General features: G+C 65.0%; 55 protein-coding genes, 1 tRNA gene and 1 pseudogene (2 of these 57 only partly in view). 38 read left to right on the top strand and 19 right to left on the bottom strand.

Annotated features, from left to right (window positions below; genetic code table 11):
• Positions 1-652: the start of an AMP-binding protein gene (locus BRSPCE3_RS32050; RefSeq protein WP_244070507.1), read on the bottom strand. 929 nt of this gene lie to the left of the window's left edge; only the first 652 of its 1,581 coding nucleotides appear in the window; its start codon is at positions 650-652; the stop codon falls past the left edge of the window.
• Positions 653-892: 240 nt separating this feature from the next.
• Entirely contained in the window at positions 893-1,303 is a 411-nt protein-coding gene (locus tag BRSPCE3_RS32045; RefSeq protein WP_244070505.1) for a VOC family protein, read from the bottom strand.
• A gap of 194 nt (positions 1,304-1,497) precedes the next feature.
• Here BRSPCE3_RS32045 and BRSPCE3_RS32040 point away from each other — a divergent pair, with 194 nt between their 5' ends.
• The 13 genes and pseudogenes from BRSPCE3_RS32040 to BRSPCE3_RS31980 all read left to right on the top strand — a co-directional run bounded on the left by BRSPCE3_RS32040 (position 1,498) and on the right by BRSPCE3_RS31980 (position 10,978).
• Positions 1,498-2,469 carry a tripartite tricarboxylate transporter substrate binding protein gene (locus BRSPCE3_RS32040; protein ID WP_244070503.1) on the top strand — a complete coding sequence of 324 codons (972 nt, stop codon included), beginning with the start codon at positions 1,498-1,500 and terminating at the stop codon, positions 2,467-2,469.
• A gap of 201 nt (positions 2,470-2,670) precedes the next feature.
• The gene (locus BRSPCE3_RS32035) at positions 2,671-2,955 is read left to right on the top strand and encodes a DUF3551 domain-containing protein (RefSeq protein ID WP_244070500.1); all 285 of its coding nucleotides are present in this window, start codon (positions 2,671-2,673) and stop codon (positions 2,953-2,955) included.
• A 130-nt stretch (positions 2,956-3,085) separates the two neighbouring features.
• A pseudogene (locus BRSPCE3_RS32030) lies at positions 3,086-3,277 on the top strand (ArsR/SmtB family transcription factor); the annotation flags it as partial.
• A gap of 137 nt (positions 3,278-3,414) precedes the next feature.
• Positions 3,415-3,900 (top strand): SRPBCC domain-containing protein, encoded by a 486-nt coding sequence (locus BRSPCE3_RS32025; RefSeq protein WP_244070498.1) that lies wholly within the window; start codon positions 3,415-3,417, stop codon positions 3,898-3,900.
• Between the two features lie 18 nt (positions 3,901-3,918).
• The gene (locus tag BRSPCE3_RS32020; RefSeq protein WP_244070496.1) at positions 3,919-4,656 is read left to right on the top strand and encodes a thioredoxin family protein; all 738 of its coding nucleotides are present in this window, start codon (positions 3,919-3,921) and stop codon (positions 4,654-4,656) included.
• Positions 4,657-4,770: 114 nt separating this feature from the next.
• Positions 4,771-5,127, top strand: coding sequence for a DUF1428 domain-containing protein (locus BRSPCE3_RS32015; RefSeq protein WP_244070494.1), 357 nt, complete (start codon positions 4,771-4,773; stop codon positions 5,125-5,127).
• A gap of 128 nt (positions 5,128-5,255) precedes the next feature.
• Positions 5,256-5,873 carry a hypothetical protein gene (locus BRSPCE3_RS32010; protein WP_244070492.1) on the top strand — a complete coding sequence of 206 codons (618 nt, stop codon included), beginning with the start codon at positions 5,256-5,258 and terminating at the stop codon, positions 5,871-5,873.
• Complete coding sequence (locus BRSPCE3_RS32005; RefSeq protein ID WP_244070490.1) at positions 5,860-6,276, top strand: transcriptional regulator; 417 nt, start codon at positions 5,860-5,862, stop codon at positions 6,274-6,276. Before BRSPCE3_RS32010 ends, BRSPCE3_RS32005 begins: the two co-directional genes overlap by 14 nt.
• 30 nt (positions 6,277-6,306) lie before the next feature.
• Positions 6,307-7,047, top strand: coding sequence for a di-trans,poly-cis-decaprenylcistransferase (locus tag BRSPCE3_RS32000; RefSeq protein WP_244070488.1), 741 nt, complete (start codon positions 6,307-6,309; stop codon positions 7,045-7,047).
• 104 nt (positions 7,048-7,151) lie between these two features.
• Complete coding sequence (gene bchE / locus BRSPCE3_RS31995) at positions 7,152-8,678, top strand: magnesium-protoporphyrin IX monomethyl ester anaerobic oxidative cyclase (protein WP_244070486.1); 1,527 nt, start codon at positions 7,152-7,154, stop codon at positions 8,676-8,678.
• A gap of 124 nt (positions 8,679-8,802) precedes the next feature.
• Positions 8,803-9,213, top strand: coding sequence for an aminoacyl-tRNA deacylase (locus tag BRSPCE3_RS31990; RefSeq protein ID WP_244070484.1), 411 nt, complete (start codon positions 8,803-8,805; stop codon positions 9,211-9,213).
• A gap of 54 nt (positions 9,214-9,267) precedes the next feature.
• Positions 9,268-9,423: a response regulator gene (locus BRSPCE3_RS31985; protein ID WP_244070483.1), complete on the top strand. Its 156-nt coding sequence runs from the start codon at positions 9,268-9,270 to the stop codon at positions 9,421-9,423.
• Between the two features lie 316 nt (positions 9,424-9,739).
• The gene (locus BRSPCE3_RS31980; RefSeq protein WP_244070481.1) at positions 9,740-10,978 is read left to right on the top strand and encodes a threonine ammonia-lyase; all 1,239 of its coding nucleotides are present in this window, start codon (positions 9,740-9,742) and stop codon (positions 10,976-10,978) included.
• A 168-nt stretch (positions 10,979-11,146) separates the two neighbouring features.
• On the opposite strand, the gene BRSPCE3_RS31975 is transcribed toward BRSPCE3_RS31980, so the two are convergent.
• Genes BRSPCE3_RS31975 through BRSPCE3_RS31965 form a run of 3 tightly spaced genes read right to left on the bottom strand, consistent with a single transcriptional unit; the run spans position 11,147 to position 12,667 of the window.
• Positions 11,147-11,662 carry a DUF1697 domain-containing protein gene (locus BRSPCE3_RS31975; protein WP_244070479.1) on the bottom strand — a complete coding sequence of 172 codons (516 nt, stop codon included), beginning with the start codon at positions 11,660-11,662 and terminating at the stop codon, positions 11,147-11,149.
• Between the two features lie 7 nt (positions 11,663-11,669).
• Entirely contained in the window at positions 11,670-12,311 is a 642-nt protein-coding gene (locus BRSPCE3_RS31970; RefSeq protein ID WP_244070477.1) for a glutathione S-transferase family protein, read from the bottom strand.
• Positions 12,312-12,325: 14 nt separating this feature from the next.
• On the bottom strand, positions 12,326-12,667 hold the full coding sequence (locus BRSPCE3_RS31965; RefSeq protein WP_244070475.1) for a hypothetical protein: 342 nt from the start codon (positions 12,665-12,667) through the stop codon (positions 12,326-12,328).
• Between the two features lie 222 nt (positions 12,668-12,889).
• Between BRSPCE3_RS31965 and BRSPCE3_RS31960 the strand changes: the two genes are divergently transcribed.
• Positions 12,890-13,654, top strand: coding sequence for a dienelactone hydrolase family protein (locus BRSPCE3_RS31960; RefSeq protein WP_244070473.1), 765 nt, complete (start codon positions 12,890-12,892; stop codon positions 13,652-13,654).
• Positions 13,655-13,664: 10 nt separating this feature from the next.
• Here the strand turns inward: BRSPCE3_RS31960 and BRSPCE3_RS31955 are convergent, their stop codons facing one another.
• Positions 13,665-14,777, bottom strand: coding sequence for a helix-turn-helix transcriptional regulator (locus BRSPCE3_RS31955; RefSeq protein ID WP_244070471.1), 1,113 nt, complete (start codon positions 14,775-14,777; stop codon positions 13,665-13,667).
• A gap of 391 nt (positions 14,778-15,168) precedes the next feature.
• The gene (locus tag BRSPCE3_RS31950) at positions 15,169-15,468 is read right to left on the bottom strand and encodes a hypothetical protein (protein ID WP_244070469.1); all 300 of its coding nucleotides are present in this window, start codon (positions 15,466-15,468) and stop codon (positions 15,169-15,171) included.
• A 430-nt stretch (positions 15,469-15,898) separates the two neighbouring features.
• Between BRSPCE3_RS31950 and BRSPCE3_RS31945 the strand changes: the two genes are divergently transcribed.
• From BRSPCE3_RS31945 to greA, 5 genes are all read left to right on the top strand, one after another.
• Complete coding sequence (locus BRSPCE3_RS31945; protein WP_244070467.1) at positions 15,899-17,011, top strand: hypothetical protein; 1,113 nt, start codon at positions 15,899-15,901, stop codon at positions 17,009-17,011.
• Positions 17,012-17,329: 318 nt separating this feature from the next.
• Positions 17,330-18,463 (top strand): hypothetical protein, encoded by a 1,134-nt coding sequence (locus BRSPCE3_RS31940; protein ID WP_244070465.1) that lies wholly within the window; start codon positions 17,330-17,332, stop codon positions 18,461-18,463.
• A 494-nt stretch (positions 18,464-18,957) separates the two neighbouring features.
• Positions 18,958-20,076, top strand: coding sequence for an efflux RND transporter periplasmic adaptor subunit (locus BRSPCE3_RS31935; protein WP_375709987.1), 1,119 nt, complete (start codon positions 18,958-18,960; stop codon positions 20,074-20,076).
• Positions 20,073-23,219 (top strand): efflux RND transporter permease subunit, encoded by a 3,147-nt coding sequence (locus BRSPCE3_RS31930; RefSeq protein WP_244070463.1) that lies wholly within the window; start codon positions 20,073-20,075, stop codon positions 23,217-23,219. The genes BRSPCE3_RS31935 and BRSPCE3_RS31930 overlap by 4 nt, the downstream gene beginning before the upstream one ends.
• 68 nt (positions 23,220-23,287) lie before the next feature.
• Positions 23,288-23,770, top strand: coding sequence for a transcription elongation factor GreA (gene greA, locus BRSPCE3_RS31925; protein ID WP_244070461.1), 483 nt, complete (start codon positions 23,288-23,290; stop codon positions 23,768-23,770).
• Positions 23,771-23,941: 171 nt separating this feature from the next.
• Here the strand turns inward: greA and BRSPCE3_RS31920 are convergent, their stop codons facing one another.
• Positions 23,942-24,367, bottom strand: coding sequence for a GFA family protein (locus tag BRSPCE3_RS31920; RefSeq protein WP_244070459.1), 426 nt, complete (start codon positions 24,365-24,367; stop codon positions 23,942-23,944).
• A gap of 115 nt (positions 24,368-24,482) precedes the next feature.
• Positions 24,483-25,121, bottom strand: coding sequence for a GntR family transcriptional regulator (locus BRSPCE3_RS31915; RefSeq protein ID WP_244070458.1), 639 nt, complete (start codon positions 25,119-25,121; stop codon positions 24,483-24,485).
• Positions 25,122-25,244: 123 nt separating this feature from the next.
• On the opposite strand from BRSPCE3_RS31915, the gene bioB reads away from it, so the two are divergent.
• The 5 genes from bioB (at position 25,245) to BRSPCE3_RS31890 (ending at position 29,941) form a co-directional block, all read left to right on the top strand.
• Positions 25,245-26,240, top strand: a complete 996-nt coding sequence (gene bioB / locus BRSPCE3_RS31910; protein ID WP_244070457.1) for a biotin synthase BioB — start codon at positions 25,245-25,247, stop codon at positions 26,238-26,240.
• A gap of 66 nt (positions 26,241-26,306) precedes the next feature.
• Positions 26,307-27,461, top strand: coding sequence for an 8-amino-7-oxononanoate synthase (locus BRSPCE3_RS31905; protein ID WP_244070456.1), 1,155 nt, complete (start codon positions 26,307-26,309; stop codon positions 27,459-27,461).
• Complete coding sequence (bioD, locus tag BRSPCE3_RS31900; RefSeq protein ID WP_244070455.1) at positions 27,458-28,090, top strand: dethiobiotin synthase; 633 nt, start codon at positions 27,458-27,460, stop codon at positions 28,088-28,090. The genes BRSPCE3_RS31905 and bioD overlap by 4 nt, the downstream gene beginning before the upstream one ends.
• Positions 28,087-29,349, top strand: a complete 1,263-nt coding sequence (locus BRSPCE3_RS31895; protein ID WP_244070454.1) for an adenosylmethionine--8-amino-7-oxononanoate transaminase — start codon at positions 28,087-28,089, stop codon at positions 29,347-29,349. The genes bioD and BRSPCE3_RS31895 overlap by 4 nt, the downstream gene beginning before the upstream one ends.
• Before the next feature lie 118 nt (positions 29,350-29,467).
• Entirely contained in the window at positions 29,468-29,941 is a 474-nt protein-coding gene (locus BRSPCE3_RS31890) for a hypothetical protein (protein WP_244070452.1), read from the top strand.
• A 212-nt stretch (positions 29,942-30,153) separates the two neighbouring features.
• Here BRSPCE3_RS31890 and BRSPCE3_RS31885 read toward each other — a convergent pair whose 3' ends face one another.
• Entirely contained in the window at positions 30,154-31,410 is a 1,257-nt protein-coding gene (locus tag BRSPCE3_RS31885) for a YXWGXW repeat-containing protein (protein WP_244070449.1), read from the bottom strand.
• 277 nt (positions 31,411-31,687) lie between these two features.
• Between BRSPCE3_RS31885 and BRSPCE3_RS31880 the strand changes: the two genes are divergently transcribed.
• On the top strand, positions 31,688-33,100 hold the full coding sequence (locus BRSPCE3_RS31880; protein WP_244070447.1) for an MFS transporter: 1,413 nt from the start codon (positions 31,688-31,690) through the stop codon (positions 33,098-33,100).
• On the opposite strand, the gene BRSPCE3_RS31875 is transcribed toward BRSPCE3_RS31880, so the two are convergent.
• The gene (locus BRSPCE3_RS31875) at positions 33,093-33,995 is read right to left on the bottom strand and encodes a LysR family transcriptional regulator (RefSeq protein WP_244070446.1); all 903 of its coding nucleotides are present in this window, start codon (positions 33,993-33,995) and stop codon (positions 33,093-33,095) included. The two genes, BRSPCE3_RS31880 and BRSPCE3_RS31875, sit on opposite strands and share 8 nt — an antisense overlap.
• Positions 33,996-34,091: 96 nt before the next feature.
• Between BRSPCE3_RS31875 and BRSPCE3_RS31870 the strand changes: the two genes are divergently transcribed.
• From BRSPCE3_RS31870 to BRSPCE3_RS31855, 4 genes are all read left to right on the top strand, one after another.
• A complete protein-coding gene (locus BRSPCE3_RS31870; RefSeq protein ID WP_244070444.1) occupies positions 34,092-34,793 on the top strand; it encodes a haloacid dehalogenase type II in 702 nt (233 codons plus the stop codon).
• Positions 34,780-36,018: a CaiB/BaiF CoA-transferase family protein gene (locus tag BRSPCE3_RS31865; RefSeq protein ID WP_244070442.1), complete on the top strand. Its 1,239-nt coding sequence runs from the start codon at positions 34,780-34,782 to the stop codon at positions 36,016-36,018. Before BRSPCE3_RS31870 ends, BRSPCE3_RS31865 begins: the two co-directional genes overlap by 14 nt.
• 20 nt (positions 36,019-36,038) lie before the next feature.
• Positions 36,039-36,461 (top strand): PaaI family thioesterase, encoded by a 423-nt coding sequence (locus BRSPCE3_RS31860; RefSeq protein WP_244070440.1) that lies wholly within the window; start codon positions 36,039-36,041, stop codon positions 36,459-36,461.
• Positions 36,462-36,640: 179 nt separating this feature from the next.
• Positions 36,641-37,453, top strand: coding sequence for a pentapeptide repeat-containing protein (locus tag BRSPCE3_RS31855; protein WP_375709989.1), 813 nt, complete (start codon positions 36,641-36,643; stop codon positions 37,451-37,453).
• A 70-nt stretch (positions 37,454-37,523) separates the two neighbouring features.
• On the opposite strand, the gene BRSPCE3_RS31850 is transcribed toward BRSPCE3_RS31855, so the two are convergent.
• Positions 37,524-38,060, bottom strand: coding sequence for a hypothetical protein (locus BRSPCE3_RS31850; protein WP_244070436.1), 537 nt, complete (start codon positions 38,058-38,060; stop codon positions 37,524-37,526).
• Positions 38,061-38,238: 178 nt separating this feature from the next.
• Positions 38,239-38,315 (bottom strand) — tRNA-Arg (locus BRSPCE3_RS31845).
• A gap of 130 nt (positions 38,316-38,445) precedes the next feature.
• Between BRSPCE3_RS31845 and BRSPCE3_RS31840 the strand changes: the two genes are divergently transcribed.
• Positions 38,446-39,525, top strand: a complete 1,080-nt coding sequence (locus BRSPCE3_RS31840) for an LLM class flavin-dependent oxidoreductase (RefSeq protein WP_244070434.1) — start codon at positions 38,446-38,448, stop codon at positions 39,523-39,525.
• A 102-nt stretch (positions 39,526-39,627) separates the two neighbouring features.
• Complete coding sequence (locus BRSPCE3_RS31835) at positions 39,628-40,668, top strand: alpha/beta hydrolase (protein WP_244070432.1); 1,041 nt, start codon at positions 39,628-39,630, stop codon at positions 40,666-40,668.
• Positions 40,669-40,895: 227 nt separating this feature from the next.
• Here BRSPCE3_RS31835 and BRSPCE3_RS31830 read toward each other — a convergent pair whose 3' ends face one another.
• Positions 40,896-42,089, bottom strand: a complete 1,194-nt coding sequence (locus tag BRSPCE3_RS31830; RefSeq protein ID WP_244070430.1) for a hypothetical protein — start codon at positions 42,087-42,089, stop codon at positions 40,896-40,898.
• A gap of 167 nt (positions 42,090-42,256) precedes the next feature.
• Positions 42,257-42,661 carry a YccF domain-containing protein gene (locus BRSPCE3_RS31825; protein ID WP_092120423.1) on the bottom strand — a complete coding sequence of 135 codons (405 nt, stop codon included), beginning with the start codon at positions 42,659-42,661 and terminating at the stop codon, positions 42,257-42,259.
• A gap of 167 nt (positions 42,662-42,828) precedes the next feature.
• Between BRSPCE3_RS31825 and BRSPCE3_RS31820 the strand changes: the two genes are divergently transcribed.
• Entirely contained in the window at positions 42,829-43,470 is a 642-nt protein-coding gene (locus tag BRSPCE3_RS31820) for a carboxymuconolactone decarboxylase family protein (protein WP_244070428.1), read from the top strand.
• Positions 43,471-43,875: 405 nt separating this feature from the next.
• On the opposite strand, the gene BRSPCE3_RS31815 is transcribed toward BRSPCE3_RS31820, so the two are convergent.
• Positions 43,876-45,648: a bifunctional diguanylate cyclase/phosphodiesterase gene (locus BRSPCE3_RS31815; RefSeq protein ID WP_244070426.1), complete on the bottom strand. Its 1,773-nt coding sequence runs from the start codon at positions 45,646-45,648 to the stop codon at positions 43,876-43,878.
• Between the two features lie 204 nt (positions 45,649-45,852).
• Positions 45,853-46,815 carry a sensor histidine kinase gene (locus BRSPCE3_RS31810; protein WP_244070424.1) on the bottom strand — a complete coding sequence of 321 codons (963 nt, stop codon included), beginning with the start codon at positions 46,813-46,815 and terminating at the stop codon, positions 45,853-45,855.
• Between the two features lie 180 nt (positions 46,816-46,995).
• On the opposite strand from BRSPCE3_RS31810, the gene BRSPCE3_RS31805 reads away from it, so the two are divergent.
• Together BRSPCE3_RS31805 and BRSPCE3_RS31800 are read left to right on the top strand one after the other, a co-directional pair.
• A complete protein-coding gene (locus BRSPCE3_RS31805) occupies positions 46,996-47,838 on the top strand; it encodes an SDR family NAD(P)-dependent oxidoreductase (protein WP_244070422.1) in 843 nt (280 codons plus the stop codon).
• 24 nt (positions 47,839-47,862) lie between these two features.
• Complete coding sequence (locus BRSPCE3_RS31800; protein WP_244070420.1) at positions 47,863-48,882, top strand: adenylate/guanylate cyclase domain-containing protein; 1,020 nt, start codon at positions 47,863-47,865, stop codon at positions 48,880-48,882.
• A 380-nt stretch (positions 48,883-49,262) separates the two neighbouring features.
• Here the strand turns inward: BRSPCE3_RS31800 and BRSPCE3_RS31795 are convergent, their stop codons facing one another.
• Positions 49,263-50,504, bottom strand: a complete 1,242-nt coding sequence (locus BRSPCE3_RS31795) for an LLM class flavin-dependent oxidoreductase (RefSeq protein ID WP_244070418.1) — start codon at positions 50,502-50,504, stop codon at positions 49,263-49,265.
• Between the two features lie 298 nt (positions 50,505-50,802).
• On the opposite strand from BRSPCE3_RS31795, the gene BRSPCE3_RS31790 reads away from it, so the two are divergent.
• On the top strand, positions 50,803-52,209 hold the full coding sequence (locus BRSPCE3_RS31790; protein WP_244070416.1) for an MFS transporter: 1,407 nt from the start codon (positions 50,803-50,805) through the stop codon (positions 52,207-52,209).
• Between the two features lie 210 nt (positions 52,210-52,419).
• Positions 52,420-53,601 (top strand): PHB depolymerase family esterase, encoded by a 1,182-nt coding sequence (locus tag BRSPCE3_RS31785; RefSeq protein ID WP_244070414.1) that lies wholly within the window; start codon positions 52,420-52,422, stop codon positions 53,599-53,601.
• A 15-nt stretch (positions 53,602-53,616) separates the two neighbouring features.
• Here BRSPCE3_RS31785 and BRSPCE3_RS31780 read toward each other — a convergent pair whose 3' ends face one another.
• Entirely contained in the window at positions 53,617-54,285 is a 669-nt protein-coding gene (locus BRSPCE3_RS31780) for an MBL fold metallo-hydrolase (RefSeq protein ID WP_244070412.1), read from the bottom strand.
• Between the two features lie 174 nt (positions 54,286-54,459).
• Here BRSPCE3_RS31780 and BRSPCE3_RS31775 point away from each other — a divergent pair, with 174 nt between their 5' ends.
• Both BRSPCE3_RS31775 and BRSPCE3_RS31770 read left to right on the top strand, forming a co-directional pair.
• Complete coding sequence (locus BRSPCE3_RS31775; RefSeq protein ID WP_244070410.1) at positions 54,460-55,272, top strand: RMD1 family protein; 813 nt, start codon at positions 54,460-54,462, stop codon at positions 55,270-55,272.
• A gap of 208 nt (positions 55,273-55,480) precedes the next feature.
• Positions 55,481-55,929, top strand: the 5' end (the start) of a protein-coding gene (locus BRSPCE3_RS31770) for an alpha-amylase family glycosyl hydrolase (protein WP_244070408.1). It continues 1,159 nt past the right edge of the window; 449 of the gene's 1,608 nt are visible here — the first part of the coding sequence; it begins with the start codon at positions 55,481-55,483; its stop codon lies beyond the right edge, outside the window.

The following is a 55,929-nucleotide window of genomic DNA, read 5'->3' as shown; positions in this document are numbered from 1 at the left end:
GATGCGCGGCGTTGATCTTGGCGCCCCACAGCGCGTTGGCATGGGTCCACAGCACGGCCTTCGGCCGCGACGTGGTGCCGGAGGTGTATTGCACGCTGCACGGCGCGAGCGGATCTGTCGGGCGGCGCGGCCGGTCGGCGCTGTCGGCAAACAGCGCTTCAAAACTGTCGCCGCGCGCGGGCGGTGCTGCCGGTGTTTGTCCAGCGTCGTGCGAGATCACCGCGATCCAGCGCAGCCCCTTGCAGTTGGCCGATATCAGCTCGGCATAGGCGGGTTGGGTGATCGCGGCGACGGCGCCGCAATGCCCGGCAAAATAGTCGATCTCGGCCGCGGCCGAACGGGTGTTGGTGGTGACGGCGATGGCGCCGAGCTCGACACAGGCAAACCACGACATGATCGCCTCGACGCAATTGTCGAGATGGATCAGGACATAGTCGCCTTGCCTGATGCCGCGCTTGGCGAGCCCGGCCGCGAGCGCGCCGACCCGCTCATGGAATTCGCCGTAGCTCCAGCGTCGCGCCGGCGCGTCGAACGGCGCCCAGATCAGGAACGGATGATCGCGGCGCGCCTCGGCGCGCATTCTCAGCAGCCATGGCACGTCGAGGCCGGCAAACGGTCCGACGATGCCCGGCACTGCTCTTGAACTGGTCATATGTCCTCCCGCGCAGCCTTGCCGGCCGCCATTGGTCTTGGTTGCGACCAGTTCTGCCACTTGATTGCGTGATGGGCAAATCGGGGATTTGGCGGGGGCCATCCACGTCATTGCGAGGAGCGCAGCGACGATGCAATCCATTCCGCCGCGTGGAACGTATGGATTGCTTCGCGGAGCCTGTCATCGGGCGCGCGTTCGCGCGACCCGTTGGCTCGCAGTGGCGGGGAAGGTTACGTCTCGTCAATTCTGATACGACGAGATCTCGATCAGGCTGCCGTCGGGATCACGGCAATAGACCGAGCGCAGCGTGCCGCGCGCGCCTTGCTTGGCCACCGGGCCCTCTTCGATCTTGACGCCATGGGCCTTCAGATGCGCGACCACCTCTTCAGGCGTGCTCGAGGTGAGGAAGCAGAGATCGTCGCTGCCGGCCGCTTCGTGATCGGCGGTGAACCAGTCCACCTTGTCGGCATCGCGCGGTCGCACGTTGATCTTCTGGTTGCCGAACACCAGCGAGGTGCGTGGCGTCTTGCCCTTGCCGGGGTCGAACACCTTCACCTCCATGCCGAGGATCCTGCTGTACCAGGCAACCGAGCGTACGACATCGGTGACGTTGATCACGAGATGGTCGAGCCCATTCACCTTGACGGACATGATCGATCCTTTTCGGTCCAGAGCGTTTCGGTCGAGAGCGTTTCGGTCCGGAGCGTTGCAGCTTAGTCTTTCGTCGCGGTCGGTGGCGCACGTGTCGCACTGGCCGCTTCGGACATTGTTTGTTAAAACCGCGCCGCACGCAACGCAACAGAAACGGGCAGGGCGCCAAACCCTGCTGAATCGGGAGAGACTTCATGTTTTCACGCCGCACTGCGCTGGGCCTGATCGGGTCGGGAATTTCGACATTCGCGATCGGTCGGGCGTCCGCGGCCGATTATCCGGCGCGGCCGGTGCGCTGGATCGTGGGTTATCCGCCGGGCGGTGCTACCGACATCATCGCGCGCCTGATCGGGCAGCGGTTGTCGGAGCGGCTCGGGCAGCAATTCGTGATCGAGAACAAGCCCGGCGCCGGCAACAATATCGGCACCGAGGCTGCGATCAATGCGGAGCCGGACGGCTATACCGTGCTGCTGGTCAATCCGGCGAACTACATCAACGCCTCGCTCTACGCCAATCTGAAGTTCAACTTCGTGCGCGACGTCGCGCCGGTCGCGTCCTTCAACCGCGTGCCGAACGTGATGACGGTCAACAAGGATGTGCCGGCGAAGACCATCGCCGAGTTCATCGAGTATGTGAAGGCCAATCCCGGCAAGGTGAACATGGCCTCGTCCGGCAACGGCACCTCGGTGCACCTGTCCGGCGAGATGTTCATGTCGATGACCGGCTGCAAGATGCAGCACGTGCCGTATCGCGGCGCGGCGCCCGCGATCACCGACATGCTCGGCGGCCAGGTCCAGGTGATTTTCGACAACATGCCCTCGATCATCCAGCACATCCGCTCCGGTGCGCTGCGCGCGCTCGGCGTGACGACGACGGATCGCTCCTCGCAACTGCCCGACGTGCCGGCGATCGCCGAGACCGTGAAGGGCTATGAGGCCAGCGCGCTGTTCGGCATGGGCGCGCCGAAGAACACGCCGAAGGAATTGATTGCGAAGCTCAACACCGAGATCAACGCGGTTCTCGCCGAGCCCGACATGCGGAAGCGGCTGGTCGAGCTCGGCGGCGATTCGCTGATCCAGACGCCGGACGCCTTCGGCAACGACATCAAGGCCGAAACCGACAAGTGGAAGAAGGTGGTCGAGTTCGCCGGCCTCAAGGTCGAATAGGTTTTGGGCTGCATATGCGGGACAGGTTCGGCCGCAAGCGGCGGACTTGTCTTGCATCCGCACAGCAAGATCGGCGCTCCAAGAGTTGACCGGCCTTGACGCCGAATGGAGTGGCGTTCAGGAACCTAATCCGATATGCCGCGCTTGGTTGATTGCGGCATCCTGAGAGTCGGCATCCTGAGAGTCGGAACGGGTTGGATCATGCGCACATCGCGATTGGCAGTGCTTGTGTTGGGAACGATGACGTTGGCCGGTGTGGCGGGCATCGATCGCGCCTCCGCTGATCCTTATGACTACCCGTGGTGCGCGCAGGGGCCGAGCCTCGGCTATCCCGGCGAATGCGCCTACCGGACCTATGATCAGTGCCTCGCGAGCGTGTCCGGGCGCTATCTCTCCTGCGGAGAAAACCCGCGCTTCCTGTTCGGCCAACAGTTACAGCCGGAGCCGCGGCCGTACCGGCACCGGCATCGGCACCACTGGCATTAGCCGGACGCGAGCGCACTTCAACTTTCTGCTCCCGACAATCCCAACCATCCGGCGTAGCGACGCACTGATCCTGACGCGATCGTGAAGGGCCGCGCTTGACGCCGCGCCGTTTGCGTCTATACTAAACCTTATGGTTAAGTATCAGGACGAGACGCTGGACCGCACCTTTGCGGCGCTTTCCGACCCCACCCGTCGGGCGCTGCTGGCGCGGCTCGGCGAGCAGGACAGTCTGTCGGTCAGCGAGCTGGCGCAGCCATTCGCAATGTCGTTGCCGGCGATCATGAAGCATCTCGACGTGCTCACGGATGCAGGCCTGGTCGCGCGCGAAAAGACCGGCCGCACGGTGGCCTGCCGGCTCACCGCAAGGCCGATGGAGCAGGCGATGAACTGGCTCAATCGCTATGCGCAATTCTGGTCCGACAATCTCGATCGCCTTGCCGCCTTTGTGGAGGAAGACCCATGGCAACCCAATCGGCAAACCAATCAGCAGTCGCGGCCGACGCCGGCCGTGCCCCGCGACCAAGCCTCACCCTCACGCGGCGCCTCCGCGCCCGTCCGGAAAAGGTCTACGCCGCGTGGACCGAGCCGGAAAACCTAGCGCGATGGTTCGGGCCGGGCCAGGTCAAGCCCGGCACGACGCAGGCCGAGCTCGACGTCCGCGTCGGCGGGCGCTACCGGATCAAGTTCACCGGTTCGAACGGCGAGTATCACGAGGTTGGCGGCATCTATCGCGAGGTGGTGCCGAACGAAAGACTGGTGTTCAGCTGGGCCTGGCACTCGACGCCGGAGCGCGTCTCCGAAGTGACGGTGTCGATCAAGCCTGACGCCGGCGGCACGTTGCTCACCTTCCATCACGCGCAGTTCGTCGACGAAACGGCCCGCGACAACCACCAGCGCGGCTGGACCGAATTCCTCGGCAATCTGGAACAATATATCGACGCCTGATCCGCAAAGGAGGATCGCATGTCTCAGCACACAATCGTCTCGCGCGAACAATGGATCGCGGCCCGCAAGGCGCTGATGATCAGTGAGAAGCAATTGACGCAAGCCCGCGAAGCGGTGAGCCGGCAGCGCCGCGAACTGCCCTGGGTCAAGGTCGACAAGGACTATGTGTTCGACGGCCCTGATGGCAAGGCGACGCTCGGCGATCTCTTCAAGGGCAGGCCGCAGCTCGTGGTGCAGCACGTGATGTTCGCGCCCGAGTGGGACGCAGCCTGCAAGAGCTGCTCGTTCTGGGTCGACGGTTTCGAGCGCATGGTTCCGCATCTCGCCGCGCGCGACACCACGATGGTGGCGATCTCGCTCGCGCCGCTGGCCAAGCTCGAAGCGTTCAAGAAGCGGATGGGCTGGAGCTTCGACTGGGTGTCGTCGGGCGCCAACGACTTCAACTACGATTACGGTGTGTCGTTCACGCAAGGCCAGATCGATGCCGGGGACGCGAAATACAATTACGGAACGACGCCGCTCTATGGTCCCGAGCTTCCCGGCATCAGCGTGTTCTTCCGCGACGAGAAGGGCAGCGTGTTCCACACCTACTCGACCTTCGCGCGCGGCCTCGACATGATGAATGCCGCCTATCACTATCTCGACCTGACGCCGCTCGGCCGCCACGAGGAGGGCCTGCCCTATCCGATGGACTGGGTGCGGCTACGTGACCAGTACCAACCGGCGCCGGTTCAGGCATCCTGCTGTCACAGCTGACGCGTAGCGTTTGCGCTCGTCATCCCGGGGCGATGCAAAGCATCGAGCCCGGGATCTCGAGATTCCGGGTTCACGCTTCGCGTGCCCCGGAATGACAACCACAGGAAACCCCCAATGCCCTACGTCGATGGTTTCGTCGTCGCCGTGCCCAAGAAGAAACTCAAGGCCTATGCGAAGCTCTCGAAGATGGCCGGCAAGGTCTGGCGTGAGCATGGTGCGCTGGATTATCGCGAGTGGGTCGCCGACGACGTCAAGCCGGGCAAGCTGACCTCGTTTCCGCAAAGCGTGAAACTGAAGGCCGGCGAAACCGTCGTGTTCGCCTGGATCACCTACAAGTCGCGCGCCCAGCGCGACAGGATCAACGCCAAGGTGATGGCCGATCCCCGTCTGGAGTCGATGGGCACGGGCAACGTGCCGTTCGACGTCAAGCGGATGATCTATGGCGGCTTTACCAGCCTGGTGAAGGTCTGAGGCGGCACGCCTTCGCCGCAATACGCGCAGTAACCGATCGTTAAACATCACGCCCGGCAAGCCGCGCGATGCTGCTTGCGTTTACTTGGCGATCCCGTATACTTTGCATTACAAAGTGCGGGCAAAACATGCGCGACCTCGACAAGGCGTTGGCCGATATTCTCGCGATCCGCAGCCAGATTGCGGCCGGAACGGCGTTCCGCGGCTACGGTCCGGCGACGGTCGCCGCCACCAGCGGCATCGCGCTGGTCACGGCGCTGGCGCAATATCTCTGGCTCGATGATCCCACCCATCATCCGATCGTGTTTCTCGCGGGCTGGGCCGCGGCCGCGTTGCTCTCCGCGGTGCTGATCTGGATCGAGATGCAGGCGCGCTCGCGGCGGCATCATTCAGGCCTCGCCGACGCGATGGTGCAGCAGGCGATCGAGCAGTTCGTTCCCGCCGTCATCGCCGGCGTGCTGCTCGCGATCCTGCAATGGAAATTCGCGCCCGAGACGCTGTGGATGCTGCCCGGGCTGTGGCAGGTGCTGGTCAGCCTCGGCGTGTTCGCCTCGGTCCGGCTGCTGCCGCGCACGATCGCGCTCGGCGGCGCCTGGTATTTCCTGTCGGGCTTCACGGTGCTGCTGATCGCGAGCCAGAGCCATGCGCTGTCGCCCTGGACCATGGGGCTGCCCTTCGCGATCGGCCAGCTGCTGCTCGCGGCGCTGTTGTATTTCGCTTCCGGAGGCAATGATGTCGAAGACTGACGTGACCACCGCGCCATTCGCCTATGATGGCCTCGACCGCGTCATCCATGAGAAGGCGCGGCTCGGACTCTTGACCTCGCTGATGGCGCATCCGAAGGGACTCGGCTTTGCCGATCTCAAGCAGCTTTGCGGGCTGACCGACGGCAACCTCAGCCGGCATCTCCAGGTGCTGCAGGAGGCCGGGCTCGTCGATGTCATCAAAGGCTATGAAGGCAATCGCCCGCACACCACCTGCCGCCTGACCAAGAGCGGCCGCCGCCGGTTCCTCGATTATCTCGCCGTGCTCGAGCAGCTGGTGCGCGATGCGGCCAAGGCCGCCGGCACGGCCGAGAAGGCCGCCGGCAAGACTGAAAAGGCTGCCGGTGAGGGCGCACCCGGCCGGTTCGGCGTTCAGACGATTTGATTATTCCATTTTTTATTCGGAGACTTTGTGATGCAAAGTAACGTCGCACTCAAGCCGGAAGCCGTAGCAAGGCTGCATGTCGGCATCATCATGGACGGCAACGGCCGCTGGGCGACGCGGCGCGGCCTGTCGCGGCTGCGCGGACATGAGGCCGGCGTCGAGGCGATCCGCCGCATCGTCGAGGCCGCGCCGGACCAGGGTGTCGGCACGCTGACGCTTTACGCGTTCTCGAGCGACAATTGGCGCCGTCCGAAGGCCGAAGTCACGGCGCTGATGGGGCTGCTGCGGTTCTATCTCGCCAACGAGATCGCCGCGCTGGTGCGCAACGGCGTGCGCCTCACCGTGATCGGCCGCCGCGACCGGCTGCCCGACGGCATCGCCGCCGCGATCACCCGTGCCGAGGCCGAAACCGCCGACGGCACCACGCTGCATCTGCGCATCGCGATCGACTATTCGGCGCGCGACGCGATCCTCAACGCCGCCGCGCGCGTCGCCGGCGCAGGCCCGCTGAGCCGCGAGGCTTTCGCCGATCTGATCACCGGCGAAGCCGGCCTGCGCGACGTCGACCTGATCATCCGCACCTCGGGCGAGAAGCGGCTGTCGGACTTCCTGCTCTGGGAAGGTGCCTATGCCGAGCTGCACTTCACCGAGCGGATGTGGCCCGAATTCGATGCCGACGATCTCGCCGACGCGCTCGCTTCCTTCCATCGCCGCGAGCGCCGCTTCGGCGGGCTGACCGCAATCGCAGCGGCGGAGGTGCCGAACCTCTAGCGCGGAGCCGCGCTAGTTGCTCCTAAAGCCCGGCCGGGGGGTTGGGCTCTCTCTCACCATGCGGGGACGAACGATCACGCCAACCAAAGCGGGAGCGATCATCCATGCGCATTCTTCTCATCAACGTGCCGCATCCGGCGATCGGCAGCCGGATCCCCGACGACCATCTGCCGCCGCTCGGCCTGCTATCGATCGGCGGGCCCCTGATCGACGACGGCCATCAGGTTCGTCTCATCGATGCCGAGTTCGGCCCGATGCCGCTCGCGGCCATCCTCGCGGAGGCGTCGCGGTTTTCACCTGACGCGGTGTTGTTCGGCCATTCCGGCTCGACCTCGGGTCACCCCGTCATCGCCGAAGTCGCGCAGGCGATCGTCAGGGCCCTGCCCAGGACGCTGATCGTCTATGGCGGCGTGTTTCCGACCTATCACTGGCGCGAAGTGCTGCGCGAGGAGCCTTACGTCACCGCGATCGTGCGCGGCGAGGGCGAGGAGACCGCTCGTCGCCTGATGCGGGCGCTGGAATATGGCGGCGATCTCGCCGGCATCGACGGCATCGCATTCCGCGACAGTGACGGGCCGCGTGCCACGTCGCCTGCGCCTGTCATCCGCGATCTCGACGCCTACCGGGTCGGCTGGGAATTGATCGATCACGCGCGCTACAGCTACTGGGGAGGCTTGCGCGCCGTCGTGGTGCAGTTCTCGCGCGGCTGTCCGCATCTCTGCAATTATTGCGGCCAGCGCGGCTTCTGGACCCGATGGCGGCATCGCGATCCCGTGCGTTTTGCCAGGGAATTGGCGCGGCTGCATCGCGAGCATGGCGTCAAGGTGATCAATTTCGCCGACGAGAATCCGACCGTCTCGAAGAAGGCCTGGCGAAGCTTCCTCGAGGCGCTGATTGCGGAGAATGTCGATCTGATCCTGGTCGGCTCGACCCGTGCCGACGACATCGTGCGCGATGCCGACATCCTGCATCTCTACAAGAAGGCGGGCTGGCAGCGCTTCCTGCTCGGCATGGAGAACACCGACGAGAAGACGCTGGAGCTGATCCGCAAGGGTGCGACCACCACGACCGACCGCGAGGCCATTCGGCTGATGCGTCAGCACGGCATCCTGTCGATGGCAACCTGGGTGGTCGGCTTCGAGGAGGAGACCGATCGCGATCACTGGCGCGGCCTGCGGCAGCTATTGTCCTACGATCCCGATCAGATCCAGATGCTCTACGTCACGCCGCATCGCTGGACGCCGTATTTTCGTCTCGCGGCCGGGCGGCGCGTCATCCAGACCGATCGGAGGCTCTGGGACTACAAGCACCAGGTGCTGGCGACGCGGCATATGGCGCCATGGCGGGTGCTGCTCTGGTTCAAATTCACCGAGATGGTGCTGCAATGCCGCCCGAAGGCCTTGCTCCGCGTGCTGCTTCATCGCGACGCCGGACTTCGTCATGCGATGCGCTGGTACACGCAGATGGGACGCCGGGTCTGGCCGCACGAAATTCTCGGTTTCCTGCGCGACAAAAGACTGAAGCGCGGGCCGACGGTGCGGGAATTTTGGGGCGCGCCGCAGGATAGTGAAGAGGAATCGATGTCGTCGCAGCGGCCCGAGCGTCGTGTCGGCACATCACGCGCAGCGTAAGTCGATACCGTCATGCCGGGCTCTGGATAACTGGCGCTGATGACTGGACGGTGGAGTCATCAGCGCGATAATTTCCGGATCGGCTGCGCAGAACAAAAAGAACCGTGGCGGTCGAGGCGTCGAGTTGAGCATACAGGTTGCGATTCTAAAAATATTGGCCAGTCACGTCAGCGGCAGAGCCGCACTCGATTCACTCAAGCGCGACCTCGCGATCCTCTCATCGAGCGGCGACGATTGGCATGCGCGGATCAAGCGTCTGGCGTCGCGGGTTCCCGAACTCGACATCTTTAGCGATGGCTATGTGCTGCGTGATGTCGAGGGCTGGGAGATCACTCCGGCCGGACGCGGGTTCCTGCATGCGCTGGAAGCCGTCACGCAAGACAATCTGCCACCCGCGCCGTCGGTGGAGACCGCGATTCGTGCGGAGGGAACGCTGATCGTGGTCGGTCATCGCTTCAGGAACCGCGTGAAGGCGCAACGCGACCCCGAGCGCAACGCTTCGGTGCGCCGCCGGCCGTTCCGCGAGCCGCATTGAACCTCGCCGCGTTGCGCGCGACCTACCTTCGGGACGTGGCTCTGGAGGTCGCAAATGACAGCTTTGGCTCAATCGATCGCACGTGTGTTTCCGGCCAATTCGCTTCGGAGCAGCATCGCCCGGCATGTCCTGCTGTTCGCTTTCGCGATCCTGTTCGTCGCGATGCTCAGAGCGAGCTATGGCCTCGACCTCAGCGCGGGGTTCTTCTAGCCGCGCGACAAATTTTCCGGCGCCAAGTCATACTGGGTTAACCGGACCGGGCTAGCTAGGCGCACGCTTTCCTTGCATCTCGAACCCGGGCCGGTCTTCCATGGATAAGCCGATGCGCTGCCAGTGCGGCAGGACGCGAACCATTGTGCTCGACAAGCATTTCCGGACCGCGCTGGTTTGCCCCAAATGCGATGAGATCGAGCTGGCCCGGCCGGCCAGGCTGGAGGAAGAGCCATCGACCGGGCGATAGCGCGGTCGTTTTCGGCGCCGAAACACGCTAGGTTCCGTCTGACGAAACGGTCCAAAGCGAAGCCCGATGCCGCATCCTTCCGATACTACCGCTGCGCCCCCTGCGAGCGTGACTGTTGCCGACGTGCGCCGCGCCGCCGGCGTGATCAGGGATTCGGTCATGGTCACGGCGTGCAACGAGAGCCGCACGCTGGGCGAGATCTGCGGCTGCCGGCTGTTCCTCAAATTCGAGAACCTGCAGTTCACCTCGACCTTCAAGGAGCGGGGCGCGCTGAACCGCCTGCAGGCGCTGTCTGCCGAGGAGCGCAAGCGCGGGGTGATCGCGATGTCGGCCGGCAATCATGCCCAGGGCGTCGCCTATCACGCCAAGCGGCTCGGCATCCCCGCCACCATCGTGATGCCGGTGGGCACGCCGATGGTGAAGATCGAGAACACCAGGCGGCACGGCGCCGAGGTCATCATCACCGGGCAGACGCTGGAGGAGTGCTTTGCGTTCGTCGGCGCGTGTGCCGCGGAGCGCGGCCTGATCCTGATCCACCCCTATGACGATCCGCTGATCATTGCCGGACAAGGCACGATCGGGCTCGAAATGCTCGCGGCCGTGCCGGAGCTCGATATCCTGGTGGTGCCGATCGGCGGCGGCGGGCTGATCTCGGGCATCGCCACGGCCGCCAAGGCGATCAAGCCGTCGGTGCAGGTGATCGGCGTGCAGGCCCAGCTCTATCCGTCGATGTACAACGCCGTCAAAGGCCAGCAGCTGCCGATGCGCGGCGATACGCTTGCCGAGGGCATCGCGGTCAAGTCGCCGGGGCAGATCACCACCAAAATCGTCCGCGACCTCGTCGACGACATCGTCCTGGTCAGCGAGGACCAGATCGAGCGCGCCGTCGCAACCCTGATCTCGATCGAGAAGACGGTGGTCGAGGGCGCCGGCGCCGCCGGCCTCGCCGCGGTGCTCGCGTTACCCGAGCGCTTCGCCGGCCGCAATGTCGGCCTGGTGCTGACCGGTGGCAACATCGACACCAGGCTGATCGCCTCGGTGCTGACCCGCGAACTCGCGCGCGAGGGACGGTTGACGCAACTGGCGCTCGACATCGTCGACCGCCCGGGACAGCTCGCGGCGGTGTCGATCCTGCTTGCCGATGCCGGCGCCAACATCATCGAGGTCTCGCACCAGCGCACCTTCTCCGATCTGCCGGCGAAGGCGACGCTGCTCGAGCTCGTGATCGAAACCCGCGACCGCGCCCATCTGGAGGACGTGATGGCGAGGCTCGGCGCCGAAGGATTCGCGGTGCGGGAAACGTAGCAGCGCGCTGCTTGACCGCGAGTCGAAGCACCTATCCCCGTCATCCTGGGGAGCCGCGAAGCGGCGTCTCGAAGGATGAATCGGCCGGCAGCCGGGCCGTGCATCCTTCGAGGCTCGCAAGAGCTCGCACCTCAAGATGACGGTTCGTCGAATCCGGACGAACTCTCTCTACTCGTCCCCCGCCGCCAGCTCCGCGAGCTTCGCGATCGTGTTGAGATTGCGTGCGGTGCCCTTGGCGGCGGCGGGAATCTTCAGCTTCGAGCGGCCCATGCCGCTGCCATAGGCGACATAGATCTCGCGCTTGCCGAGCTTCAACTGCTCGTCCTGCTGGCCCTTGACGTGCTTCAGGGCATCCTTGGGCGGCGGCTCGTCGAGGAAGATCGCAACGGTGAAGTTCGGCGGCGCTTTCGGAAACGGATTGGCCTTGACCACCGCGGCGATCTCCTCCGCGCTGCGCACCGCGACGCCGACCGGCTTGCCGGCATAGGCCTGCAGCCGCTGCTCCAGCGCTGCCTTGACCTTGGCCGCGCCGAGCCTGGAGGAGAACACGACATTGCCGCTGGCGATATAGGTCTGCACGTCGGCAAATCCCGCGTCGAGGCACATCGCCTTCAGCTCGGTCATCGGCAGCTTGCCGGTGCCGCCGACATTGACCGCGCGCAACAGGGCGACGTAACGCGGCATCACGGCCTCACGTCAGCAGCAGCGCCATGCCCGGATCGCCCTTCTGCATCGCGCGCTGATAGGCCGGGCGCGCCGCGATGCGGCCGAGGTAGCTTCTGATATTGGGGCAACGGCCGAGATCATAGGGCAGGAAATAGCGCATCGTCGTCAGCGAGAAGCCGATCATGATATCGGCCGTGGTGAATGTGTCACCCGCGAGATATTCGGCGTCGCGCAGCCGCGCTTCGATCAGGTCGAACGAGCGGTCGACCCGCGCCTTGGTCGCGACCAGGACCGGATGGTCGGCCGCAAGGTTGAGGCGGTGCAGGATCATGCTGCGGCCCATCTGCGCCTGCAGCGTGCCGTTGGAAAAGTGAAACCAGTACAGGAACTGGGCGAAATCAGGATGATCTGACGGCAGCGTCAGCCGTCCATTTCCGTATCTGGCGACGATGTATTCGACCACCGCGCCGGATTCGGCCAGCACCAGCTCGCCGTCGGTGATGACGGGCGCGGCGCCGATCGGGTGCAGCGCCTTGTAGTCGGCCGGCGCCAGCATCGTCACCGGATCGCGCGTGGTGCACTTCAGCTCGTAGGGGATCGCAAGCTCCTCGCAGAGCCAGACGATCCGCTCCGATTGCGACTTGCCGAGATGGTCAACGGTGAGCATGCGCGCGCCCCTTCTCAGGCGTCCTTTTTCTTCTTCGCGGGCTTCTTTGCGGACGGCTTGTCGGGCGTCTTCTGAGGCTCCTTGGCCGGCGGCGGCTCTTCCATCGCCCTCTTCATGGCGCGGGCATAGGCGTCGGCGGCGTTCTCGGCCGAATTCTGCAACCGCTTGGCGGTCGCGGTCGCGTTCAGGATGGTGCTCTTGGCGAGGTGGCGGAAGCGCGCCTTGGTCTCCTTGTCCTTGGCCTTGGCGGCGCGCGCGACCCAGACGGCCTGGCGCTTCTTGGCCGCCGCCATCACGGCCTTGGTCTGCGCTCTTGCGGTTTGCCGGATGACGGCGTCGAGGTCGGCTTCGGCCATTCAGATACACTCATTGACTGGACGTGCGCCGGTGGGCGCGCGGTGGAAGGGGAGCTATCACTAGCGCAACCGGCGCGATTTGAACATGCGATCGTTCTGCGAGCGGCCCGGCGCGACCGGCAAGGCCCGTGGGACGCCCGTGCTCGCTCTATCGGGCGTGCGCTCCGGCATGATATAGCGGCGGCGCCCGGCCGCGCGCCGCGCGGTCCAATCGAGGTTTCGATGCCAGCCATCAACCGACGGAGCCTGCTGGGCGGGCTTGCCCTGCTGGCGGCATCACCTGCGCTTGCGGCGCCTGCCGAGACGCTGAGTGTCGAGGCCAGCGAAGGCCGCGTCGCGCTGAACCGCTTTGCCGCAGGACGCAGCGGCAAGCGGCCGGCGGTGCTCATGCTGCACGGCTCGCGCGGTTTCGATCTCAGGCCGCAGGCTTATCAGCGTTATGCCAACGCGCTGACCGCGGACGGCATCGACGCCTATTTCGTTCGCTATTACACGCCGGCCGACGAGCAGGCGTTCGAGGCGCTGCACACGCGCGAGCGCCGCGAGGCCTATGAGACCGAGCGGTTCGACGCCTGGGCCGCGCGTGTCTCGTCCGTGCTGACCTCGGTGCTGACGGGAGCGGATAGTTCGGACCGGATCGGGCTGCTCGGCTTTTCGCTCGGCGGCTACGTTGCCGCGGCCGCGGCGGCCCGCGACACGCGGGTGTCTGCGCTGGCCGTGCTGTATGGCGGCATGCCCGACAAGATCGCGCCGGAGGTCAAGCACCTGCCGCCGCTGATCGAGCTGCACGGCGAGGCCGACCGCAACGTGCCGCTCGCCAGCGGCGAAAAGCTCGTCAGGCTCGGCAAATCGGTCGGCGCCGCAGCGGAGATCGTCCGATATCCCGGCAAGGCGCACGGCTTCGACTTCGCGGACAATGATCCCATGACCGCCGATGCAGTTAACCGTGTTGCGGGTTTCTTCCAGGCTCGCCTGAGCGCGGCCTGAGCACGGCACATTATTCCGCGGACGAACCCGGCGGCACCTTTGCGCCGGCGAGCAATCCGGCCAGCTCGACCTGTCGGCCGAGCCCGGTCTTCGCCAGCACGGCCTTGAGCTGGTTGCGCACGGTTTCGCGGGAGATGCCGAAGGCGAGGGCGATGGCGTCGACCGTTCGTCCCTCGCCGATGCCGCGCGCGACGCGCGCCTCCGCCGGCGTCAGGTCGAACAGGCCCTGCAGCACCTCCGCGGTCGGCACCTCTGCCGGCACCACCGGCGTCACCATCACGATCGCCAATGCGCGGTCGAACAGATCGCGCGCGCTGCCGTGGATCGGAACCAGATGCACGATCAGCGGCGGGCGATCCTCCTGGGCGGCGATCGGCACCGAGCGGACCTCGAGGCTGATGAGGCCCTGATCGAGCGCGGCCAGCGCCTGGGCGAACAGCGCGTCGGCGGCGGTTGCCGCCAGCGTCAGCCGCTCGGCGCGATCCTGCATCACGTTGGGCACCAGACGCTCGAACAACGTGTTCGCCGCCATCAGGCGGCCGCCGCGCCGCAGCACCGCCGCGGGCAGGCCGAGCATCGCCAGCGACTCGGTGGCCGCCCTCGCGCGCTCCATCCCGAGCCGTGCCGACAGCAGCGCCGCCCGCGCCAGATGCGGGCGCAGCGCGTCGAGCTGCTCGATCGCTTCCCGCTCGATCGGTCCATGCTGGTATTCGCGCTCGACGCTGTAGATCAGCACGTCGCCGCTCGGCACCGGGATCGCGGTGCCGGCACCCCATCCGAGCCCGCGCGGACGGAAGAATTCGCGGATCTGGTAGTCCTGCTGCACTTCCTCCGGTGTATCGAACACGTCGATATCGCGCAGGAAGCCGGCATGGTTGGCGGCGAGCAGGCGCGGCAACCGCCCGTTGCGCTCGTGCCAGCCGCCTTCGACATAGGCAACGGTGTCGTCATGCATGTCGGGGGATGCGACCCAGCGGACGTCGTGCGGGGCCGCCGTCAGCAGCACGATACCGCGCGCACGCGCGATGCCGCCGACCTGGTGCAGCACGCTCGGCCACAATTCGGGGACGACCGCGGCCTCATAGGCCAGTTCGATCAGATGCTCGTGCAGGTCGTTCGGCATCGGCCATTCCGGAAAAGCGTTGTTGCCCAATAGATAAACCCGGCGACCCCGGAAATATTGCGTAGAGCAATTCCGTCAGAGCCACGAGTCCGGGTTATTCCGGGTGCGCGCTCGCGCGCATCACGAGAACCACGGCGTTTCGCCGGTCTGGCGCGCGATTTCCGCGAAGCTGCGTCTGGCCTCGTTCGTTTGGCGGCGCCGGTCTCGCCGGGGCAATCACGACCTGACGAATGATGACGGGAAGCTCAGGGCCGGACGACCGCCGTGGTGCGATCCGAAGTGCGGGGAGGGGCTGGCTGGATGGGAGCGGTTGAATCGATGGCGAGGTGTATGTCGACGTTCGTACTCAAAGCTGTTGGGAGGGCACCGTGATGCCCTCCCGACAACGCACTTAGTTGCAGCCGCAGCCGTGCGAGCGACCGCCGCCGAGGATGCCGGACAGGATGTTGTTGTTCTTGAGGCTGATCGGCAGGATGGCCGAGACGTTGGTCTTGTTGCCGTTCAGGACGTTCACGCCGCCGCCGAGCACGTTGACGTTGTTCAGCGCGTTGACGTTGAGCGCGGAGACCGCGGTCGTGATCGGGGCGATCACGGAGCCGATCAGGCCACCGCCACCACCACGGGGGCCACCGGCGAAGGCCGGCGAGGCGACGAGCGAGGCGAGAGCGACGGCGACGATATACTTCTTCATGACTTCCTCCGTTGTTGTCGAGCCCAAGCCGTTTGCTTGGTGGCCGCCACTATCCACGTCTCGAATTCGCGTACAACTTGAAGTGGTTTTTTACTCTAATACTTAGCGTTAACCATGTTATCAAAATCCATGATGCCCCCATCGATGCTGATGATCCTATCAAAATCAAGGGGGTGCGCGCCGGGGCCGCGACGTCTGAATCAACCAGAAATTGCAGATTTAACGGCCAATTAACCATGATTTCCGACCCTGTGCGTGGAGGGTCGCGTGCATGATTCGGCGTGCGTTGTTGGCGGCTGTTGTTGCTTCGCAGCTTGGCGTCTCCGCAGCGCTGGCGCAGACCGCTCCGGCTTCTGTTCCAACTCCGGCTTCAGTCCAGGCTCAGCCCCAAACTCAAGCTCAAGCGCCGGCGCCGGCGTCAACGGAGACGGTGATCGTCAACGCGGGCTCGATCGGCCTGCGCACGGGCTATGATTCCAACCCGACCGACACGCTGGGCGCGCGGGGCAGCATGTTCGCGACGCAGACGATCAATTACGACTATCTGCGCGGCTCGCTTCAGGACGGCATCATCGGGCTCAACGTCAAGTTTGCCGACACGCAATATGACCCCGGCGTCGCGGCGCCCAGCACCACCGCGATCATCACCGCCAGCGGCGCGATCGAGCTTGCACCGAAGCTGGCGTTGCGTACCACGCTGACGACGACGGTCGACGACAGTTGGGCGCGCCGCGCGCACGGCGTGCAGCTGCGCAACCGCGTCGAATACGACACCACCGATTTCAGGATTTTCGCCAATGTCGACACCGGCATCAACGCGCTCAACGAGCGCAACATCTTCACGCTGGGCGATTTCCTGCCGCAGGACGAGAACTTCGTGACACGGACCTTCATGCCCGGCTTTGCCTACAAGTTCGGCACCGGTGAGATCGGCACGTCGCTCGTACTGTCGCGCGTCGCCTATCTCGCGCCCGACATTTTCGGCCTCGATCGCAGCCACAACATCGTGCAGCCGAATGCCTTCTTCAACGTGAAGACCAATGGCGTCGAGGTGGAAGGATCCGTGTCGCCATACCTCGCCCAGTACGACACGACCGATTTCGACGACGTCAAGCAACTGCTCTACACGGCCAAGGTCCGCTATCAGACCGGCGCGTGGACGTTCGGCGTCGGATCGTCGCGAACCGTCTCGGACACCACGCTGTCCTTCGCATCGCTCGACGTCGGACAGTCGAACGAGGCCTCGCTCAGCTACAAGTTCGACGACAAGAACGCGATCAGCGTGCTGGCGCGCTATCGCCGCGACGACTACCTCAACACCGATCTGTGGAGCACGACGTTCCTCACCGGGCTCGATTTCGCGCACGATTTCGGCGACGGATATATCGGCACCGCCGGAGCCTCCGTGCGGCAGGTCCGGCGGCCCGACGAGGTCCAGCCCTGGGCGGTGAACGTGCAGATCGGCTTCCAGAAGAAGCTCGATTTCGGCGATCCGCCAAAGGCCGCCGATGCCAAGGTCGGCGAGATCAAGCCCAAGAGCTGACGATGAGGAGCTGACGATCGTGACCTGACATTGAGGTCTGACGATCATTGCTCCATGTGGCGAAATCGAAGCCGCGTGACAGTCAGAAATGTCCCGAAGCATTGCGAAACTTCACTGGCGTGGATTGACGCTGCGCCAGGGCTGGGAGCGTCACACGTTTGCAACGCTGCGCGCGATCGTTCGACCATGAACATCCTTTAATTTGTGTCCGTGCAATCGATGGCGCCAGCTAGGGCTGATCCGGAACGGCACGACGCGGTTTTCAAAAACGGATCATGCTTTGATTCAAGCGAGCCATCGTCGGCTCGGGGCGGGCCGATGATCAGTCGCAGGGCGCTATCCGGATTGTTGATGACGCTGGTCGGACCCTCGTCCGTCACCGGCAACACGCTGGCGCTCAGTCATTGCCAGGGTTCGTGCGCGAACATCGACCTGCCGGCCCTCGGCTACGACAAGTTCTGCCGGTCGTTCTTCGATATGGCGGCCGGCGGCAAGCTGCGCGCGGTGGCAACCGGTCCGGATATTCGCCGCGCGATGCGGTCGCTGTTCCGGGAGCGGCGGCTTTATCGGCCATCGCGCGATGAGCTCCGGATTCTCTGGCGCGGCACGGCGGATGGTTTTTCCGTCGTCAAGGTCGAGTTCGATCTCGAATGCGGCGTGCCTGTGCGCGGATGCCTCGGAATTCCCGACGGAGCATTCAAGGGACTGATCCTGCTCGGCCACGGCATGGCGAGCACGCCGGAGCGGTGCTTCGACGATGCCGACAAGGACTACATGAATGCGCTCGGCAAGCATCTCTGCCGGGACGGTTACGTCGTCTGGTGTCCTTACATCGTCCAGATCGGAAACCAGGAGAGCCAGAACAACATCGCCGCGATGCTGGCGTCCCATGGTGTCTCCGCGCACAATTTGTCGTGTGCATCGCTCGACGCCGGCGAGATCGTCTGCCGCAAGCTGACCGGAGCGTCCGGCCTGAATGTCGGCGTCTACGGGGTGTCCTGGGGCGCGTTTCTCGCGCTGCATCTGGAAGCCGCGACGGGGCGAATGCGGCCGACCGTCGTCTCCGGATATATGCGCGACGAGAGCAAGTTTCTGACCTCGTCCGTCATCAGCAAGAACCTCGGCATCGAACTCGCAGCCTACATTCATTTCGCCAGCAGCCGCGCCAAATATGCCGGCAGGCAGCTGGCGGGCCTGATCTGTCCGTGTCCGCTGTTCGCCGAGATCGGCAGCCACGACAATGCAAATGCGATGGAACTCGGGCGTGACGAGAAGTTCGCGGAGATGCAGTCCGTCTACACGTCGGCGGGCCATTCGGATTTGATCGACATCGACGTCTTCGACGGCGTGCACGAGGTCAGCGGCAAGCGCGCAAGACCGTGGCTGTACGACCGCCTGGCGTCGCCGGCCTATCAGCAGACGTCGCGCCTGAAGAACGCGATCGTGCTGTAAGCGGTACTGCCCCAGCCGTGCAGGCACCAAGCTCCGACCTCGACCATGCCGAGGTAGCGCCTGCGTGCATCACATTGACGGGAGCTTCCGGCATTCGCGGCGTGCGTCCAGCCGGACTGCGCGGCCGCGATCGCTGCGGCATTACAGTGTCGCGACGCTGCTCGAGGCTGCCGATCATTGGCGGGATCAGCGGAACGCGGCGATCGGGTTACAGGATTGTCGGATTGGCCGCGTTATGATCTCCTGCAACGCACCTTGCCCATCCTGACCTTCCCGGTCTGAGGGAACTCGACATCATATCCGTCTCGTAGAGCTTGTTGGTAGCCGAAGGGTTGGACAGCATGAGTGGTACGGAACCAATGCTCGGTGGATTGGCAAGGCTTCTGGTATCAGCAAGGCTTCTTGTATCAGCAAGGCTTCTGGTCTCGGCGGGATTGGCGGTTGCCGGCGTTTCGGCGGCCCATGCCCAGGCGGGACCGCCCGGGCCTCCTGCCGTGGGCGTGTTCGAGGCGGTGAAGCGGCCGATCACCGAAACCAATGAATTTCTCGGACGCATCGAGGCGCCCAACCGCGTCAACGTGGTGGCGCGCGTCACGGCGTTCCTGGACAAGCGGAACTTCGTCGAAGGCTCCGAGGTCAAGGCCGGCGATCTGCTGTATCAACTCGAGCGCGGCCCGTTCGAGGCCGATCTTGCATCGAAGAAGGCGCAGGTCGCCCAGTTGCAGGCGACGCTGGTCAACGCCAAGCTGACCACCGACCGCGCCAAATCGCTGCTCGGTGGTCCGGCCGGCCAGCAGTCGAGCGTCGACGCCGCCGTCGCCAACCAGCAGAGCCTCGAGGCCCAGGTGCAGGCCGCGCAGGCGCAGGTCGACCTCTCCCAGATCAATCTCGATTACACCATGATCCACTCGCCGATCGACGGCAGGATCGGACGCACGGCGGTCACCGAAGGCAACGTCGTGACGCCGAGCTCGGGTACCCTGACGACCATCGTCAGCCAGGACCCGATGTACGTCACTTTCCCGGTGCCGGTGCGCGAGGCGCTCAATCTGCGCGACCGCTATGCGACGCGCGGCGGCTTCAAGGCCGTCATCATCCGGTTGCGCCTGACGGACGGCCGGCTCTACGAGAAGACCGGCGAGCTGAATTTCGTCAACAACACGATCGCACAGAATACCGACACCATCTCCTTGCGCGGCACCATTCCCAACCCGGCAACGTACACGTCCGTCGCAGCCGGCGGCGCGATCCGCGAGCTGACCGACAATGAGTTCGTGACCGTGCTGCTGGAAGGCGTGCAGCCGGTCGAGGTGCTGGCGATCCCGCGCTCGGCGGTGCTGTCCGACCAGCAGGGCGAGTACGTCTACGTCGTCGGCGCGGACAACAAGGCCGAGCAAAGGCGGATCCAGCTTGGGCAATCGACCGCAACGATTGCGGCGGTGACGAGCGGCATCGCGCTCGGCGACAAGGTGGTCGTCGAGGGACTGCAGAAGGTCAAGCCGGGCGAGGTGGTGGCGCCGGGACCTGTTAGCGCGCTGATCCAGTCGAGCATGAAGGTCTCGGCGGACGGCAGCGCCGGCAGCCCCGCGAAATCGACGGGCAATAACCCATGATTTCAGCTGTCTTCGTCGATCGTCCGCGGCTTGCGATCGTCATCGCGTTCGTGATCACGATCGCGGGCGCGCTGGCGCTGATGCAGATTCCGGTCGCCCAGTTTCCGGATATCGTGCCGCCGCAGGTCACGGTCTCCGCGGTGTTTCCCGGCGCGTCGGCAGAAGTCGTCGAATCGAGCGTCGCCCAGCCGCTGGAGGCGCAGGTCGTCGGCGTCGACAAGATGCTCTACATGAAGTCGACCAGCGGCAACGACGGCAGCTACACGCTGACGGTCTCGTTCGCACTCGGCACCGATCCGGACATCAACACCGTCAACGTCAACAACCGCGTGCAGAGCGCGCTGGCGCAATTGCCGACCGAGGTGCAGGCGCAGGGCCTGACCGTGCAGAAGAAATCCTCGGCCGTGCTGCAGTTCATCGTGCTGTACAGCAAGAGCGGCGAGCAGGACCCGCTGTTCATCACCAACTACGCCATCATCAACGTGCTGGACGCGATCTCGCGCACGCCCGGTGTCGGCCAGGCCTCGCTGTTCGCCAAGCTGAACTACTCGATGCGGATCTGGTTCGACACCCAGCGTCTCACCAGCCTCAATCTGGCGCCTTCGGACGTGATCGCCGCGATCCGTGCCCAGAGCGTGCAGGCGCCGGTCGGCCGCATCGGCGCGCGTCCGATCAGCAACGACCAGCAGTTCCAGTTCAACGTGCAGACGCAAGGGCGCCTGACGACATCCAAGCAGTTCGGCGACATCGTGCTGCGGGCCAATCCGGACGGATCGGTGCTGCGGATCAGGGATGTCGCAACCGTCGAGATCGGGGCGCAGAACTCGGATTCTGAATCGCGGATCGACGGCAATCCCGGCGTGCCGATGGGCATCTATCTGGCGCCCGGCGCCAACGCGGTGACCACGGCCAAGGCCGTGCAGGCCACGCTGGCGCGGCTGTCCGAGCGGTTTCCGCCGGGGCTGACCTACCTCGTGCAGTACGACTCCACGACCTTCGTCTCCGATACGATCAAGGAGGTGATGAAGACGCTCGGCGAGGCTTTCGTGCTCGTCGTGATCGTGGTGTTCCTGTTCCTCGGCAATCTGCGCGCGACGGTGATCCCGGCGGTCGCGGTTCCGGTCAGCCTGATCGGCGCCTTCGCGGTGCTGCTGGCGCTCGGTTATTCCGCCAACACGGTCTCGCTGCTGGCGATGGTGCTTGCGATCGGCATCGTGGTCGACGACGCCATCGTCGTGGTCGAGAACGTCGAGCGCGTCATGGAGGAGGAGCCGGAGCTGTCGCCGGCCGACGCCACCAAGAAGGCGATGGCGCAGATCACGGCGCCGATCATCGCGATCTCGCTGGTGCTGCTGTCGGTGTTCGTGCCGATCGCGTTCATCCCCGGCATATCAGGCACGCTGTTCCGCCAGTTCGCGGTCACGATCAGCGCCGCCATGGTGATCTCGGCGCTGAATGCGCTGACCTTGTCGCCGGCGCTGTGCGCGGTGTTTCTGCGCCACGGCGGGCCGAGGCGCGGCATCATGGGACGGGTGCTCGGCAGCATCGACTGGGTGCGCGACCGCTATGCCGGCGTGGTGCAGCGGCTGGTCCGCGTCGCCATGCTGTCGCTGGTCGCGGTGCTGGTGTTTGCCGGCGCGGTGTTCGGGGTGTCGAAGATCACGCCGACCGGCTTCCTGCCCGAGGAGGACCAGGGCGCGTTCTTCATCGCGGTGCAATTGCCCGACGGCGCCTCGGTGGCGCGCACCAGCGAGGTCACCAAGCAGGTCGAGGCGCTGCTGAAGAAGAACCCGGCGGTCGACCACGTGCTGTCGATCATCGGCTTCTCGCTGCTCGACGGTGCCAGTGAGCCGAACTCCGCCTTCATGGTGGCGCGCATGAAGGCGTTCGCCGACCGCAAGGCCACCACCGAATCGGTGCAGGCCGCGATCGGGCAGACCTTCGTCGGCGGATCGCAGATCCGTCAGGCCTCGGTGCTGCCGTTCAACCTGCCGCCGATCATCGGGCTGTCGACGTCCGGCGGTTTCGAGTATCAGCTCGAGGCGCTGGAAGGGCAGGATCCGGCTTCGCTGAGCAGCGTGATGGGCGGGCTGATCGGCGCGGCCAACCGCAATCCAAATCTGGCTCGCGTGTTCTCGACCTTCACCGCGACCAACCCGTCGGTCTTTCTCGATATCGACCGCGCCAAGGCGCAGGCGCTCGGCCTCAACATGGCCGACGTGTTCACCGCGCTGCAGGCCACGCTCGGCGGCATCTACGTCAACAATTTCAACCTGTTCGGCCGCACCTGGCAGGTCAACGTGCAGGGCGATGCGGCCAACCGGCGCGACATCCCCGACATCTGGCAGATCTATGTGCGCAACACCGGCGGCGAGATGGTGCCGATCCGCTCGATCGCGTCGTTGCGGATCGTGACGGGGCCGCAAGTCATCACGCGCTACAACAATTATCGTTCGGTCACCATCAATGGCAGCCCGGCGGCGGGCGTGTCGTCGGGTACCGCGATCGCGACGATGGCCGATCTCTCGAAGTCGACGCTGCCTGCGGGCTATTCCTACGAATGGACCGGCACCGCCTATCAGGAGCAGGCGGCCTCCGGCCAGACCGGCATCATCCTCGCGCTCGCGGTGCTGTTTGCCTATCTGTTCCTGGTGGCGCTGTATGAGAGCTGGACCATTCCGATTCCGGTGCTGCTGTCGGTCACGGTCGGCGTGTTCGGCTCCTATCTCGCGATCAAGCTCGCGGGCCTCAATCTCGATCTCTACGGTCAGATCGGCCTCGTGGTGCTGATCGCGCTCGCCGCCAAGAACGGTATCCTGATCGTCGAATTCGCCAAGGAGCAGCGCGAGGCCGGCCGGCCGATCGCCGAGGCCGCGACGATGGGCGCGCAAATGCGCTTCCGTGCCGTCATGATGACCTCGATTGCCTTCATCCTCGGCCTGGTGCCGCTGGTGGTCGCGACCGGCGCCGCGGAGATCAGCCGCCGCGCGGTCGGCACCGCGGTGTTCGGCGGCATGCTCGCCGCAAGCTCGATCGGCATCTTCCTGGTGCCGATGCTGTTCGTCACCTTCCAGGGTTGGCGCGAGGGTGTAAAGAACCGCTTCGGTCGTCGGGGCAAGGCGGAACAGCCGGCATCGCACTAATCCCATCGCGCATTAGCGGGCCGGGTGCGGCGGAGCTATACTGCCGGCCAGATCGATGGAGTTCCGGATTGAGTGTTGCCTTCACCAAGGAAGAGAGTGCCGAGACCGCGTCAGAAACGCTGTTGCCGGATCGGCCGATATCGCCGCATGCCAATCTGGTGACCGAGGCGGGACGCCAGGCGCTGGAGCGCCAGCTCCAGGAGGCGCGCGCGGCGTATGAGGCCGCGCAGCAGCTCGACGACGTCAACGAACGGCGGCGGCAATCGGCAGTTCCGTTGCGCGACACGCGCTATCTGACGGAACGGCTCCGCACCGCGCAGGTGGTTCCCGATCCTGCCTCGACCGAAGCCGTGGCGTTCGGCAGCACCGTGACCTTCAGCCGCGCCGACGGGCGGGTGCAGACCTATCGCATCGTCGGCGAGGACGAGGCCGATCCGAAGGCCGGCTCGATTTCCTTCGTCTCGCCGGTGGCGAGGTCGCTGATGGGCAAGGCCGTGGGCGACGTCGCGGGCGCGGGCGACCAGGAGCTGGAGATCGTCGCGATCGCCTAGCTTCGCGCGCAAGCGCGATGATGGTTCACCCCGATCGTGTCGCGCTTGCGTGTCGCTGACGGCGATCGTGAGAGCGTTTTCGGGCGAAGTGGACACCGGTTCACGTCAAGAAAACGCGCCAGAACAAGAATCTAGAGCTTTGGTTCTGATTCAATCAGAACCAAAAATGCTCTAGTCGGTCGAGATGAAGCGCAGCATGCCGGCGCGACGCGTCGGCCTGCCGGTGTCGTTGGTGTGATTGACGCCGTCCATCACAGGTACCTCGGGGAAATCGAACGGGCTGATCCCGTCGAGGCACGCCACGTTGACGGCATAGAGACTCTGGTCGGATCGCCGTTGATGATGCGTGTATATTCCGCAGCGAGAGCAGAAGAAGTGCTGCGCTGATCCGGTATGGAAGCGGTAGCTCGTCAACACGTCCTCGCCTTGCAGGAACCTGATCCCGCCCATTTCAGCCATGGCAACGACGGCACCGCGCATCCGGCAATAGGAGCAGGTGCAGCGGCGAATCGAATTGAAACCGTCGCTGAGCGTCACCTCGAAGCGCACCGCGCCGCAATGGCACTGGCCCGCTCGCGTCTTCATGTCGTCCACCATGTTGCCCGCGTCTCCGGTTCGGAGTGAACCTATCGCTCGGTTGCGAGCCGGACAATCTTCAAGAACTCGCCCATGGTGCGAGAAAAACTAACGTGGAGCGGATCGCAGATTTCGGTCAGGCCGCGGGCAGCGCGAGCCGCTCGATCGTCTGAATGTGCCGCGCCAGCAGGCTGCACGCCTGCTCGATGTTGCGCCCGCGCAGCGCCTGCAGGATCACGCGATGATCCTGGCTCGGCCGCGGCCGCCAGCCGGCGTTGCGCGCCATCGCGAACACCAATCGCGAATTGGCCAGCTGCAGGCCATCGAGACTGGCGAGCAGCCGCGGCATCGCGCAGGGTGCCACCAGCGCATGATGGAAGGCGCGATTGGCCAGCTCGAAATCCTGCACCGTCTCGGCATTGTCGCCTTCGATCAACGCGACCTCGATCCGTGCCAGATGGGCCGACGTGAATTTCGGCGCCGCGTTGCGCAGCGCGACCACCTCGAGCGCGGCGCGCATCTCGGCGATCTCCTTCACCGACTTGGTGTCGAGCGGCGCGACCCGCACCCCGCGCCGGGGCACGGCGACGACGAGGTGCTGCGCCTCCAATTGCCTGAATGCCTCGCGCACCGGGACGTGGCTGGAATGGAATTCCCGCGCAACATGATCCTGCCGGAGCGGGGCGTCCGGCGACAACGCGCCGCTGATGATGCGCTCGCCGATCGCCTCGGCGATGCGTCCGGCAGTCGTCGTGTTCTCACCGTCGTCCATCATAGATTATCTATCATAAAAACGGGTGCGCTCTTGAGTGGCCTCAGCTAGCATCATTCTAAGCCCACGATCATAGATAATATATCAGATTATCTATGATCCATCGCAAACGAGAAGGCAAGCCCGATGGTTGATGTCGTCGAGATCGAACGGACCGGCAGAAGCGGCAACGCACCGCTCCGCAAGCACTGGGAGCGTGCCGAAGCCGAGGCACTCTACAATCTGCCGTTCGCGGACCTGATGTTCCAGGCGCAGGGCATCCACCGCGCCAACTTCAATCCGAACCACGTTGAAACCGCGAGCCTGCTCAGCATCAAGACCGGCGGCTGCCCGGAAGACTGCGGCTACTGCTCCCAGAGCGCGCATTACGACACCGGCCTGAAGGCCACCCGCCTGATGCCGCGGGACGAAGTGGTCGCGGTGGCCCAGCGCGCCAAGGACGCCGGCGCAAGCCGCTTCTGCATGGCCGCCGCCTGGCGCAGTCCCAAGGACCGCGATCTCGACCAGGTCTGCGACATGGTCAGCGCGGTGAAGGGGCTCGGCATGGAGACCTGCGTCACGCTCGGCATGCTGACGCCTGACCAGGCCGAACGGCTGTCCGACGCCGGGCTCGATTTCTACAACCACAATGTCGATACCTCGCCGGAGTTCTACGACAAGATCATCACCACCCGCACCTTGCAGGACCGCATCGACACGCTGGCGCATGTGCGCGACGCCGGCATCAAGGTCTGCTGCGGCGGCATCATCGGCATGGGTGAGCAGGTCGAGGACCGGCTCGGCATGCTGGTGCTGCTCGCCAATCTGCCGAGCCATCCGGAGAGCGTGCCGATCAACCTCTGGAACGAGGTCAAGGGTGTGCCGGTCAACGACACCGCGGAGCGGCCCGATCCGATCGCGCTGGCGCGGCTGGTCGCGACCGCGCGGATCCTGATGCCGAACAGCGTGGTGCGGCTGTCGGCTGGGCGGCAGTACATGACCGACGAGCTGCAGGCGCTGTGCTTCCTCGCCGGCGCCAATTCGATTTTCATCGGCGATGTGCTGCTCACCACCAAGAACCCGCAGCGCGATCGCGACGCCGATCTCTTGGATCGGCTCGGCATCACATCCCGCCTCGCCTGAACGCAATCCATCGCGAGCGCGCGGCGTCATTCGCCGCGCGGCCAACCATCTTTCCGAGAGAGAAGCATGAGCGCAATCCATGCGGCCAACGCCGCTGATTACGCCGCGGCCTTGCACGCCCTGAGCAAGGACGATCGGCTGCGCGGTCTCAAGCCGCGCGCGGGCATCGATTTCGTCTCGAACGATTATCTGGCGCTGGCGAGCGCGCCGCGCATCAAGAATGCCGTCTCGGCCGCGATTGAGGCTGGCACGCCGATCGGCGCCGGCGGGTCGCGGCTCCTGCGCGGCAATTGCGAGGAGCATGAACGGCTCGAGGCTGAAGCCGCCGCGTTCTTCCACGCCGAGACCGCGCTGTTCTTCGGCGGCGGCTACGTCGCCAATTTCGCCGTACTGACCACCTTGCCGCAGCGCGGCGACCTGCTGGTGCTCGATGCGCTGGTGCATGCCAGCATCCATGAAGGCGCGCGGGCCGGCCGGGCCGAGTTCCGGTTCAACGTCCACAACGATCCGCAATCGGTCGAAGATACCATTCGCGGCTGGCGCGCCGAGGGTGGCAAGGGCCGGGTCTGGATCGTGGTCGAAAGCGTCTACAGCATGGATGGCGACGTTGCGCCGCTCGACGAGCTCGTCGCCATCGCTGAGCGGCACGATGCGTTCCTGATGGTGGACGAGGCGCACGGCACCGGCGTCTATGGCGAGCAGGGACGCGGCCTGACCGCGCCCTATGAAGGGCGCGAGAACCTCGTGATCGTGCACACCTGCGGCAAGGCGCTGGGCGCCGCCGGCGCGCTGGTGACGGCGTCGACCGTGCTGCGCGATTTCATGGTCAATCGCTGCCGCCCGTTCATCTTCGCCACCGCGCCGTCGCCGCTTGTGGCCGTCGCCGTGCGTGAGGCGCTCTTGATCCTGCAAGATGAGCCCGAGCGTCAGCAACGTCTCGCGAGCCTGGTCGCGTTCACGCATCGCGAGTTCGATCGGCGCGGCTGGCGCAGTCCGTCGCACTCGCAGATCGTGCCCTATATCGTCGGCGACAATGCGCGCGCAATGCGGCTCGCGACGGCGCTGCAGGCGCGGGGCTTCGACGTCAGAGGCATCAGGCCGCCGACCGTGCCGGCGGGCACCGCACGGCTGCGCATCGCATTGACCCTCAATGTCAGCGAGCACGACGTGCGCGCGCTGCTCGATGCGCTCGTCGCGGAGACGCAGGGTTGGTCGCAATGAGCAGCCGGATCGTGGTGACCGGCACCGATACCGGGATCGGCAAGACGATCTTCTCCGCGGGCCTCGCCGGTTTCCTCGGCGCGAGCTACTGGAAGCCGGTTCAGTCCGGCCTCGAGGAAGAGACCGATGCCCAGCTGGTGGCGCGGCTCGGCGGACTCTCCGCCGATCGCATCGTGCCCGAGCGCTATCGCCTGCGCACGCCGACGTCGCCGCATCAGTCCGCCGCGATTGACGGTGTACGCATCGAACCTGCCGCGCTCGACGTGCCCGACACGGCAGGCCGCCCGCTGGTGATCGAAGGCGCCGGCGGCCTGATGGTGCCGCTCAACGACACCACGCTCTACATCGATATCTTCGAGCGCTGGCGGCTTCCTGTGGTGCTGTGCGCCCGCACGGCGCTCGGCACCATCAACCACTCGCTGCTGTCGGTCGAGGCGCTGCGCAAGCGCCGGATCGACATCATCGGGGTCGCGTTCATCGGCGAGAGCAATGCCGAGAGCGAGCGCGCCATCTGCGAGATCGGGCAGGTGCGCCGGCTCGGCCGGTTGCCCCCGCTTGCGCCGCTTGCGGCAGAGACGTTGCAGGCCGCGTTCCAGGCGTCGTTCCAGCGCGGCGATTTCGAGCCATGACATCCGCCCGGAAATCGCCGATCTGGCACCCGTTCACCCAGCACGCACTGCACGGCGAGATGACGCGGATCGTGCGCGGCGAGGGCGCCTATCTCTACACCGCGGATGATCGCCGGATCATCGATGCGATCGCGTCGTGGTGGGTCGTGACCCACGGCCATTGCCATCCGCATATCGTGCGCGCGATCCAGGAGCAGGCGGAACAGCTCAACCAGATCATCTTTGCCGGCCATACCCACGATCCGGCCGAAGCGGTTGCCGCGCAGCTGTTGAAGCTGGCACCCCGTGGCCTCGACTACGTGTTCTTCTCCGATTCCGGCTCGACCAGCGTCGAAGTGGCGCTGAAGATGGCGCTCGGCTATTGGCACAATATCGGCGTGCCGCGCACGCGCATCATCGTGATGGAGCACTCCTACCATGGCGACACCGTGGGGACGATGTCGGTCGGCGCCCGCGGCGTGTTCAACAAGGCCTACGAGCCGCTGCTGTTCGACGTCGCGTCGATCCCGTTTCCTGCGGCGGGTCACGAGCAGGCGACGCTCGATGCGCTCGAGGCCGCCTGCAGGAGTGAGACCGCAGCGGCGTTCATCGTCGAGCCGCTGATCCTGGGCGCCGGCGGGATGCTGATGTATCCGCCCTGGGTGCTGAAGGAGATGCAGCGTATCTGTGCGGCATGTGGCGTGCTGTTCATTGCCGACGAGGTGATGACCGGTTGGGGCCGCACCGGCTCCCTGTTCGCGTGCGAGCAGGCGGACGTCACACCCGATATCGCCTGCTATTCGAAGGGGCTCACCGGCGGATCGCTGCCGCTCGCGGTGACGCTGTGTCGTGCCGAGATCTACGACGCGCATTATTCCAGCGATCGCTCGCGGATGTTCTTCCATTCCAGTTCCTACACGGCGAACCCGGTCGCCTGCGCCGCCGCAAGGGCAAACCTCGAACTCTGGCAGCACGGCGCGGGCGAGCGCGTGGTCCAGGTCGCTATGATGCAGGAGCGCATGATCGCGCCATTCCGCGCCGACGCGCGCTTCGAGAACGTCCGTCGCACCGGCACCATCACCGCGCTCGATCTAAAGGCGAGCGATGCCGGCTACCTCGCCGGCATCGGCCCGAAGCTTCAAGCGATCTTCGCCCGCCGCAACCTGCTGCTGCGGCCGCTCGGCAACACGATCTACGTCATGCCGCCTTACTGCGTGACAGAGGCGGATATGGAAGAAATCTACGCCGCGATCAGGGATGCGGCCGACGAGCTGGCTTGATGGCGGGTATGGCAACCGCCTTCCTTTTGTAGGAATGCCTAGGCGAGAGATTCCTTGCCGTTTCTTGCCCTCCATGGTTCATTCGACCTGTAGTTTTTAATATTCATGGAGACTACCAATGATTACTCTGACTGCCGATGACGGCGCTTCATTTCAGATTAACGGAGACAGCGTTGTGCGAATTCGCCGAACCACCGAAGGCGAGGCAACGTTCGCAAAGACGCATATTGATTGGGTGACGCTCAAATTTGCTCGCGAGGATCCATCCGCTGTGGCGGATCTTGTGGGGGCAGAGAACTCAAAGCTCGCGGAGCTACCCAGTCCTGACGGCTCTCCGGTGTGGTTCGATTGTCGACTTGCAAAAGGGCCCGTTTGGTTTGGCACCGGTGCTGCGCCATCCGGGACCAAATCCGCATTCGTGTTAGCGAACAAAACCCAGTACGTTGCCGCGACCCCCGAAGACGTCCAGGCTACCATGACGAAGTTCGGTGGAACCGCCCTCCCCATTCCGACAACAGGTGTACTCGTCAGTCTAAAGGGCCTTCTCAGGTCGATTGTCGGCAGTTCGGGAACGCCGACCGCTTGGGAATAAGGGGCCAGCCAGCTGACAGCCACCTTCAAGTCCATTGCTTGGCCAAATGATGACAATCCACATTGGACGGCGGCCGCCTCCCTGCGGCGTGGCGTCAGCTTTCGACACACGCCCGTAACTCCGTGACCGACGATTGCAACGCGTGTCGTGTTGCACACGGTCGGCTCTCGAGGAAAAGCCGGCGCGCCGCTGCAGGCGCGCCGACTAGTCGGTCACGCGTGCCTGTGTGGCGCTTGCCTCGCGGCGGGATGCTGCGGTCGTGGCGCAGGATGGGGCCGCGGTGCCGGCCGCGACACATGCGGTGGCGGCGGACGCCGGGGCGGCGGCGCAGCACGACGCACAGCTGCTTGCGCGACACGCGGCGCCGGCGGATGCGCGGCCGGGCGTGGCGCAGGCGGCGCGTGCTGTGCGATCTGCGGCCTCGGCGCATGCACGGCTGGGGCTGCGACGTACGGCGCCGGCGCGGGATGGTTGACGGCGACAGGCGGAGCGTGTCCCGTCGGCGGTGCGTGTGCAGCCGGCAAGGCGTTGCCCGCGGGCAAGGCGTGTCCCGTTGTCGACGCGTGTGCCGGCGGCAGCGCGTTTCCGGTGGGCAGGGCGTGTCCTGCTGTCGTTGTCTGCGCTGGCGGCAGAGCGTTTCCGCTCGGCAGGGCGTGCCCTGGCGGCACGGCATTTCCGGTCTGCGGCGCACGTCCTGTTGCGGATTGCGCATGATGCGGCGGCGGCGCTGCGATCGGCTTGCCCGGGTGCGCAGCGATCACGCCCGCACCGCTGAACCGTGCCGCGTGCGCGGTCGCGGCGACTGCCGGATGACCGTGGTTGTTGGCGAGCGTCAGCGCCGGATCCTTCATCGCTGCTTCTGCGTGCCGCGTCTGCTCGGCGGTCGCAGCCACATGGTGCACGTTCGCGGCGGCGAGCTGCTGCGGCGTCGGCCGCACCGCGGTGCCGCCGGTGCCGCCGTTGTAGCTGACGTTGGTCGTGTTGTTGATGACGGTCTTGTTGTAGACGTTGGTGACTGACACATTCGAGATGTTGTTGACGGTGCGGTTGTAGAAGAAGCTGCCGCCGCGCCAGTAGCCGCCCTCATAGCCGGTGCCGGTGTAGCCGAAGCCATAGGAGATGCCGCCGTAGAAGCCGACGGTCGCTCCCCAATAGCCGGCGTGGAACCCGTAGGCGCCGTCGTTCCAGCCCCAGTAGCCGGGCGTCCATAGCAATTCAGGCGCGGGCGGAAGCACCCATGTGCCGGGAACCCAGTAGTAACCGGTATCGTCGCTCCACGCCCAATAGCCGGGAGTCCAGATGTAGCCGTCGCCTGGGATCGGCGGCTGCTCGTAGACCGGCAAGGGCGGCGGTGCTGCATCGACGCTGATGCCGATGCCGATGGCGAGCTGCGCGCGCGCGGCGTGAGGTGGAGAGAGACAGCAGAGGCTGAGAGCCAGGGCGAGAGGCAGTCCGGCGATGCGGCGCATGGCACATACTCCAATCTTCTTCCCCCAGCGTTGGAATTGAATAACGGCGTCGACATGAACCCGCTGTGAATTTGCGCGCGCGTCAACGGCATCGTTAACGGCGGCAGATTCACGTCAGTTCGGTGTCAGCATGGAACGCGAGCGTGCCACTCGCGTCCGCTTCATCACTGCGCCAAATAGTCGAATTTTCGTTTTGAATTGGACGACGACCCCCTGCGCGTCATCAATCGATGATCGGAACAGCCGGCTCGCACGAGGCCGGGCAGGGAGGTTTGGCATGGCGCGATCCGCCGACATCGACATCAACGCGGGCGCACGCCTCGACCGGCTGCCGGTCTGTGGTTTCCACTGGCGCATTCTGGCGCTGATCGGCGCCGGCATGTTCCTCGACGCGTTCGATATCTATCTGGCCGGCGGCGTGCTGGGCGCGGTGCTCAAGGAAGGCTGGTCGACGCTCGAGCTCAACGCCGCCTTTGTTTCAGCGACCTTCGTCGGCATGACGATCGGTGCCTGGTTCTCCGGCATCCTTGGCGACCGCTTCGGCCGCCGCTTCTCCTACCAGATGAACCTCGCGATCTTTGGCCTCGCGTCGATCGCGGCGGCCTTCGCACCCAGCATGACCGTGCTGATCGGCCTGCGCTTCATCATCGGCATCGGGCTCGGCGCGGAGATCGTGGTCGGCTATGCGACCTTGACGGAATTCGTGCCGGCGTCGTCGCGTGGCCGCTGGATCGGGCTGCTCGCCGTGATCACCAACTTCTCGCTGTTCGCGTCGTCGATGATCGGCCTGTGGGTGATCCCGACGCTTGGCTGGCGTTACATGTTCGGCCTCGTCGGCATTCTCGCGATGATCGTCTGGGTCCTGCGCAAGTCGATGCCGGAATCGCCGCGCTGGCTCGCCGCCAACGGACGCGCCGATGAAGCCGAGAGAATTCTCGCGACGATCGAAGCGGAGGCTGCGCGCAAGGCGCCGCTGGCTCCAGTCGCCGCCAGCGCGTCGGCGCAGGAAATGCCCGGCTCGGTGTGGCGTCTGTTCCAGCCGCCGTATCTCGCCCGCACCTTGCTCGGCAGCCTGCTGCACATCGTCGTCGGCTTCAGTCTCTACGGCTTCATCGGCTGGCTGCCGACCTTCATGGTCAAGGGCGGCCACAGCGTGGTGTCCTCGCTGGGCTACACCACCGTGATGGCGTTGGGCGGTCCGGTCGGATCGCTGATCGGGCTCGTGCTGGCGGACCGTCTCGGGCGCAGGCTCTCGATCATCTGCTCGTCGATCGCGGCAGCGGTGCTCGGCATCGTCTACCCCACCATGCCGGATGGTGTCGCGCTCGCAACCGTCGGATTCCTGCTCGTCACCGCGATCTACGTCATGCTGGCGACCGGGTTCGCGATGCACGTCCCCGAACTGTTCCCGACGCGCTACCGGCTCCGGGGCACCGCGATCTGCGCCACGTCGGGACGGATCGCGACCGCATTGGTGCAGTACGTCGTGGTCGCGATCTTCGCCTGGCAAGGGTTGACCGGCGTGCTGACGGCCCTGGCCGGCATCCTCGTCTTCCAGGCCGTGGTCTTTCTCGTGTTCGGATTCGAGACCAAGGGACGTTCATTGGAGGACGCGTCGGCCATCACCGATGCCGAGGCAGGACGTCAGTCGCCGATCGCGCGGAGCCGGCGGATATCGGCGCCTAGCTGAGGCCGGAGCAAGCCGCCCTGATCCGGTCGCGGAGCCAGCCGTTCGCATGGCTCTGGTCGTATCTGCGGTGCCAGTACAACATCCAGTCGAACGGCGCGGACTCGAACGGCAGCTCCTCCATCCTCAGGCCGTCGTCCATCAGCACGGCGGCGAGATGCCTCGGCATCACCGCGAGCAGGTCGGTGCTCTTCAAGACATGAGGTACGACGAGCCAATGCGGCACATTCAGCGTGATGCGTCTGCGGTGACCGCGTTCGGCGAGCACGTCGTCGACGAAGCGAAGATCGGTCGGGCTCATCGAGACCTTCATGTGCTCGTGATCGATGAAGCGTTCGAAGGTCAGCCGCCCGCGCTTGATCGGGTGACCGTTCCGCATCAGGCAGACCATGCGATCGCGCAACAGCGTCTCGGAGCGGATCGATGCGGAATGCTCGAGCCCCATGCTGACGGCGACGTCGATCTCGTCCCGCTCCAGCGCATCGATCGTCAGGGCAGGCGGCAGATGGATGATGTTGTAGGAAATCCGCGCCTCTGGCGGCCGCGCCGCGGCGAGCCTCGGCAGCAACAGGCACGCGAGAATGTCCGACATCCGGATCGTGAAGCTGCGTTCGGTCCGGCCCGGATCGAAGCCTGTGTCGCTCGCCATCACGCGCTCGACCTGGCGCAGCACCTGGCGCAACGGCTCCGCCAGCTCGGTGGCGCGCGGCGTCGGCTTCATGCCGCTCGTCGTCCGCACCAGCAACTCGTCCTCGAACATCGCGCGCAACCGGTTGAGCGCGTTGCTCATGGCCGGTTGACTGAGGCCGACGCGGTCGGCCGCCTTGGTGACATGACGCTCGGTCAGCAGTGCGTCCAGCGCGACGAGCAGATTGAGGTCGATGGATCGAAGGTTCATCTCGCCATTCATATCGTGAATAACGTCAGACCACAAATCCATTTCATCTATGACGACGCGGCGAGTATCCAGTCGACCTGACCCAAGGAGGCAGCAATGAACTTTGAGACGATCAAGCGCGACGTGAAGATCTGCATGTTCGACCAATACGGCACGGTGGTCGACATGCAGGGCGGCCTGACCAAAATCGCGACGCCGTTTCTTGCGAAGAAAGGCTGGAAGGGCGATCCGAATTCCTTCGTCACCTGGTGGCGCCGCACCCATTTCGAGAACTCGATGATCGATGCGCTGCTGCATCGCGAGCACACGCCCTATCGCGAGATCGGGCATCGCGCGGTCGCGCACGTGATGGACCGCGCGAAGATCGACTACACGATGGATGAGGTACGCTATTTGGTGGGCGAGATCGAGAAGCTGGTGCCGTTTCCGGAGGTGCCGGAGGCGCTGGCGCGGCTGCAAGCCAGGTACAAGCTGGTGGTGCTCTCGAACGGCGATCCCGACATGCTCGAGACCGCGAAGCAGTATCACAAGGTGCCGTTCGACCGCGTGATCTCGGTGGCCGCGGCCAATTCGTTCAAGCCGCACGTTGCGACCTACACCAAAGCCGCCGAGATCATGGGCGTGAAACCTGATCAGGTGCTGTTCGTGGCCAATCATGCCTTCGACTGCATCGGCGCCAAGTCCGCCGGCATGCGGACCGCCTTCATCGATCGGCGCAGCCGTCCGTTCGGCATCACGCCGCACCAGCCCGATATCCTGGTGCCGTCGATGAAGGACCTCGCCGATGCGATCGTCTGATCGCGAGCCGCTGTCGGGCATCAGGGTCCTCGACCTCTGCCGGGTGGTCTCCGGTCCCTTCGCCACGATGCAGCTCGGCGATCTCGGCGCCGACATCGTCAAGATCGAGGATCCGAGGCAAGGCGACGAGAGCCGCCGCTACGGGCCGCCCTTCGTCGGCGGCGAGAGCGCGTATTTCCTGTCTGTCAATCGCAACAAGCGCAGTTGCGCCATCGACCTGAAGTCGCCGGCGGGGCGCGACGCGGCGCTCGATCTTGCGTCCGCGGCCGACGTCGTGATCGAGAATTTTCGTCCGGGCACGCTCGACAAATGGGGGCTCGGCTTCGACGCGCTGCAGGCCCGCAAGGGTGACATCATCCTGTGCAGCATCTCGGGATTCGGCCGCACCGGTGCGGACGCCTTGCGCCCGGGCTACGATCTGATCCTGCAGGGCGAGTCCGGCGTGATGGACATCACCGGCGATCCGGACGCGCCGCCGACCAAGGTCGGCACCTCGATCGCCGATCTCGTCACCGGCCTGTACGCGTCGCAGTCGGTGCTCGCCGCCTTGATGTGGAAGAATCGGACGGGTGAGGGCGGCCGGGTCGACGTCTCCATGCTCGACGCCATGGCGTCGCTGCTGACGTTCAACGCCGGCATGTACTTTGCGACAGGCGAAAGCCCGCGGCGCCGGGGCAATGTCCATCCGACCATCAGCCCGTACGAGCCGTTCGAGGCGCGTGATGGCTGGATCAATGTTGGGGTCGCGAACGACAAGTTCTGGGCGGCCTTTTGCGATGTGATCGGCCGCCCCGACCTGCGCGACGATGCGCGTTTCGAAACCGCTCCGCAGCGCGCGGCGCGGAGGGACGCGCTCGCTGCGATCCTCGCTCCGATCTTCGCCCGGAGGACCCGCGCCGACTGGCTGCAGGCGCTCGGCGCGGCGGGCATTCCCTGTGGCGCGATCAAATCGGTCGGCGAAGTTTGCGAGACGCCGCAGCTCACGCAGCGCGGAATGGTGCAAACCGTCCGCCATCCCGCCGCGGGGGATGTCAGGTTCATCGCGCGGCCGACGCGGTTCGGCGACGAGCCGCCGGCGCCTTCCACGCCGCCGCCGATGCTCGGCGAACACACGCGCGAGGTGCTTGCGGAATGGCGCGGCTGGACCGACGATCGGCTGGAAAGATTCGCCCGCGAAGGCGCGTTCGGAGATTTTGGACGAAACTTCGTGCGATCGCCCAGTTGAGCCGTCATGTGAGTGCCGCCATGAGAGATGTCGCCGAGCAGATGATGCGCCGTGCCGTCGCAGACGAGCGGCAGGAATTCGGCTCGTTCTTCCTGTCGCGCTTCTTCGGCCTCGAGATCGCCTACCAGGGTGAAGCATGCATCGTCTCGTTTGACGTCGAGAAGCCGATGTTCAACCCGCAAGGCTCGCTGCATGGCGGGGTTCTGGCGACCGCGCTCGACATCTCGATGGGCCATCTCGTCAACCACGTCGCCGGTGCCGGCACCACGCTCGAGATGAAGGTGCAGTATCTCGCCGCGGTCCGCGAAGGGCGCGTGACCTGCAAGGCGACGTTCCTGAAGCGGGGCCGGAGGACGTTCTTCGTGCAGTCCGAGGCGTCGAACGCGGACGGCGAGCCGATTGCGCATGCTACGTCGACCTGGCAATTGCTGAGCCGAAGCTGAGAACGCGCCGGTTCGCGGCGGTCCGTTGTCGCGCCGCCGAGGCCGTTCCTTCGCACGAAACGGTCACGAGCATTGCCAGGATCGTGATCCGGTTTCATACTCCGGCGCCGGAAGTGCATCTCCACGGCGCGGCCGGCGCGCAGTGTGAGAAGCGATACCTAAAAAGCGGAGTGACGACGATGCGGTTTCGTCTCGCGTTTGCTTTTGTATCGATCGCGGCGCTGCTCGCTGGTCCGAATGCTGCCATGTCGCAGGACATGTTGCGCGGCGTCGACCTCGACAGCCCCGACATGACGACGTCGGAGATGACCCGGGCCGAGGTCGACGCGCTCATCAAGGCGGCGGCTCAAGCGGACCGGCAGACCGTAGATTTGGAAGGAAAGCGGCTGTCACGCCTCGATCTCTCGGGCCTCGACTTCTCCGGCGGCAACCTTCATCTCGTCAAGCTCAACCGGGCCAATCTGAAAGCCGCACGCTTCGATCGGGCCATGTTGAACCAGGCTTGGCTCATCGACGCGGATCTGACGGGGGCGTCCCTCGTCAAGGCATCGCTGCTCGGCACGCAGATGCAGCGCGCCAAGCTCGGTGGTGCCGATCTGAGCGGCGCGCGCATTACCGCCGATCTTTCCGGTGCCAGCCTGACCGGGGCCAAGCTCGCCGGCGCGGATTTGAGCGCCGATATGCGCAACCAATCGATGGGGCTGATGCGCGGCGTGCTCAATTCCGCCGATCTCCGCAATGCGGATCTGAGCGGCGCCAATCTCGCGCGCGCCGATCTCGAATTCGCGCGGTTGCAGAACGCCAATCTGGCAAACTGCAACCTCAGCAAGGCCGATCTTGCGGGAGCCGATCTGTCCGGCGCCAATCTCGCCGGCGCCGATTTCACCGAGACCGACCTTGCGTCGGCGGTGTTGCCGGCCGCGGCCGCGTTGGCCGAGGCTCGCAATCTGGACAAGGCCCGGAACCTGAACCTGGCGCGGCGGCCAGACTAGGGATCGCGTCCTGCTCGCTGCGCCTTGGCCAAGGCACGGCAGCGCGCTGGAATGCGCGGGAGCCGGGGCCTTACGGATGGGCGACGTACCCCTGGTCCGGAGAAGTCCAAATCACCGGTTTGTCCATTTCGGGGTGTCGCACCCCGTCAAGAATGACCTGTGCCACCAAGCCTTGGGGGCTGGTCAGAAAATTCAAACAAATCACGCCGGTCGGTCGGCTTCGCATGTTGCTTGCAACCTGATCGCGAAGGAAACTTGTTTCTTGTGCAGACGCTGGGCGGCCGGCAATCGTGAACGTTGCCGACCGTGTATCTTCCTCGCGGAATGTGCTGCAGAGCGCCCCCGATTGGATCGTCGTGACAAATTTCAACGACATGACCACCTCCGCCGACATCGTTACGTCGGCGTGCGTCTCGATCGCGCTTGCGCTGTCGAGAACGTATCTCGTGAGCGTGTTACATTCCCTCTTGTCGATCTTGGGTCCGATGCACAGCAGCAGGCCTTCACGCGCGGACGCGAGTGGATCGGGGTTCGCGGACATACTTTGAGCCGCCGAATCGGACCCACGGCAGTCAAACAAGGCCAAAATGGCCACGAAGAGAGCCATCGAGGGTCGATTCATACGGCACCGAAGCTGCCGGTCGGGTACATCCGTCGACGTTCGACCGAAAGTTGTAAGATTCGAGTGATGGTAAGGCACGCGTGAGGTCGGGAACAGCGGATATGTCGCGCTTCACCGGCATGACGACCGGCAAGTGAACGCTCTCTGTCGCGTCTTGGGGAAGTGGCGCACCCGACACGATTCGAACGTGTGACCTTTGCCTTCGGAGGGCAACGCTCTATCCAGCTGAGCTACGGGTGCGTGCAGGCCACCATTTAGCTGATTGGCTCGGTGTCGGCAACGGCGTTGTCCGGCCGGTTGAGGGCTGTAAACTGCCTGCGCCAATATGACAGGCCAGCTAAAAAAGGCCGTCTTTCGAGGGAGTTTGCCGATGCGTCCGCTGGAATTCGGCTGGTATCTGCCCACGCATGGCGACACCACGGCCTATGGGCTGATGGAGGCGCAGGTCGCGGGGTCGCCGGAACTCTGCGAGCGCGTGGTCAAGGCCGCCGAGGCGGCCTCCTTCGAATATCTCCTGATCCCGGTCGGCTCGGTGTGCTGGGAGGCCTGGATCACGGGCGCCTTCATGGCGGCGCGCTCGGCGCGGATCAAGCCGCTGATCGCAGCCCGGCCCGGCTACATCAACCCGGTGCTGATGGCCAAGATGATCTCGACCTTTGACCAGATGTCGGGCGGGCGGATCTGCATCAACCTGATCGCCGGCCAGAACGAGAGCGAGGTCGAGGCCGAAGGCGTGCGCTACGCGAAGGAGGAGCGCTACGCGCTGATGGAGGAGGAGGTCTCGATCCTGAAGGCGTTGTGGACCACGCGCGGGCCGGTGAATTTCCAGGGCCAGTTTCACACCATCTCGGGCGCGCATATCCGCCCGCGTCCGCTGCAGCAGCCGTTCCCGAAATTCTATCTCGGCGGCGGCTCGCGGCAGGCCTGGGAGGTCTCGGCGAAGCATTCCGACGTCCATCTGTTCTGGGGCGATCTGCCGGAGCGCATCGCTGACAATATCGCCGAGATCAGGCGGATGGCGCGGGCGCATGACCGCGAGGACGCGATCGGCTTCGGCATGCGGCTGCAGGTGATCTGCCGCGAGAACGAGGCCGACGCCTGGGAGGCCGCCGACCATCTGGTGCGCCACGCCACCGAGCGGCAGAAGCAGGAGATGAAGACGCTCTATGTCCGCTCCGAGGCCAATCAGCGCGTGCAGCAGCTCGCGCGCGACTATGGCGACCTCCTGATGCCGCATCTGTGGACCGGGATCACCAAGGTGCGGCCCGGCGCCGGCATCGCCGTGGTCGGCAATCCCGAGCAATGCGCCGCGACCTTGCAGCAGTTCATCGACGCCGGCTGCCACTCGTTCTGCCTGTCCGGCTATCTGCATGACGAGGAGGCCGAGCGGTTCGGCCGACTGATCCGCCCGATCCTCGCCGCGAACAATCGCGGCCGGCTCGCGGCGTGAGCTGCGGTTCGGAAGCTTGCCGAAATTTCATGGGCCAATCGGCGCTTGACGCGGCATGATCGAGCCGGGATCACACTCTCGCGGCACAATGGAGATTGAACCATGCATCACCGGGCCTGGCTTGCGGCACTGGCGCTGCTCGCCATGACGGCGGCTCGCGCGCCGGTTGCGTCGGCAACACAGGCGCAGATCGAGCGTGACATGAAGCCGGTCAAGGAGATCGCGAGCGGGCGGATCGCCGTCGGCAGCGCGGCGTTTCCACTCTACCTCTCGGCCGACTGGTCCAATCCGCTGCCGGATGTCACCCGCGCGGTGCTGGTGCTGCACGGCGTGCTGCGCAATGCCGACGACTATTTTCGCGCGGCGCTGAGCGCGCAGGCCGCGGCCGGCGATGTCGGCAAGGCGACGCTGATGATCGCGCCGCAATTTTTGATCGCACCCGACGTCGAGGCGTTCAAGCTGCCGGCGGAGACGCTGCGCTGGAGCCTCTATGGCTGGCAGGGCGGCGAGCCCGCGATCGCACCGGGTCCGGCGAGCTCATTCGAGGCGCTCGACGCCATCCTGACGAAGCTCGGCGACCGCAAGCTGTTTCCGAACCTGAAAGAGGTCGTCGTGTTCGGCCATTCCGGCGGCGGCCAGGTGGTGCAGCGCTATGCGATCGCGGTGAAGGGCGACCAGGTGCTGCTGCGCGAGGGCATCGGCGTGCGTTACGTGGTCGCCAATCCGTCCTCCTACGCCTATTTCACCAAGGAGCGGCCGGAGCCTGCGATCGCGGCGAATTGCCATGGCTACAACAGCTGGAAGTTCGGCATGGACGACCGTCCGCCCTATCTCGCCGAGCCGACCCCGGCCGCGCTGGAGCAGGCCTATGTCGCGCGCCGCGTGATCTATCTGCTCGGCACGCTCGACACCAATCCCAATCATCCCGCGCTCGACAAATCCTGCATGGCGGAAGCCGAGGGGCCGTATCGTTACGCGCGCGGGCATTCCTATGTCGCCGCGATGCAGGCGCGCGACGGCGGTACGCCGAAGCACAGCGTGTGGGACGTCCCCGGCGTCGGCCATGAGGGCGGCAAGATGCTCAACTCGCCCTGCGGCCTGACCGCCGTGTTCGACATCCCCGGCTGCGAGGCGGCGCGATAGAGCATGATCCGGAAGAGTACGAAGCGGTTTTCCGAAGAGATCATGCTCAAACAAAGAGCTAAAGCGCGATGACGATTTAACCCAATCTCATCGCGCTTTAGAGCGTTTTCGGTTCTGACCGAATCGGAACCGAAGCTCCGGATTGTTGGTTTGATGCGTTTCTTCAACGCTGACGATGGGGATCGAAGCACAGGTCGACGTGCTGGCGAGCGGATTGGCGGGATCTGCTACGAGATCTCCTTGATGAAATTGCCGATCGCGTCCTTCCACTCGGCAGCATGGTCGGTGAGGGCGGATATCCGCAATGAACGTCCGTCGGCCCCGCGAACGTCGATCGATCCGGTATCGTATCGCTTGACCGATCCTCCGGCGAGCCGCGCGACCGCCTCGAGATAGTTCAGAGCGGCAGGCTCGTTTCCAGCGAGACGGGCGTCCGACACCGCCTTGAGCAGCCAGATACTGCCGGTGGGTTCGATGGTCCCGGCGGAGAGCGTGATGTCGTTGGTGCCCTGCCAGCGCAGGAACAGCGATCGGGCGAATTCGGGCTCGATCCCCAACGGCTTGAGCGAGGCCAAAAAGGCACGAAGCTTCTCGGTCTGGCCTGGCTGGTATTGTTCGAGCTGAGCATAGAACTCGGGCTCCGAGGCCGTTACGTGTCTTGGCGTATCGGAACCGGCGCTTCCGGCCGTGGACGGTGGATCGATGCGGGTGTTCGTTCCCTCCGTGACGACGATGCCTCTTTCGATCAGCACGGTTCGCAGTGGAATGCGCGGCACGACCAGAATTCCGCCGTCGATACCTTCCCAAAGCGATAAATCCAGCAACGCCAATCCGGCGTGAACGCCTGCGTGCAATTGAAGATACCCGGCGAGGGCTTCAACGCCTTCGTGGATGCCATCACTAATGACCAGAAGCATGAATCGGCCGGAGCGAAGACGCCGCGTGACGGCATCGACAAACCGTTGCTCGTCGAGGTCGGTATGATCCTTGACCAATCCCCAAAGTGAGAAGGACGGCTCCTTTCGGGCCTTGCGGACAGCCCGTTCGAGGTCCTCGTAATGCCAGCCCGTTACGGCGCGAGCATAGTCGAAGACCTGGGCGACGACTTCCCGGCGCGACTGCGGGTTCCTGATGAGCTTGCATTCGCCGATTATCAGGCCGCCTTGCGGCGTAATCCACACATTGTCGATTGATCCCGCCTGCGTGACTAGCTCCGTACAAACCGCGATCAACGGTCGAAAGGCCGGTTCGATTTCCTCCATCGGAATGACATCAGGACGCTCGTGCACAAGCCGCTGAAGGAATTCCTCGCGATGGCCGTCTTCACGGCCGGGTTCACCGAGCTTGAAATTCCTGAGCGCAGTGATCGGCTGGCCAACCCTATAGAGTACGGGACTTCCGTGCTTCGACGATGGAGACATGGAGAGGCCTTCTTGGCGGAGACCGTGGGCTGGAAGGGCGGGGAGCCGGCACGACCACAGATGAAATAAAAATTGCCAGACAATTGCTTCACCGACCGTCGAGCCGGCAAGCTAACCTTTAGTTGAAAACGCGAACCGGCGGATACATCCGGGAATCAAGTGCTGCCTTACGCCGGCACGATCACCTTGCCGATCGGCCACAGCGCGATGCCGGCGAGCTTGAGATGCGCCCAGGCAAAGGGAATGCCGATGATGGTCACGGCCAGCAGGATCGCAGTGATCAAATGGCCGATCGCGAGCCACCAGCCGGCCAGGATGAACCAGATCAGATTGCCGATCACGCCGAGCGGCCCGGTTCCGATATCCGACATCCCGGTGACTTCGTCGCGGCGCACCGCCCGTGAGCCGAACGGCAGCAGCGTGTAGACGGCGATGTTGAAGGCGGCGCGCGCCCACGGCAATCCGATGATGGTCACGGCCATGATGACAGCGGCGATCAGCCAGCCGAACGCCATCCAGGCGCCGCCGATCAGGATCCAGAGGATGTTCAGGAGGATGGATACAGGCTGCATGGCCGACACCTTCGCGCCGCTTCGGACGTCCCCAATATAGGCTGATGTCGGCTGCGGTGGTAGGTGCGGCGCAAGCGCACGCCGGCCTCGTTGCATCTCGCCTGATCGCGGCTAAGCTCGCGGCCGCGCAGGACACGAGAAGCCTGCATCGGAAAGGGAGAGCAACAATGAGAAAACGACTTGGGGCGGGCGTTCTGGCAGTCCTGGCGTTGACCGCGCCGGCCGCCGCGCGAGCCGAGGACGCCGCGCGTTTCGCGCCGCTCAAGGCCGAGGAGCTGTCGCCGCCGCAAAAGGCCTGGGCCGACATGATCAGCGCGCCGCCGCGCAATGCCAAATTCACCGCGCCGCCCTACCGCGCCTATATCCGCAATCCCGATCTGGCGCCGAAGCTGTCGAACCTGTCGGAGTATCTGCGCTGGAATACCTCGCTGCCGGCGCGGCTCAGCGAAATGGCGATCCTGATCACGGCGCGGCACTGGACCGCGCAGTATGAATGGTCCGCGCACTATCCGCTGGCGATCAAGGGCGGGCTCGATCCGAAGGTCGCGGACGCGATCGCCAAGGGCATGCGCCCCGACGGCATGAAGGACGACGAGGCCGCGCTCTACGATCTCGGCGCCGCGCTCTATCGCGACAGGAAGGTCAGCGACACCGTCTACAAGGCGGCGCTCGAGAAGTTCGGCGAGCGCGGCATCATGGATATCATCGGCATCATGGGCTACTACGACCTGGTCTCGATGACGCTGATCACGATGCAGGCCGGCCCTGCGAACAACGGCGTGCCGCCGCTGCCGGTGCTGGAGAAGTAACGGCATCCGCAGCTGTCTCGCTCTCCTGCCTCTCATAATCCCCGCTGTCATCGCCCGGCCTGTGCGCAATTGCGCACATGGACCGGGCGATCCAGTACGCCGCGGCTCCTCGGCTCGCGCGCTGCGGCCTCTGGAATACTGGATCACCCGCTTTCGCGGGTGATGACACCGAGCAAGCGAGCAACCGCCCGTCATCCTGCGGCGAAGCGGTGCACCAAGCGCGTCCACGATTTCGGAATAATAGAAGGATACAACTGAGTTGCCCGACGTGTCAAGCCGCCTGGTCGACCGTAGGCGGCTGCCGGCTACTGTGCATGGGGTTGTTTTCGATATTTTGGCGGTGCGCCCGAACGCGGGGCGAGGTGAAGCGAGGGCCCGCTGCTTCGATCTATTGCGCGGTCGCCTCTATCGCCGGAAGCCGCTGGCACGCGAATAGGACTGACGGCCTTCCTGGGCCGGGCGCGCCGCGAGGCTGGCGCGGGTCTCGCTGGCGACCGGGGTCGCCGGCTTGAGGTCCTCGAGGAAGATCGGCCTGGCGAAGTAATAGCCCTGGGCGTAGCGGATCTTGGTCGCCGCCTGCAGATAGGTGAGTTCCTCGTAGGACTCGATGCCTTCGGCGATCACGGTCATGCCGAGCGCATCGCTCAGCGACTCGATCGCGCGCAGGATGCCCTGGCTGCGCGGCCGCTGATGGATGTCGGTGATGAAGGAGCGGTCGATCTTGATCTCGTCGGCGGTGATGTCGGCGAGCGCCGACAGCGACGAATAGCCGATGCCGAAATCGTCGATCGAGATGCCGACGCCGATGCCGCGCAGGATCGGCACGATCTGGTCCTGGAAATGCGACCTCGTCACGAAGGCGTCCTCGGTGACCTCGATCATGAAGCGCTTCGGGAAGCCGGTCTCCTCGATCGCGCGCGCGAAGCGGCGCATGAATTCGATATTGCCGGCCTGCTTGGCGGCGACGTTGATGCTGATCGTTGCGGTCGGGCCGAACGTGTCGTTGATCAGGTCGATCGACTTGACGATTTCCGCCAGCACCAGGAACGTCAGCTCGTCGATCAGGCCGAGCTCGACGGCAAGGTTGATGAAGGTGCCGGGCGCCTGGATCACGCCCTCGTCGTCGCGCAGCCGCACCAGCGCCTCGATGCCCTTGACCTCCTGGGTGCGGATATCGACCTTGGCCTGGAACGCGCAGCAGAAACGTTTTTCGAGGATCGCCAGCCGCAGCGACTGCTCGATCTTCATCCGCGCCAGCGCCTCGCGCTCCATGCTGTTGTCGAAGAACGCGGTCGAGCCCTTGCCGTTGTTCTTGACGCGATACATCGCGATGTCGGCGTTCTGGCGCAGCGCCTCGTAGCTCCGGCCGTGCACGGGGTAGAGGCTGACGCCGATCGAGGTCGAGGCGAAGATCTCGGACTCCTCGATGAAGAACGGCGCCTTCAGCCGCTCCTGCATGACATGGATGAATTCGGCAACCTCGTCATTGCTGCTGATCGGGTTCAGCAGCAGCAGGAATTCGTCGCCGGAGATGCGCGACAGGATGTCGGTATCGCGCAGCGCGTGGCCGAGCCGCTTCGACAGCTCGACCAGCAGCGCATCGCCGATCGCGTGGCCGTAATAATCGTTGATGTGCTTGAAGTTGTCGACGTCGAGGAAGGCGAGCGCGAAATGGCTCTGCGCGGCGTCGCGGATCAGGCCGTTGACGCGATGCTCGATCACCCGGCGGGTCGGCAGGCCGGTCAGCTCGTCGTAATAGGCCGAGCGAAACAGCTGGTCCTCGAACGCCTTCTGCTCGCTGATGTCGGTCGATGTCGAGATCAGCAGATTGCGGCCGGCGATCTGGACCGGCCGGTGCGCAGTGAGGAACACGTATTTGGCTGCGCCGCAGGACAGGACCTCCTCGAGCACCACCGGACGGCCGCTGCGCAGCAGGTCGAGATTGGCGGCATGGCGTTCGTCGACCGGCGCTGGCTGGCTCGCGCTGGCGGCCAGCTGCAACTGGCTCGCCGCCGCTTCATTCACCAGGATGAACTGGCCGTGCTCGTCCTGGACGGTCAGGCCCGCCGGCAGCAGCTGGAGAAGGTCGCGCAGGATGCGCAATTCATTTCCAAAAATGTCGTCTTGGCCGGTCGCTGCAGCGCCCGTCTGAAAATCGTGTTTGGTGAAACTATGCATGCGCCGACCTTGGCAAAGTCCGTTGTAGTTTTGGTTAAGCGGACCCGCGAAATGCCGTGACAGAATGAGACCCGCGCGGCTTTCGCAAGCCGCCGCGGCAATCGTCATTAACAGAGTATCAATGGCGGCCTCGGTCGCCGGTGAAAGCGATTGCGGCGGGCGCGGTTGCACCGATCAACGGGCCTGTGCCGGAAAGCCGACTTATCAACAGTTGGGAAGCTTGCACTGCATGGTGCAGTGAACACCGGTCTTCAGGTAACTGATCTCGGTCTTGCCGTCGAACGGCCGCAGCGCCGACTTCAGCAGCTTGGTGCCGAAGCCGGCGTCTCCGATGGCCTCGACCACCGGTCCCTCGGTCTCGTCCCAGATCACGTTGAGACGTCCGTCGTCCACGGTCCATGACACCTGTAAAAATCCACGCGGCGAGGAGAACGCGCCATACTTCCCGGCGTTGGTCGCGAGCTCATGGAAGATCAGCGCCAGCGAGACCGCGAGCTTGGCGGGCAGGAACAGCTGCTCGCCATTGAGATTGAACCGCACGTGGCCGTAGGGACCGAGCTCCGAGCGGAGCAAATCCCTGATATCGCAGCCATAGCCGTCGACGCGGGCGATCAGATCGTCGGTCGCCGAGAGCGCGCGGATGCGATGGTCGATGCGCTGCCAGACGTCGGGCCGGTCCTGCAGCGCCTGATGCAGCACGGCATGAATGGTCGAGGACTTGTTCTTCAGCCGGTGCTGCAACTCGTCGACCACGACCTTGCGGTACTGCTCCTCCTCGATCAGCCGTTTGGAGACTTCGCGCTGCTGCGCGACCAGGGAGCGGTAGTGCTCCACGCCCCAGATCGCGATGCCGCACACCACCCAGAAGATCATCAGCAGCGCAAAGCGCGCCGGGTCGGCGTGCGTGCTGCTGAAATTGAGCAGCACCCCGAGCAGGCCGCTGGCCAGCGCGGTTGCGACCCCGATCCGGAAACCGCCAAGGGCGGTCGCGAAGAACACCGCCGGGAAGTAGGGCGTGAAGAACACATCGGGCCGCATCTGGGCGAGCCCGAAGCGGGCGGCCGTGGCCAAAACGAGACAAAGCACGGCGAAGGCCACCGCAAGCAGCACCGAGGGCTGGGAATCGCCCCGCCAACACGCCCTGAAATCGTCGATCCACTTCGCCATCTGTCGTTCCAGTTCACGTGAACAGGCGAACCAAAATAAGGCCGCTGCGACCGAAAAACCGCAGTTGTGGCCTTCTGGCCACAGGCGGACCTCACGAGACGCGGCGACGTCCCGGCGCTTGTGTTGGCGGCAGGAGCTGGGGAATATCCGCAACATCATACGTAGGTTTGGGGGACCGCCATGGGACGGTTGGACGGCAAGGTCGCGGTGATCACCGGGGCGACTAGCGGCATCGGGTTGCGCACGGCGGAGGTCTTTGTCGCGGAGGGGGCGAGGGTCGTGATTGCCGGCCGCCGCGCGCCGGAAGGCGAGGCGCTGGCGCACCGGCTCGGCGGCAATTGCGTGTTTCGTCGGACCGATGTCACGGTCGAGGAGCAGATGCAGGCACTGATCGCGCTTGCGGTGGAGAAGTTCGGCCGGATCGACTGCCTGTTCAACAATGCCGGCGGCCCGGCGCAGACCGGCGGCATCGAGGACCTCGACGTCGAGCGGTTCGACGCCGCGATGGCGACCCTGGTGCGCAGCGTCATGCTCGGCATGAAGCATGCCGCGCCTCAGATGCGTCAACAGGGCTCCGGCAGCATCATCAACAATGGCAGCATCGCCGGCCGGCTTGCCGGCTTCTCCTCGTCGATGGTCTATGGCGCGGCGAAGGCGGCCGTGATTCACTTCACCAAATGCGTGGCGATGGAGCTCGGCGAGTCCGGCATCCGCGTCAATTCGATCTCGCCCGGTGCAATCGCGACCGGCATTTTCGGCAAGGCGCTCGGGCTGTCGACCGACGCGGCCGAGAAGACCGCTTCCGTGATGCGCGAGGTCTACAAGGCGGCGCAGCCGATCCCGCGCGCGGGCCTGCCCGACGACATCGCGCATGCCGCGGTGTTCCTCGCCAGCGACGAATCGAGCTTCATCAACGGCCATGACCTCGTCGTCGACGGCGCCATCACCGGCGGGCGCAACTGGACCCAGCAGCAGGCGGGCTATGTCGCGCTGCGCAAGGCATTCGATCAGGGGGCGGGGTAGACATTCTCGCCGGGGCGAAAAGGCATGAACGCGAAGCTCGAACGGAAGCTGCGCACGCTCGGCGCCGTCATCGTGGCCGGTCTGGTGGCGAGCCTCGTCATCAATCTCGCGCAGGGCCGTCATTCGCCGGCGGCATTCATCGCGGGCTTTGCCTATGCGCTCGTGAGCTGCGTGATGCTCGGCGGACTGGAACTGTTCGTCTTTCAAGGCCCGCTGGCGGAGCGACTCAATCGTCTCTCCTTTGTTGCCCTGCTTACGGTGCGCAGCGCGGCCTACGCCGTCATCATCATCGCCATCCAGTTGCTTCAGGTCGGCGAACGCACCGCCGGATTGTCGCTCCAGACCTCCATTGCGGAATTTGGGCGCAGCATCGCCTATTCCGCCGTGGTCTCGCTGGTGCTTAATTTCGGCTTCAGCACCGCCACCCTGATCGGGCCTCGCGTCTTCATGAATTTCATCACCGGCCGCTACCACTCCCCGGTCGAGGAGGACCGCTTCGTGCTGTTCGTCGACATCGCGGGATCGACGGGCCTCGCCGAACGGCTCGGCGGCGTCGGCATCCACCGCTTCCTCGACCGCACTTTTCGCCTGCTGACGGAATCGGTGGTCGATTATCGCGGCGAGGTGCTGAACTATGTCGGCGACGAGATCATCGTGACGTGGTCCGAGCAGAACGGCGCGGTCGATTGCCGGCCGCTGCGCTGCTTCCTGGCGATGCGTCGCGCGTTGCAGCGGGCGGCGTCGCAGTTCGAGCGTGAGTTCGGTGCGGTCCCGCAGATCCGCGGCAGCCTGCATTTCGGTCCCGTGATCATCGGCGAGATCGGCGACGTCAAGCCGGCCATCGTGTTCAACGGCGACGTCATGAACACCGCGGCGCGGCTGGAGGAGCTGAGCCGCAAGGTCGACGGCGGCTTCCTCGCCTCACGCGCCGCGATGGCGCGCTTCGCCGCACCGCCGCCATTTCCGGTGAGCGATCTCGGCCGACTGCCGATCCGCGGCCGCGTCGACGGCATCGACGTGGTGGGGATCGGCGCGGTGGCGTAACGCGTCGGAAGTCGCACGCTGCGAGGCGCGAGAATGCGAAGCTGTGTCCCCACCGCAACTGTCATCGCCCGGCTCGACCGGGCGATCCAGTACGCCGCGGCTTCTCGATTCAAGCGCCAGCGTCTCTGGAATACTGGATCGCCCGGTCAAGCCGGGCGATGACACCGCGTGGTGTTGCAACCGGAAACGAGAACCATCCTCATCGTCGTCCCGGCGAAGGCCGGGACCCATTACCCCGAATGAGAGTTGTTGCGCGATGCTGGAGCCACAGCTTTCCCGACCAACCCAATCCTGTGGTTATGGGTCCCGGCTTTCGCCGGGACGACGGAGGTGGATGTGGCGCGAGCTGGCGTTCTTTCTTCCGCCAGGAGAGCAGCAAATCACGCCTTCTGCTTCGCCGCCGCCTTCGCGAGGTCGGGCGCATTCACGGCCGGGATCGCGACGCGGCCTGTGCCGGTATGCTGAAGGGCTGCGGCGGCCTTGTCGTTCTGCATGATCTTGGCCATCACGGCCTGGCCGGCGCGCTCGAACACCGCGCGGTTGTCGATCAGGAACTGGCGCGACTTGCGCAGGCCGTCGATATAGCCGTTGATCTCGGGCACGACGTAGCGCGCGACCATGTCCCAGCTGCGGCGGGTGTTTTCCGGATTGGCCCAGTCATGGGCGAAGCCGATGATCGAGCCGACGCCGCCGGAGACATCGACCAGGTTCTTGATCATCTTGATCAGATCGTCCGGCGTACCGATGGTGGACGCCGCACCTTCGACGAACGCGGTCTTGTCGACCGCTTCATCCGGCGAGGAAAACGCGGTCAGGCCCGGCCGCATCAAAGTGCCGACGTTATACTCGTTGTGCCAGCGCATCAGCCCGGCGCCGGCCTCGCGCCGTGCCTGCTCGCGGGTCTCGGCGATGTGCCAGGACAGCAGCACACGCCAGTTGGAACGGCTCACGGTGGTGCCGGCCTTCTTGGCGGCGTCCTCGGCGAACTGCCACTGCTGCGGCAGCGCCATCAGGCCCTGGGTCGACATCGAGCCCAGCGAGATGATGCCGATGCCGTACTTGCCGGCGAGCGTCATGCCCGACGGCGAGATCTGCGAGGCCACCACGAACGGCATGTCCTCCTGCAGCGGCAGGATCTGCAGCGCGGCGTCGTGCATCTCGAACCAGTCGGTCTTGGCAGTGACGCGTTCGCCGTTGAACAGGCGGCGGATCACCGCGATCGCTTCGTCCTGGCGGTCGCGCTGGGTCATCGGGTCGATGCCGAGCGTATGCGCGTCGGAGGCGAGGGCGCCGGGGCCGGAGCCGAAGATGGCGCGGCCGCCGGTCATGTGGTCGAGCTGCACCATGCGCTGCGCGACGTTGAAGGGGTGGTGATAGGGCAGCGAGATCACGCCGGTGCCGAGCTTGATGCGCTTGGTGCGCTCGCCGGCGGCGGCCAGGAACATCTCCGGCGAGGCGATCGTCTCCCAGCCCGAGGAATGGTGCTCGCCGCACCAGAATTCGTCGTAACCGAGCGCGTCGAGCTGCTCGACGAAATCGAGGTCGCGGCGGAATTGCAGCATCGGATGCTCGCCGATCGGGTGATGCGGGGCGAGGAAGGCTCCGAACTTGAGGCGCGCCATAGGTCGTTCTCTCCGGATGATTGTTATCGGGGCTTTGTCCCAACCTACGGGGTGGCCCGGGGCAAGGCAATGCTCCGAGGCTGCGGCGGCGGCATGGTTGTTGCGCAATTCGGCGGCGATTGCCGCCCTCCGGAATGTTTCCCAGCGCATCAACGCAAATTGCGCGACGGAGCGCGGGCAAATGCGGGGTGGGTCAAGGATGACGTGCCCGTGAGCCATCGCTTACGTCCGAGGTAATCGAGCGAATGACCGGAATCTGCTGATGTCGGGCGTGACGTCATTGCGGGCAGGACAGGGCATGCACCAGATCGTTTCGACGCGCGCGGAGACATCCCGCCGCTGGTGGGTGCTGGCGATCGTGGTGTCGGCGCAGTTTATGTTCGGCGTCGATGCCTTCATCGTCAATGTCGCGATCCCGACCATCGCGGTGGAATTGCACGCGACGCCGGCGCAGATCGAGGCCGTGATCGCGATCTATCTAATCGCCTATGCGACGCTGGTCGTCACCGGCGGGCGGCTCGGAGATATCTACGGCACCAGGAACGTGTTCGTCGCCGGCGTCGCGGGCTTCTCGGTGACCTCGCTGTGGTGTGGTCTGGCGCAGTCCGGGCCTGAGCTGATCGTTGCGCGGCTGGCGCAGGGCGCGACCGCGGCGTTGATGGTGCCGCAGGTGCTGGCGACGCTGCATCTGCTGTTCCCCGATGCGGCGCGCGCGCGGGCGTTCGGCATCTACGGCATCGTGCTCGGGCTCGCCGGCGCGGCCGGCTTCATGCTCGGCGGCGCACTGGTGACGCTCGATCTCGGAGGCCTCGGCTGGCGTGCGGTGTTCTTCGTCAACGTGCCGTTCGGCGTCGTCATCATTGCCGCCGCGCTGAAGATCATGCCGACGGTGCCGCGCCGCGCCGGCACGCGGCTCGATATCCCGGGCGCGATCGTACTGTTCACGGGCCTGCTGTGCCTGATCGGGCCGCTGCTGTTCGGTCACGATCTCGGCTGGACGAAATGGGTCTGGCTGGTGATGGCGGTCGGCGTCGCCGTGATCGCGGCGTTCGTGCGGCTCGAACGCGGCGTCGCGCGGCGTGGCGGCATGCCGCTGATCGATCTGTCGCTGTTGTCGGATCCGGCCTTCATGCGCGGCCTGGTCGCGGTGTTTTTCTTCTTCTTCGCCAACTTGTCGTTCTATCTGATCATGACGATGTTCATGCAGAAGGGCCTGCAGATTCCACCGCTGCAGGCCGGACTCGTGTTCGTGCCGCTGGCGCTGACCTTCGTGATCGCCTCGCGCCATAGCGGCGCGCGTGCGAGGCATCGCGGCACGCTGGTGCTGATCGAGGGCTGCGCGGTGCAGATCGTCGGACTCGGTGTGCTGGTCGCGACGGTCGAGACGGTCGCCGCGCCATCAGCGCTGCTGCTCGCGCTGGTGCTTGTGATCTTCGGCTACGGTCAGGGCCTGGTGATGGCGCCATTGTCGAGCGCGGTGCTGTCGAGCGTGAAGCCTGCCAGCGCGGGCGCCGGCTCCGGCATGTACGGCACCACGACGCAGATCGGCAACGCCGCCGGCGTTGCCGCGATCGGCGCAGTGTTCTTCGCGGTTGAGAGCGCGGCATCACCACGTCTGGCGTTGTTTACGGCATGCGCATTGTTTGTGCTTTCGATGTCAATTTCAGCCGCATTTCTGTCATGGATGCGCCGCGCGAGCGCGTGAATCCGTCGACATACGGAGCATGTCTTTCCAAAAGTTCATGTTCAAACAAGGTGCTAGGGCAACTATTTCAGCCGATCCGCCGCGCGCTCACGCGTTAACGCCGATTCTCACAATCCGCAGGGAAAGACAGCACACGGCCTTTTCATTTCGCAGTGCAGCAATTATCTGATCCGGTGACACAGAAGAATAAAATCACCTCAGGAGTTGCTGTTGTCCCTGGTCAACAATGTCGAATTCTTGCGTCATCTGCCCAAGATGAACGCGTTCAGCGGCCTCGGCGCGCTTGCGCCGGCGGTGCCGACGCCGCTCGTCGAGACGACCGAGTTCGGCGTCAACCCCGGCGATCTCAGGATGTTCTCGTTCGTGCCCGCGCAGCTTGCGCGGTCGCCGGCGCTCGTCGTGGTGCTGCATGGCTGCGGCCAGGCCGCAGCGTCCTACGATCTCGGCGCCGGCTGGTCGGCGCTTGCCGCGCATTACGGCTTCGCGCTGCTGATGCCGGAGCAGCAGGCGATCAACAACGGCAACACCTGCTTCAACTGGTTCAATCCGCAGGACATCGCGCGCGGCCAGGGCGAGGCCGCTTCGATCCGGCAGATGATCGCGCAGATGGTCGGCGCGCATGAGATCGATCCGCGCCGTGTCTATGTGACGGGACTGTCTGCAGGCGGTGCGATGGCCTCGGTCATGCTCGCGACCTATCCCGACGTGTTCGCGGCGGGCGCGATCATCGCCGGCCTGCCGTTCGGCGTCGCCACCGATCTGCGCGAGGCGCTCAATGCGATGATGCATGCAAGCGCGCTGTCGGCGCCCGAGCTCGGCGGTCTGGTTCGCAACGCGTCTACGCATGACGGCGCGTGGCCGAAGATTTCGGTGTGGCACGGCAGCGCCGACCGCACCGTGCATCCCGGCAACGCCGATGCGATCGTCCGGCAGTGGCTCGACGTGCATGGCCTGCCGCTGGCTGCGATGTCGAAGGCGGATGTCGATGGCCATCCGCGCGAGGTTTGGTGGAACGCCGACGGCGAAACGCTGGTCGAGTCGTTCAGCATCACCGACATGGCGCATGGCACGCCGCTCGGGCTGGCCGACAATGACGAGCGCTACGGCGTCGAGGGCGCGTTCCTGATCGAGGCCGGGATCTCCTCGTCCTATCACATCGCGAGCTTCTTCGGCCTGACCGACAAGGTCCGTCAGCCGCAGATCGCGCCGACCGGAGTGCCGCGCGAGAATGCTGACACGATCTCGATGACGATCCCGGTGGCTGCGGCCGAGCCCGCGCCTGAAGCCGCATCCGGCCGCAAGAGCGACCGGCCGCGCACGCGACGCAGCAGGGCTGCCGACGTCGGCGGCGTCATCACACGGGCGCTCACCGCCGCAGGGCTGATGAAATAGGGGCTGATAAAGTAGCTACATCTCGCCGGTCAGGAACGGGTTCGTCATCCGCTCCTGGCCGATGCTCGATCCGGCGCCGTGGCCGCAGATGAAGCCGACATCGTCGCCGAGCGGCAGCAGTTTCTCCTTGATCGACTGGATCAGCGTCGGATGGCTGCCGCCGGGCAGGTCGGTGCGCCCGACCGAACCGGCGAACAAGACGTCGCCGACATGGGCGAAGCGCAGCTCCTTGTTGAAGAACACCACGCTGCCCGGCGAATGGCCGGGGCAGTGCAGGATGTCGAAGGTGAGGTCGCCGATCGAGACCTGATCACCCTCGTCGAGCCAGCGGTCCGGACCGAAATTGCGCACCCCGGTGATGCCGAAGCGTTCGCCGCTCGAGACCACATTATCGAGCAGATACTTGTCCGCGATGTGCGGGCCCTCGATTTTGACCTGCAGCGCGTCGCGCAGCTCGGCGGCGCCGCCGACATGGTCGATATGGCCGTGGGTCAGCCAGATCTTCTCGACCGTCACGCCGGTCTGCTTGATCGCGGCCTGGATCTTCGCGACGTCCCCGCCGGGGTCGATCACGACGGCCTTCTTGGTCGGCTCGTGCCAGATGATGGTGCAGTTCTGCTCGAACAGCGTCACCGGCACGATGATCGCGCCGGCCTTCGGTTTGGTGTCGGTTGTGTCGTTCATGAGGGCACCATAGGCTTCCGGAAAATGCCGTCAACATGCACGGGAAATGCTTTTGCCCCGGCGTGTGATCCCAAAACGGACCGTGATAAGGTCACCTCCGGCACAACAAATTTGTGAGCAGGCCGGTACGCGGCTGCTCTCGATCACACGTACCTCCTCGCAGTCCGGAACTTCATGACCCAGGCTCCCAACTCACCGCTCGGCGGACCCCGGACCACCGCCCGCGCCTTCTTCGTCGCGGATCGCATCAACACGTCCGGTCTCGAGCGCGGCGACGTGCTGGCCACCACGCCGCTGGCGTTTCGCGTCAATGACAATGGTGTAGCGATCCTGTTCCGCTACGGCGTCGTCGTCCTGATCGGTCTCAATGCGCTCGAAGAGGACGAATTCCTGCGCAGCCTGCAATCGCGCATGACCGGATTGTTCACGCGGCGCGAGGAGGAGATCGCGATCATCGAGGTCGCCGCCGATAAGGAAGATCAGATCCCGCCGGGCGGTCCGATCTATCTGCAGAGCCTGTCGCCGGAGCGGCTGATCCTGGTCGGCGAGGCGCTGGCGAAGAGCGTGGTGCTGGCGCGGCATGAACGCGAGGTTCGCGCGGTGTTCGACACCACCGAACCGCTGGCACGCGAGCTCGCCAAGGGTGGTCGGGTCCAGGGCGGGCGGGTTGCGATCCTCAAGCACATCGGCAACGCGCTGTTGGTGCGGCATCGCGTGGCCGGCCCGGTCGAAGTCTCGGAGAAACCCGACATCCTCTGGGACAAGCCGCAGCTCGAGCGGCTCTATGCCCGGCTCGAAGACGAGTATGAGTTGAAGGAGCGCGCGGAATCGCTCAACCGCAAGCTCGCGGTCGTCGCCGAGACCGCGCAGGTCCTGACCGACATCATCGACACCGGCCGCTCGCTGCGGCTCGAGCTGATCATCGTCTTCCTGATCCTGTTCGAGGTGCTGATCACCATCTATCAGCTGGCGATGGCCCGCCACTAAGATCTTGCCGTGAGCGTAGCCCGGATGCAGCGCAGCGAAATCCGGGATTTCTTACCAGTCGTTCCGGTGGCCCCCGGATTACGCTTCGCTCCATCCGGGCTACGGCACTGACGCATTGCAGCGCCATTTTTCTGTCCCGAATTGTGCGTCATCCCTGAACCTGCGGACAACCCCGGGGACACGGGGACGACGAGCGAGGGGGAATGGGATGGACCAGGACAACAGGGACTGGTGGCGGCGCGGCATCTTCTATCAGGTCTATCCGCGCTCGTTCGGGGATAGCGACGGCGACGGCGTCGGTGATCTCAGGGGGATCATCGCGCGGCTGCCTTATCTGACGCGGCTTGGCGTCGATGCGGTCTGGCTGTCGCCGATCTTCGCCTCGCCGATGGCCGATTTCGGTTACGACATCTCCGATTACACCGGCATCGATCCGCTGTTCGGGACGATGGAGGATTTCGACGCGCTGGTCGCGGCCGCCCACGATTCCGGCCTCAAGCTGATCCTCGATCTGGTGCCGAACCACAGCTCCGATCAGCACCCCTGGTTCATCGAGGCGAAGAGCTCGCGCGAGAACCCGAAGCGCGACTGGTACATCTGGCGCGATCCGGCGCCGGATGGCGGCCCACCCAACAACTGGCTGTCGGAGTTCGGCGG

The organism is Bradyrhizobium sp. Ce-3, assembly GCF_022835695.1.
In the GTDB taxonomy this organism is placed as follows: domain Bacteria; phylum Pseudomonadota; class Alphaproteobacteria; order Rhizobiales; family Xanthobacteraceae; genus Bradyrhizobium.
The sequence above is the reverse complement of the archived record's forward strand: the minus strand, read 5'-3'. Positions and strand labels throughout refer to the sequence as shown.

Coding starts and splice junctions, on each gene's coding strand:
- BRSPCE3_RS31860 (WP_244070440.1), top strand. CDS start 36,039: ATGAGAGATGTCGCCGAGCAGATGATGCGCCGTGCCGTCGCAGACGAG.
- BRSPCE3_RS31975 (WP_244070479.1), bottom strand. CDS start 11,662: ATGCCGCGTTACGTCGCCCTGTTGCGCGCGGTCAATGTCGGCGGCACC.
- BRSPCE3_RS31790 (WP_244070416.1), top strand. CDS start 50,803: ATGCACCAGATCGTTTCGACGCGCGCGGAGACATCCCGCCGCTGGTGG.
- BRSPCE3_RS31775 (WP_244070410.1), top strand. CDS start 54,460: ATGACCCAGGCTCCCAACTCACCGCTCGGCGGACCCCGGACCACCGCC.
- BRSPCE3_RS32010 (WP_244070492.1), top strand. CDS start 5,256: ATGCGCGACCTCGACAAGGCGTTGGCCGATATTCTCGCGATCCGCAGC.
- BRSPCE3_RS32045 (WP_244070505.1), bottom strand. CDS start 1,303: ATGTCCGTCAAGGTGAATGGGCTCGACCATCTCGTGATCAACGTCACC.
- BRSPCE3_RS31930 (WP_244070463.1), top strand. CDS start 20,073: ATGATTTCAGCTGTCTTCGTCGATCGTCCGCGGCTTGCGATCGTCATC.
- BRSPCE3_RS32020 (WP_244070496.1), top strand. CDS start 3,919: ATGTCTCAGCACACAATCGTCTCGCGCGAACAATGGATCGCGGCCCGC.
- BRSPCE3_RS31780 (WP_244070412.1), bottom strand. CDS start 54,285: ATGAACGACACAACCGACACCAAACCGAAGGCCGGCGCGATCATCGTG.
- BRSPCE3_RS31870 (WP_244070444.1), top strand. CDS start 34,092: ATGAACTTTGAGACGATCAAGCGCGACGTGAAGATCTGCATGTTCGAC.
- BRSPCE3_RS31880 (WP_244070447.1), top strand. CDS start 31,688: ATGGCGCGATCCGCCGACATCGACATCAACGCGGGCGCACGCCTCGAC.
- bioB (WP_244070457.1), top strand. CDS start 25,245: ATGGTTGATGTCGTCGAGATCGAACGGACCGGCAGAAGCGGCAACGCA.
- BRSPCE3_RS31965 (WP_244070475.1), bottom strand. CDS start 12,667: ATGGCCGAAGCCGACCTCGACGCCGTCATCCGGCAAACCGCAAGAGCG.
- BRSPCE3_RS32000 (WP_244070488.1), top strand. CDS start 6,307: ATGCAAAGTAACGTCGCACTCAAGCCGGAAGCCGTAGCAAGGCTGCAT.
- BRSPCE3_RS32040 (WP_244070503.1), top strand. CDS start 1,498: ATGTTTTCACGCCGCACTGCGCTGGGCCTGATCGGGTCGGGAATTTCG.
- BRSPCE3_RS31915 (WP_244070458.1), bottom strand. CDS start 25,121: ATGATGGACGACGGTGAGAACACGACGACTGCCGGACGCATCGCCGAG.
- BRSPCE3_RS32015 (WP_244070494.1), top strand. CDS start 4,771: ATGCCCTACGTCGATGGTTTCGTCGTCGCCGTGCCCAAGAAGAAACTC.
- BRSPCE3_RS31815 (WP_244070426.1), bottom strand. CDS start 45,648: ATGCATAGTTTCACCAAACACGATTTTCAGACGGGCGCTGCAGCGACC.
- BRSPCE3_RS32025 (WP_244070498.1), top strand. CDS start 3,415: ATGGCAACCCAATCGGCAAACCAATCAGCAGTCGCGGCCGACGCCGGC.
- BRSPCE3_RS31985 (WP_244070483.1), top strand. CDS start 9,268: ATGACAGCTTTGGCTCAATCGATCGCACGTGTGTTTCCGGCCAATTCG.
- BRSPCE3_RS31950 (WP_244070469.1), bottom strand. CDS start 15,468: ATGAAGAAGTATATCGTCGCCGTCGCTCTCGCCTCGCTCGTCGCCTCG.
- BRSPCE3_RS31820 (WP_244070428.1), top strand. CDS start 42,829: ATGAGAAAACGACTTGGGGCGGGCGTTCTGGCAGTCCTGGCGTTGACC.
- BRSPCE3_RS32035 (WP_244070500.1), top strand. CDS start 2,671: ATGCGCACATCGCGATTGGCAGTGCTTGTGTTGGGAACGATGACGTTG.
- BRSPCE3_RS31830 (WP_244070430.1), bottom strand. CDS start 42,089: ATGTCTCCATCGTCGAAGCACGGAAGTCCCGTACTCTATAGGGTTGGC.
- BRSPCE3_RS31800 (WP_244070420.1), top strand. CDS start 47,863: ATGAACGCGAAGCTCGAACGGAAGCTGCGCACGCTCGGCGCCGTCATC.
- BRSPCE3_RS31885 (WP_244070449.1), bottom strand. CDS start 31,410: ATGCGCCGCATCGCCGGACTGCCTCTCGCCCTGGCTCTCAGCCTCTGC.
- BRSPCE3_RS31970 (WP_244070477.1), bottom strand. CDS start 12,311: ATGCTCACCGTTGACCATCTCGGCAAGTCGCAATCGGAGCGGATCGTC.
- BRSPCE3_RS31825 (WP_092120423.1), bottom strand. CDS start 42,661: ATGCAGCCTGTATCCATCCTCCTGAACATCCTCTGGATCCTGATCGGC.
- BRSPCE3_RS31850 (WP_244070436.1), bottom strand. CDS start 38,060: ATGGCTCTCTTCGTGGCCATTTTGGCCTTGTTTGACTGCCGTGGGTCC.
- BRSPCE3_RS32005 (WP_244070490.1), top strand. CDS start 5,860: ATGTCGAAGACTGACGTGACCACCGCGCCATTCGCCTATGATGGCCTC.
- BRSPCE3_RS31895 (WP_244070454.1), top strand. CDS start 28,087: ATGACATCCGCCCGGAAATCGCCGATCTGGCACCCGTTCACCCAGCAC.
- BRSPCE3_RS31890 (WP_244070452.1), top strand. CDS start 29,468: ATGATTACTCTGACTGCCGATGACGGCGCTTCATTTCAGATTAACGGA.
- BRSPCE3_RS31855 (WP_375709989.1), top strand. CDS start 36,641: ATGCGGTTTCGTCTCGCGTTTGCTTTTGTATCGATCGCGGCGCTGCTC.
- BRSPCE3_RS31865 (WP_244070442.1), top strand. CDS start 34,780: ATGCGATCGTCTGATCGCGAGCCGCTGTCGGGCATCAGGGTCCTCGAC.
- BRSPCE3_RS31840 (WP_244070434.1), top strand. CDS start 38,446: ATGCGTCCGCTGGAATTCGGCTGGTATCTGCCCACGCATGGCGACACC.
- BRSPCE3_RS31905 (WP_244070456.1), top strand. CDS start 26,307: ATGAGCGCAATCCATGCGGCCAACGCCGCTGATTACGCCGCGGCCTTG.
- BRSPCE3_RS31835 (WP_244070432.1), top strand. CDS start 39,628: ATGCATCACCGGGCCTGGCTTGCGGCACTGGCGCTGCTCGCCATGACG.
- BRSPCE3_RS31805 (WP_244070422.1), top strand. CDS start 46,996: ATGGGACGGTTGGACGGCAAGGTCGCGGTGATCACCGGGGCGACTAGC.
- BRSPCE3_RS31920 (WP_244070459.1), bottom strand. CDS start 24,367: ATGGTGGACGACATGAAGACGCGAGCGGGCCAGTGCCATTGCGGCGCG.
- bioD (WP_244070455.1), top strand. CDS start 27,458: ATGAGCAGCCGGATCGTGGTGACCGGCACCGATACCGGGATCGGCAAG.
- BRSPCE3_RS31960 (WP_244070473.1), top strand. CDS start 12,890: ATGCCAGCCATCAACCGACGGAGCCTGCTGGGCGGGCTTGCCCTGCTG.
- bchE (WP_244070486.1), top strand. CDS start 7,152: ATGCGCATTCTTCTCATCAACGTGCCGCATCCGGCGATCGGCAGCCGG.
- BRSPCE3_RS31980 (WP_244070481.1), top strand. CDS start 9,740: ATGCCGCATCCTTCCGATACTACCGCTGCGCCCCCTGCGAGCGTGACT.
- BRSPCE3_RS31875 (WP_244070446.1), bottom strand. CDS start 33,995: ATGAACCTTCGATCCATCGACCTCAATCTGCTCGTCGCGCTGGACGCA.
- BRSPCE3_RS31940 (WP_244070465.1), top strand. CDS start 17,330: ATGATCAGTCGCAGGGCGCTATCCGGATTGTTGATGACGCTGGTCGGA.
- BRSPCE3_RS31810 (WP_244070424.1), bottom strand. CDS start 46,815: ATGGCGAAGTGGATCGACGATTTCAGGGCGTGTTGGCGGGGCGATTCC.
- BRSPCE3_RS31955 (WP_244070471.1), bottom strand. CDS start 14,777: ATGCCGAACGACCTGCACGAGCATCTGATCGAACTGGCCTATGAGGCC.
- BRSPCE3_RS31795 (WP_244070418.1), bottom strand. CDS start 50,504: ATGGCGCGCCTCAAGTTCGGAGCCTTCCTCGCCCCGCATCACCCGATC.